Source organism: Aeromicrobium sp. Sec7.5 (assembly GCF_036867135.1).
Classification (GTDB): domain Bacteria; phylum Actinomycetota; class Actinomycetes; order Propionibacteriales; family Nocardioidaceae; genus Aeromicrobium.
Genome location: NZ_JBAJIJ010000001.1, coordinates 1 through 55,279 on the forward strand (window position 1 = coordinate 1; position 55,279 = coordinate 55,279).

A 55,279-nucleotide genomic window follows, 5' to 3' on the forward strand; every position below is an offset into this window, starting at 1 on the left:
GGGACTGCCCCCGGTTTGGTTGACACCTGACGTGTGAGGATTCGTTCCTCGCAGGAGAGGATGTCGCCATGCCAGCGCCCTATCCCAAGGAGTTCCGCGACGATGTCGTGGCTGTGGCCCGTCAGGGCCAGGCTCCGTTGTCGCAGATCGCCAAGGACTTCGGGATCTCTGAAGGGACCCTGTCGAACTGGTTGAAGAAGGCCGACATCGAGGACGGTCACCGGCCCGGGCTGACCGAGGCCGACCGTGCCGAGCTGCGTGAGGCCAAGAAGCGGATCCGGCTGCTCGAGCAGGAAAACGAGGTCCTGCGGCGGGCTGCGGCGTATCTGTCGCAGGCTAATCTGCCGGGAAAATAGCCTTCCCGCTCGTCCGCGAGATGGCCGCGGCCGGCGCCCCTGTTCGGGTGCCGGTCGCGGTGGCGAGCAGGGTCCTGGGGCTCTCGACCCAGGGGTACTACAAGTGGCTCAAGGACCCCGTCAGCCAGCGTGACTTCGACGACGCGCACCTCATCGACGTGCTCTACGACCTCCACGAGGACGACGCCACGTTGGGCTACCGGTTCCTGACCGACGAGCTCGCCGATGAGCACGGCATCACTGTCGGTGAGAACCGCGTCCACCGGCTCTGTCAGGTCGCTGGCATCACCGCCTCGCACCACAAGAAGCGGTCCAAGGCCGGCAGCACCGGGCCGCCGCCGCACGACGACCTTCTGGCCGTGGTCGACGAGCACGGTGTCGTCCGGCACGAGTTCGTCGCCGACGCCCCGAACAAGGTCTGGCTCTGGGACATCTCCGAACACCCCACCCGCGAAGGCAAGCTCTACATCTGCGCAATCAAGGACGTCTTCTCCAACAGGATCGTCGGCTACTCCATCGACACCCGGATGAAGGCATCGTTGGCGCAGTCGGCGATGCGCAACGCGATCGCGCTGCGCGCACCAGAGGCCACGGTGTGTCATTCGGACAGGGGCGGTCAATTCAGGGCCAAACGCACCCAGGCCCTCTTGGCCAACCATGGGCTGGTCGGCTCGATGGGCCGCTCCTACGGCGCCGGGGACAACGCGAGCATGGAGAGCTTCTTCGCCCTCCTGCAGAAGAACGTCCTCAACACCCGCCGCTGGGACACCCGCGACGAACTCCGCCTTGCGATGGTCCGCTGGATCGAGACCAAGTACAACCGACGACGCCGACAACGCGCCCTCGGCAAGCTCACCCCGACCGAGTTTGAGATGATCTACACGACCGCAACCGCGGCCTAATCAGCACAAACCCCGAGTGTCAACCAAACTCGGGGCAGTCCCGGATGCCTCAAGCCGACCGGGTCTCGATACGGGCTCGGCCGCGGCCGGCCTCCGCCACTCGACCAGCACGAGGAAGCGCTGGTCGAGTCGACCAACGGGTGGGGTGCCGACGAGAGGGCTGTGGACGCACGGTCGCATTCTTCGTCGAACTGGGCGACTGTCTCGTCCCATGGCCGGCTTCATGTACATCCTGCGTTGCGCGGACGGCAGCTACTACGTGGGCAGCACCCGCGACTACGTGGCTCGACTCAGGCAGCACAACGACGGGGAAGGCGCGGCCTACACGCGGCGGCGACTCCCCGTCGAGCTCGTGTACTGCCTGCCGTGCGAGTCAATCGTCCAGGCCTACTGGTTCGAGAAGCGTGTCCAAGGATGGTCGCGGGCCAAGCGGGAAGCGCTCATCGACGGCCGGCTGGATCTGCTCCCGGAGCTCGCGAGGAAGAAGTTCGACAAGCCAGATCCACCGGGTGCCGCAAGCTGACCGGGTCTCGATACTGGTCCTCGTTCCTCGGACCAACTCGACCAGCGGGTGGGTGGCCAGCACCTTCGCCGGTCGAGTGCTCGGCGAGCCCTGGCGAGCCGGCGTACCGAGACCCCCGCACCCGACAGCACCCGTCAACCACGGCCCGAGCGAACCTGACCGGGTCTCGATACCGGTCCTCGTTCCTCGGACCAACTCGACCAACGAGGTCGGCGGCCAGCACCTTCGCCGGTCGAGTGCTCGGCGACCAACGGGGTGGGTGGCCAGCACCCCGCCGGTCGAGTGCTCGGCGAGCCCTGGCGAGCCGGCGTATCGAGACCCCCGCACCCGACAGCACCCGTAAACCACGGCCCGAGTGAACCTGACCGGGTCTCGATACTGGTCCTCGTTCCTCGGACCAACTCGACCAACGGGTGTGGGGCGGGCGAGCGGACCAGATACGACGACGCCGCCGGATCCTCAGGGAGGATCCGGCGGCGTCGTCGATCGTGCGACTGCAGGTGTTACTTGGCGGCAGCCTTCAGCTTCGAGCCGGCGCTGACCTTCACGCCGTAGCCGGCGGGGATCTCGATGGTCTCGCCCGTGGAGGGGTTGCGACCGGTGCGGGCGGCACGCTCGACGCGCTCGACCGAGAGGATGCCCGGGATCGAGACCTTGTCGCCGGCGGCGACGGCCTCGAGGAGGACGTCGGTGAACGACGACAGCACCGAGTCGGCCACCGTCTTGGTGGTGCCGGACTTCTCGGCGAGGGCGGCGACGAGGTCACTGCGGGAAATAGCCACAACTGCTCCTTGAAAAGGTGGATCTGGATCGTCGCCAGTCTAGGGAGCCGTGCCCGACTGCCCACCACCGGGGCGCGCGTGTTGCCTGAAGTTTCGGCATTTTTCAGGTCCAGCGTCCTGGCGTGACCCGGTCGCGGTGCTCCGCGACGAGCTGGCGGTACTCCGGACGCGGGACCTCGACCACCCCCAAGGAGGCCAGGTGCGGGGTGCTCCACTGCACGTCCACGAGCCCACCCGCCATGCGCCGGCACAGCTCCACGAGTGCCACCTTCGACGCATCCGTGGCCCGGTGGAACATCGACTCGCCCGCGAAGAGGTCGCCGATCTCGAGGCCGTAGAGGCCGCCCACGAGCCCGCCGCCGGCGTCCCAGACCTCCACCGAGTGCGCCCAGCCGAGCTCATGCAGCCGCACGTACGCCGCGCGGATCGGCTCGTCGATCCAGGCGCCGGGGCGGCTCGGATCGGCGCAGGCGTCGATGACCTCGTCGAACGCGGTGTCGACCGACGTCGTGAACCGGGCGACCGACCGGCGCAGGGATCGACTCACGCGCACGTCCTCGGGCCACAGGACGCCGCGCGTCATCGGCGACCACCAGAGCGGTTCACCCCGGTCGTCGCCCATCGGGAAGGCGCCGGCGCGGTAGGCCGCGATGATCGTGGGTGGCTCGAGGTCGGCCCCGCCGGCGATGCAGTCGACCGGTGGCAGATCGCGGTCGGGCGAGGTGGGCTCGGGGAACTCCCACACCGACGGGGGGAGGGGGACGGGGTCGGTCATGGCCGTCAGTCGCGGGCGCTGACCCGGGTCAGGTGGTGCAGGGGCGCCTCGCCCCACTGGCGCCACTCCTGCGCCGTCGCGCTCGACAACGCCCGCCACCACGTCAGGCACCGGTGCACCGACTGCGTGAGCCACGCGGCGGACAGGTCGCCCGCGAGCTCGTCCGGGGTCAGGTCCCACGCGCCGGCGTAGGAGGCCAGCACCGGTTCCCACTCGACGGCGGGATCGTCGTCGATCACGCCGCGCGGCACGGCCAGCACCTCGAGCGCGTGCGCCCACTGCGCGTCGCCGAAGTCGAAGAGCCGCAGGCCCGCGGCCGAGGCGAACACGTTGTCGGTGTGGAGGTCACCGTGCTGCAGCGTCACCGGCAGGGCCGAGCCGACGAGCCGCACCGACGCCTCCACCACGGCGGGCCGCGCCTCGACGAGCGCCGCCCGCAGGCCCTCGTCGACGTGGCAGGGATGGTCGGCGTCGAGCTCGGCGAACAACGTCACGAACCGGTCGTAGAGGTCGACCGTACGCGCGGGGCGGCAGTCGGGCAGACCCGTCGCCAGGATCGCCTCCTCGTGGAGGGCCAGGCGCTGCTGCAGACCGGCGACGCCGACCATGAGCGTCTGCCAGTCGGCCGTGGTGGCCGGCCGCGTCTCGCGCCACGTCGGGCCGAGGTCGGCCGCCAGGATCCAGCCGCGCTGCGCGTCGACCACCCGCGGGCGGGTCACGTCGTCGGGCGCCAGCTCGGCGAGCACCGCGTGGAGCCCCGCCTCGTAGGCCGCACCCGGCGGCAGCGCCTTGAACCAGTAGCGACCGGCATCGGTCTCGATCCGCAGCTGCGTCGACCACGGGCGGATGCGCACCTGCTCGACCGCGAGGACCTGGGCCTCGTCGATCTGCTCGGCGACCCACGTCTGCGCGTCACGACGCCACTGGTCCGACGCGACCTCGTCGGAGAACGCGCGGTCCATGCCCGAACGCTAGCGGTCAGCGGGGCCGGCCGCCCGGTTCCACCGCTGGTCGAGTGGCCCGAGAAACGTCGCCCCCACCTGCTGGTCGAGTGGCCCGAGGAACGTCGCCCCCACCTGCTGGTCGAGTGGCCCGAGGAACGAGGGCCGTATCGAGACCCGGTCACGGTCAGGCAACCGGTGGACCGGACGGTGACTGACGGGTGCCGTCAGGTGCGGGGGTCTCGATACGGCCGCTCGCAGAGCTCGCGAGCCACTCGACCAACGGAGGGGCGGGCTCGCCGACCACTCGACCAGCGAAGTCGCCCCCACCTGCTGGTCGAGTGGCCCGAGGAACCAGGGCCGTATCGAGACCCGGTCACAGCGAGGCAACCGGTGGACCGGACGGTGGCTGACGGGTGCCCTCAGGTGCGGGGGTCTCGATACGGCCGCTCGCAGAGCTCGCAAGCCACTCGACCAACGGAGGGGGCGGGCTCGCCGACCACTCGACCAGCAAAGTCGCCCCCACCTGCTGGTCGAGTGGCCCGAGGAACCAGGGCCGTATCGAGACCCGGTCACGGTCAGGCAACCGGTGGACCGGACGATGGCTGACGGGTGCCCTCAGGTGCGGGGGTCTCGATACGGCCGCTCGCAGAGCTCGCAAGCCACTCGACCAACGGAGGGGCGGGCTCGCCGACCACTCGACCAGCAAAGTCGTGCCCACCTGCTGGTCGAGTGGCCCGAGGAACGAGGGCCGTATCGAGACCCGGTCACGGTCAGGCAACCGGTGGACCGGACGGTGAGTGACGGGTGCCCTCAGGTGCGGGGGTCTCGATACGGCCGCTCGCAGAGCTCGCGAGCCACTCGACCAACGGAGGGGCGGGCTCGCCGACCACTCGACCAGCGAAAGGGTGAGCTCGAACGGCGAGTCGCGCGCACCTAGAGGCGGCGGTCCTTGAGCTCCTTGGCGGCGTACTGACCGACCTGCCGGGTCTGGTACGCGTCGGTCCCGCCCGCGACGACACCGCCGGCCACCGGGATGCGGCGCGCCATCAGCGTCACCGCGCGGCGACCGACCGTGCGCGCGAACAGCTCACCCGTGAGCTCGCTCGCGATGATCTTGTCGAGCTCCGGCGCGTGCGACGGGGCGGTGGCCAGCGCCATCGGGGGCGACGGCAGGCTCTTGCGCTTGACGAGCTCGCGGACCTTGTCCTCGCCGAGCATCGCGGCGAGGATCGCGTTCCGCACGCGGGGGTCGTCGAGGTCGTAGCCGCGCAGGTGCGCGATGCCGGCCACCAGGTGCGCCTGCAGCAGCGTGACGCCGGCGATGTTGGCGGGCACGGACACCGCGAGGGTCATGATGCCGCCGAGGTTCGTGGCGAATCCCTGGGCGCCGGCGAGTCCCACGTGGGTGCGCGTCAGGGTGCGGATGGCCTGCTCGACGTCACCGTGTGCGTCGACCATGTGCGTCGTCGCCGACTCGGCCGCGGAGCGCAGCGGACCGATGCCGTCGATGGCCTTGTCGAGGGCCTGGCGCACGAAGCTCCAGCCCACCTTCGGCGCCGCCTGCTTGCCTGCGACCCGGGCCACCTTCTTGCCAACTCCCATGGCGCGAGTCTAGGAGCGGGAGGATGCGGCTGCTCGTGAGCGAGATGTGATCTGCACGGCTGGGTCGCGCCTCGAGGCCGTGGTGGGATGGCTCTCCACCCTCCAGGAGTCCGTCATGAGCCACCCCTCCCCGTCGACCTCGCCGCCCGCCTCGACTCGACTCGACGACCAGCAGATGCGCGCGGTCGTCCTCGACGCGGCGCGTGCGACCCCCGAGGTGCGCCTGGTGCCTCGCCCCACACCGCCGCCCGGCGGAGTCGTGGTGCGGGTCGAGGCCACCGGCCTGTGCCGCAGCGACTGGCACGCGTGGGCCGGCCACGACGAGGACATCGTGTTCCCGCACGTGCCGGGGCACGAGCTCGCCGGTGTCGTCACCGAGGTCGGTTCTGGCGTCGAGCGGTGGGCGGTGGGAGACCGCGTCACCGTCCCGTTCGTGTGCGGGTGCGGCGCGTGCGCCTGGTGCCGCGACGGCCAGGCTCAGGTGTGCCCCGACCAGCAGCAGCCGGGATCCACGCACTGGGGGTCGTTCGCCGAGGAGGTTGCGCTGCACGCCGCCGACACGAACCTCGTCGCCCTCCCGGACGAGGTCGGCGCAGCCGCGGCCGCGAGCCTCGGGTGCCGCTTCGCCACCGCCTACCGGGCGCTCGTCGGCCGGGCACAGGTCACGCGTGACGAGTGGGTCACCGTGATCGGTGCTGGCGGCGTCGGGCTCAGCGCCGTGATGATCGCGAAGGCCCTGGGCGCGAGGGTGGTCGCGGTCGACCGGAACCAGGAGGCGCTCGACGTGGCGCTCGGGCTCGGGGCGGACCACGTGCTGCTCACGGACGGGCGGGACGTCCCGACCGCGATCGCCGCGCTCACCGATGGTGGGAGCCACGTCGCCGTGGACGCGGTGGGCAGCGAGCAGACGTGCGCGGACGCGATCCTGGGACTTCGCCGCCGCGGACGCCACGTCCAGGTCGGCCTGCTGCCACCCGTCGACGGACATCCGCGCGTGCCGATGGCCCGGGTCATCGGCTGGGAGCTCGACCTCCTCGGCAGCCACGGCATGGCCGCCGCGGACTACCCGGCCATGCTCGCGATGATCGAGGACGGGTCGCTCCAGCCCCAGCGCCTCGTCGAGCGCACGATCGGCCTCGCCCAGGCCGCGCAGGAGCTGCCTGGCTTCGACCGGGCCACCATCGCGGGGATGACTCTCGTCGACCCGACACTCTGAGTCTGGGCGGATGCATGCGCAACTGGTTGCGTATGCATCAAGTTGCGTACTAATCTCCCCCGCATGGCACTCGAGCACGCGATCCTCGTGTCTCTCGCGGAACGGTCCGCGAGCGGCTACGAGCTGGCGCGCCGGTTCGACGCCTCGATCGGCAACTTCTGGAAGGCCAGCCACCAGCAGATCTACAAGGTGCTGGGGCGCATGGAGGCCGACAAGCTCGTCGAGTCCGAGCTCGTCGCGCAGGACTCCCGGCCCGACAAGAAGGTCTACGCGATCACCGGCGAGGGGCGCGACGAGCTCGCCGCCTTCACGACGACCCCCACCGGGCCGGAGGTGTTGCGAAGCGACCTGGCCGTGAAGCTGCGGGCCCTGCCGTTCGGCGACCGGGACGCGGTCATCGCCTCGGTGCGGCAACGGCTGGCCGACCACTCCGCCAAGCTCGCCGACTACGAGGCGAGCAGCGCGCGCTTCTACCCCGACCCGTCAGCCATCCCCGACGAGCAGCTCGGCGCGTGGCTCGTGCTCCGCGGCGGCATCCGTGCCGAGCAGGGCGGCATCCAGTGGTGCGAGGAGATCCTTCAGGCGCTCGACCGTCAGGTCATGCCTCAGGCGCTGGGGGAGCGGCGATGAGCCAGCAGGCTGCGCACGCCGATCACCAGCACGATCACGCCGAGCGTCATCGCCGTCCCGATCAGCACCGCGTGCACCCAGAAGAACGCCTGCGGCGTGCTCGACCACGCCTCGCCGGCCCACGCGCGGTCGTCGTCGACGATCGCCTTCGCGAACCGCGGCCAGATCACCACGTTGAACAGGCCGGCCACCACGAGCATACGTGCCGAGAGCTTCGAGATCACGTCCCCATGAAACAGGAGCACCCCCGATGAGCGAGTACCCGCACCTCCTGAGCCCCCTCGACCTGGGCCACACCACGCTGCGCAACCGGGTCATCATGGGCTCGATCCACTCCAAGCTCGAGGACCGCGCGAAGGACATCCCCAAGTGGGCCGCCTACTTCGCCGAGCGGGCCAAGGGCGGCGTGGCGCTCTCGATCACGGGCGGCATCTCGCCGAACCGCACCGGCTGGCTGCTGCCGTTCGGCGGCACCATGAACTCCACCAAGATCGCCGACCGCCACAAGACCGTGACCGACGCGGTGCACGAGCACGACGGCAAGATCGCGATGCAGGTGCTGCACGCGGGTCGCTACGGCTACCACCCCTTCGTCAAGGGCGCCTCGAACCGCAAGTCGCCGATCTCGCCCTTCAAGCCACGCGCGATGAGCACCAAGGAGGTCGACCAGACCGCCACGGACTTCGCGAAGGCCTCGAAGCTCGCCCGCCGCGCCGGCTACGACGGCGTCGAGATCATGGGCTCCGAGGGCTACCTGGTCAACCAGATGCTCGCGGCGCGCACCAACACCCGCACCGACGCGTGGGGCGGCAGCGCGGCCAAGCGCATGCGGTTCCCCGTCGAGATCGTCAAGCGCACGCGCGAGCTCGTGGGCGACGACTTCATCGTGCTGTACCGGATGAGCCTGCTCGACCTCGTCGACAACGCCCAGTCGTGGGAGGAGACGATCGAGCTCGCGCACCTCCTGGAGGAGGCCGGCGTCAGCATCATCAACACCGGCATCGGCTGGCACGAGGCCCGCATCCCCACGATCGTCACGTCGGTCCCGCGCGCCGCGTTCGCGCCGCTCACCGCTCGCCTCAAGGCCGCGGTGTCGGTCCCCGTGGTCGCGTCCAACCGGATCAACACCCCCGAGGTCGCCGAGCAGATCCTGGCCGACGGCCAGGCCGACCTGATCTCGATGGCCCGCCCCCTGCTCGCCGACCCCGACTTCGTGAACAAGGCCGCCGAGGGTCGCGCCGACGAGATCATCACCTGCATCGCGTGCAACCAGGCGTGCCTCGACCACACGTTCAAGAACCAGCGCGCCACCTGCATGCTCAACCCGCGCGCGGCCTTCGAGACCGAGCTGGTCCTGCTGCCGACCCGCACGGTCGAACGCATCGCCGTCGTGGGCGCCGGCCCGGCGGGGCTTGCCGCAGCCGTCGAGCTTGCGGGCCGCGGCCACGAGGTCGAGCTCTTCGAGCAGGCTGCGGAGATCGGCGGGCAGTTCAAGCTCGCGATGGAGATCCCCGGCAAGGAGGAGTTCACCGAGACGATCCGGTACTACCGCCGCATGCTCGAGGTCCGGAACGTGAAGGTGCACCTCGGCACGCGCGCCACGGTGGAGGACTTGACCGCAGGCTGGGGTGCCGGGCCTGGGGCGGCGAAGGACAGAGCCTTCCAGCAGGTCGTCGTGGCCAGCGGTGTCGAGCCGCGGATCCCGACCATCCCGGGCATCGACCACCCGAGCGTCGTCACGTACCAGCAGGTCATCGGCGATCGCGTGCCCGTGGGCCAGACCGTCGCGGTGCTCGGCGCCGGCGGCATCGGCTTCGACACAGCTGAGTTCCTCCTGCACGAGCCCGACGAGTCCGTCGAGGAGTGGCAGGAGCGCTGGGGCGTCGTCGACCCGTCGCTCGAGGTCGAGGGCGGCGAGCGGGGCGGACTCGGCACCAAGGTGCTCGCGCCCCCGCGCCGCAAGGTCTACCTGCTGCAGCGCAAGACCTCTGACCTCGGCAAGGGGCTCGGCAAGACCACGGGCTGGGTGCACCGCCAGACGCTCAAGGACTCCGGGGTCGAGATGATCAAGGGCGTCTCGTACGACCGCATCGACGACGAGGGTCTGCACCTGACCGTGCGCGAGAACGCCAAGGCCGAGCCGGTCGAGATGCTCGTCAAGGCCGACACGATCGTGCTGTGCACCGGCCAGGAGTCGGTGCGCGACCTCGTCGACGGGCTCCAGGCCGCCGGCGTGCCGACGCACGTCATCGGTGGTGCCGACGTCGCCGCCGAGCTCGACGCCAAGCGCGCGATCAAGCAGGCCACCGAGCTGGCCGCGCTGCTGTAGCCGCGCCTCGGCCCGCCCCAGGAGGTGCCGTGCCATGTCCTGGGGCAGTGCCCGCGTCCTGTGGCACGGTGACCCGGTGAGCCTTTCAGGAGATCCCATGAGCTCGTCCGTGCTCGACGTCAGCCGCCAGGACGCGATCGCGGTGGTGACGCTGCACCGCCCGAGCCAGCGCAACGCGGTCGACCGGGAGCTCGCGGACGCCGTCGACGCCGCGCTCGGCGAGCTCGACGCCGACGACACCGTGCGGGTCGTCGTGCTGACCGGGGGCCCGACGTTCTTCTCGGCCGGCACCGACCTGCACGAACCGTCCAGCCCGGCCACCCCCGACGGCGGCGAGTACGGCCTGATCCGGCGCCACCGGAGCACGCCGATCGTCGCGGCCGTCGAGGGATTCGCCCTGGGCGGAGGGTTCGAGATCGTCCTCGCGTGCGACCTCGTCGTGGCGGCCGACGACGTGCGGTTCGGCCTGCCCGAGGTCAAGCGCGGCGTGATCGCCAACTGCGGTGCGTTCTTCCGCGCCCCCGCGAAGCTGCCGCCGAACATCGCGACCCAGATGCTGCTGACCGGGGAGACGCTGCCGGCCCGCCGCGCGCACGAGCTGGGTCTGGTCAACGTCCTCTGCGCGCCGGGCTCGGCCCTCGACTCCGCGCTCGAGCTGGCAGCCGCGATCGTCCCGAACAGTCCCTCGGCCGTCCGCATCACGTTCGACGCCCTGCAGGCCGCGCAGCGCGACGCCGAGCGCGAGCTGTGGCCCCTCACCGACGACGCGGCCGCGCAGGTCGCCGTCTCGGCCGACCGGGCCGAGGGGATCGCCGCGTTCTTCGAGAAGCGGCCTCCGCACTGGTCCTGAACCACGCCGGGCGACGTCGCCGCCGGTGAGTACCGTCGAACCCATGAGCACCACCACGAGCACCCAGATCCGCCTCGCCCGCCGCCCCGTCGGCGAGCCCGCCGACAGCGACTTCACGACCGACACCGTCGAGGTCCCGGAGCTCGGCGAGGGCGACGTGCTGCTGCGCACGGTCTACCTCTCGCTCGACCCCTACATGCGCGGGCGCATGAGCGACGCCGAGTCGTACGCCGACCCGGTCGAGCTCGGCGCCGTCATGGAGGGGTCCACGGTGTGCGAGGTCGTCGAGTCGCGCGCCGACAACCGGCCCGTCGGCACCTTCGTGCTGGCGCACACCGGCTGGCAGAGCCACGCCGTCGTGCCCGCCCGGCAGACGCGTCGCCTCGACCCGGCCACGGCACCGATCTCCACCGCTGTCGGCGTGCTCGGCATGCCCGGGTTCACCGCCTACGCCGGCCTGCTGCAGATCGGTCGCCCCCAGGAGGGCGAGACCGTCGTGGTCGCCGCGGCCGCCGGACCCGTCGGCTCCGCGGTCGGGCAGATCGCCAAGGCGAAGGGCGCGCGGTCGGTCGGCATCGCCGGCGGTGCCGAGAAGGTCCGCATCCTGCGCGAGGAGTTCGGTTTCGACGTGGCCCTCGACCACCGCTCGCCCGACTTCGCCGCCGAGCTCAAGGCGGCCACGCCCGACGGGGTCGACGTCTACTTCGAGAACGTCGCCGGCACGGTCGGCGAGGCGGTCATGCGGCGCATGAACCCCTACGGACGCATCCCGGTCTGCGGGCTCGTGGCCGACTACAACGCCACCGAGGCGCGTGAAGGGGCCGAGCCGGGCCCGGCGCTCCTGCGCCGCGTGCTCACCAAGAGCCTCACGATCCGTGGCTTCATCCAGAACGAGTTCGTCGCCGACCATCACGAGGACTTCCAGCGCGACATGGGCGCCTGGGTCGCCGACGGCACCGTGAAGTACCGCGAGGACGTGGTCGACGGGCTCGAGAACGCAGTCGACGCGTTCCGCGGCCTGCTCACCGGTCGCAACGTGGGCAAGCTGCTCGTCCAGGTCGGCGAGGACCCCAGCCGGTGAGGATCGACCGACCCAGAGTTCATCTGCTCAGAGTTCATCTGCTCAGGGCGATCAACGTCGGTGGCACCGCGAAGCTCCCGATGGCCGAGCTGCGGGAGGTCGCCGCGGAGCTCGGCGCCACCGATGTCGCCACCTACATCGCCTCGGGCAACCTGCTGTGCACGCCACCGGGTGAGCCCGAGGCGTTCGACCGTGCGCTCGAGCAGGCCATCGAGGATCGCTTCGGGTTCTTCCGCGAGGTCATCAGCCGCAGCCGCGAGGAGGTCGCGGCCGCCCTCGCGGCGCACCCGTTCGAGGTCGTGGAGCCGAAGTTCTCGTACGTCACGTTCCTGGCTGCCGAGCCCGCCCCCGAGGCCGTCGCTGCGGCCCACGAGGAACCCACCGGGGACGACCGCTGGGAGGTCGTCGGCCGCGAGATGCACGTGCGCTACGCCGACGGCGCCGGGCGCCCGCAGATGAAGGACGCCACGATCGGTCGGCGGCTGGGCGTCGCCGGCACCGCCCGCAACCTCAACACCGTCCAGAAGCTCCTCGACCTGACGGGCTAGGGCGTCCGCCCCTTGAGGTGCGAGGAACGAGCCTCGAAAGGGGTACCCGAGCCCACGCCGTGACCGAGGTTTCGAGGCTCGCGCCGCAGGCGGCACTCACACCTCAACCACCGGGGACTCCATCCGCCCCTTGAGGTGCGGCGTGCGACTCGTTCCTCGCCGCCCCACCGGTTCGTTCCTCGCCGGTGCCGGGCTCCGCTCGGGCGCCTGCCTCGCCTGCGGCTCGGCCCAGGGATCCACCGGTGGTCAGGGCGGAGCCTTGGCGGGTGGGGCTCCCGTTCCCGACCTACGCTGGGCGCGTGGGAGTCGGAGAGCTGGCGATGCTGCTGGACCGCGGCGAGGTCCTGCTCCTGACCGGTGCGGGCGTGTCGACCGACTCGGGCATCCCCGACTACCGCGGACCCGACAGCGTGCCGCGCAGCCCCATGACGTTCCAGGAGTTCGTCGCGACACCGGAGGCCCGCCAGCGCTACTGGGCCCGCGCGTTCGTGGGCTGGAGCCGCATGTGGATCGCCGAGCCCAACACCACGCACCGCATCGTGGCCGACCTGGAGTCCGCCGGACGTCTCACCGGTCTCGTGACCCAGAACGTCGACGGCCTGCACAGCCGAGCGGGGCACCGCGACCTCGTGGAGCTGCACGGCGCGATCGACCGGGTCGTCTGCCTCGACTGCCACGACCTGACCCCGCGCCCCGACCTCCAGGACCGCCTGGAGCTGCTCAACCCCGGCTGGGCCGACCGCGAGGCCGTGCTGGCCCCGGACGGCGACGTCATCATCGAGCACACCGAGGACTTCACGGTGGCCGCGTGCGAGCGCTGCGACGGCCGGCTGAAGCCCGACGTCGTGTTCTTCGGCGAGAGCGTGCCCAAGCCGACCGTGGCGCACTGCTTCGACCTGGTCGACCACGCCGCCTCCCTGGTCGTGCTGGGCTCGTCGCTCCACGTCATGAGCGGGCTGCGGTTCGTGCGCGCCGCCGCCAAGCGCGGCATCCCCGTGGCGATCGTCAATCGGGGCTCGACCCGCGGCGACCCCCTCGCGACCGTGCGCATCGACGCCGGCGTCGCCGAGACGCTGACGGCTACGGCGCAGGGTTCGGTCGGCCGCACCACGGCCTAGGCTGATCGCATGGTCTTCGCCCGGGCAAGTGCCGTGATCGGTCTCATCGGTGCGGTGCTGGTCGTGATCGGCAGCATCGGTCCGTGGGCGACGGTCGCGGGCTCCAGCGTCGGCGGCCTCGACGGCGACGGATGGATCACGCTGGTGCTCGCCCTCCTGGCCGGGGGGTTCTGTGCGGCCGTCTTCGCTCCCGCGTCCGTCGCCCGGATCATGCGGTGGTTCGTCCTGCCGTGGGTCCTCATCGCGCTGCTCGTCGCCGTGATCGACATCGTCGACATCAGCAGCACCTCGAGCGAGTTCTCGAACCAGTTCTCCGATGACATCTTCACGCTGTCGGTCGGCTGGGGACTGTGGCTCGTGCTCGCCGGGTCGATCGTCGCCCTGGTGGCCGCCGTGGCGCTGATGATCGCACCCATGCCGGCCCCGCCCCGACCCGCGCCGTTCGTGCCGGGTCCGTACGTGCCGGGCGGCTACGTGGCGCCCGGGTGGCAGCAGCCCTACCCCGGCCAGTACCCGCCGCAGCCCTATTCCGCGCAGTACCCGCCACAGCCATACCCGCCCCAGCCGTATGCGCCCCAGTACCCAAACCAGGGTCCGCCGCAGCCGTACCCCGGGCAGTACCCGCCGCAGGCCCAGCCGCCGCAGCCCTATCCGCCGCAGCCACACCGCCAGCCGCCCCCGGCGCCGGCTCCGCCGGCCTGGCCCACGACCGGTCCGGCCTACCCGGGCTCGACCGACTCGGGGTCGACCGACGCGGGCGGCGGCTCCTCGGACTGAGCCCACGGGCCGCGCTTGTTCCCGCGACCTCTCCCCATGGCGAGGCCGGCGGCCCGGACCTACGGTCGAGCCATGACGCAGATCCGCATCGGCGCAGGACTCATGGCTCTGGGGGCCCTTGTCTGGATCCTCGGCGCCCTCGCGCCGTGGAGCTCGATCGGTGACCAGGACTACCCCGGGGCCACGGGCTCGGAGGTCGCGTGGATCGCTGCGGTCCTCGTCGTGCTGGTCGCGGCCTCGAGCGGGCTCGCGGGCCGTCGGGTCGCCGCGGTCACCCGGTGGTTCCTGCTCCCGGTCGCAGCATTCGGGCTGCTCCTGACGGTCGCGATCATGATCGACGTCGCCACGTCGACCGCTGCCGACGTGGCCCAGACCCTCGACCAACCCGACCGGGTGCGCGAGAACGCCTGGGGCGTCTGGGTCAGCCTGGTCGGGGCGATCATCGCCACCGTCGGTGGGATCATCGCGGTCCTCGCGCGGTCGCCGCGCGGCGACCGCGCCGTCTCGACTAGCTGAGCTCGCGCACCCGCACGGTCTCGGGCAGCGCTGCGAGCGCCGTGAGCACGTCGGGGCCCACATCGGCCGCGACGTCGGTGACGGCGTAGCCGAGCTCACCGCGGGTCGCGAGCTGCTGACCCTCGATGTTGACGCCGTGCTCGCCCAACAGCATGTTGATGCTGGCCAGCACGCCCGGCGCGTTGCGGTGCACGTACGCGACGCGCTTCTTGGCCGGGTCCACCGGAAGGTTCATCTCCGGGAAGTTGACGCTCAGCGACGTGCCGCCGGAGGCCGCGTAGGAGCGCAGCTTCGACGCGACGAACCGGCCGATGTCCTGCTGCGCCTCCTCGGTGGAACCGCCCACGTGCGGCGTGAGGATCACGTTGGGCACGCCCTGCAGCTCGGAGCTGAAGGGGTCGCCCTGGCGCTTGGGCTCGACGGGGAAGACGTCGAGCGCGGCGCCGGCGATGTGGCCGGACTCCAGGTGCTCACGCAGCGAGGTGGTGTCGACCGCGATGCCCCGGGAGAGGTTGAGGAACAGCGAGCGCGGCTTCATCGCCGCGAACTGCTCGGCGCCGAAGAAACCGGCGTTGCCGGGGCGGCCGTCGACGTGCAGCGAGACGACGTCGGCCTCCTCGAGCAGCTCCTCGATCGTGGAGCACCGCTTGGCGTTGCCGAGCGCGAGCTTGTCGTCGATGTCGAAGAAGATGACCTTGAGGCCGAGCGCCTCGGCGATGACCGACAGCTGGCTGCCGATGTTGCCGTAGCCGATGATGCCGAGCGTGCGGCCCCGCACCTCGTGGCTGCCGGCGGCCGACTTGTTCCAGACGCCGCGGTGCATGTCGGTGGACTTCTCGTGCAGGCGACGCGCGAGCGAGATGATCTCGGCGATCGCGAGCTCGACGACCGAGCGCGTGTTGGAGTACGGGGCGTTGAACACCGCGATGCCCGCGCGCGACGTGGCCGCGAGGTCGATCTGGTTCGTGCCGATGCAGAACGCGCCGATCGCGAGCAGGTCCGGAGCGTTGTCCAGCACCTTCTGCGTGATGTAGGTCGTGGAGCGGATGCCGAGCAGGTGCACGCCCTGGATGGCCTCGATGAGCTCGTCCTCGCTGAGCGCACCGTCGCGGGCCTCGACCTGGTAGCCCTTGCCGCGCAGGAAGTCGCGGCCGTCGGCGTGGATGTTCTCGAGCAGGAGCACGCGCACATCGGCGTCGTCGAGGCGCCGGGCGGGCAAGGAGCTGTCGTGGGTCATGGTCGTCATCGTCATGTCGGGGGCCTTTCGGTCAGCTGACTCGTGCGGGGGTCAGGGGCTGACTCGTGGGCCCAGGCGAACGGTCCCGATGTCATGATCTGCCGGCTCCCCGGTGGTCTCCCACCTCAACGCCAGTCGCCGGCAACACCGTCGAGTCTACCCCTGCTGCATGCGCTTGATCCCGTCGAGCGCCTCCGGTGGGACGGGCATGTCCAGGTTGGCCAGGCGCACCTGTCCCTGCGCGATGAGCTTGCCGTCCTCACCGACCGAGTCGAGGTGCCACAGCTGCTGGGTGCGGCCCCGGTGGATCGGGGTCGCCGTGGTGGTGATGACGTCACCGACCTTGGCCTGGCGGATGAAGTCGGTGCTGTTGTTGGTGCCCACCACGACGCCCTTGTCGCCGAGCCAGACCTGGCCGCCGGTGCTGGCGGTGGACTCGTGCACGGCGCAGTAGACGCCGCCGTGCGGGATGCCGAACGGCTGGAGGTGCTGCTCGCCGATCGTGAACGTCACGACGACGCGGTCGGCCGTGAGCTCGAGGTGCTCCACACCGAGGACGCCGTCGAGGCCGGGGATCTGTGCCATGCCGCGAGCGTACCGACGCGGTGCGCTGACGGGGAGACGTCCCCGTGGCCACGGGGCGTCCGGGTCTCTATCGTCGACCCATGAGGCGTGTGGGAGCGGTGGTCCTGGTCGTGGTGGTGGCGACCACCCTCGTGGCCTGCGGTGACGACGAGGTCTGCGTCTCCGCTTCGACCTCCGCCTCGACCTCCAGCCTCCTGTCGTCCGGCTGCGGCCCGGACCGCGTCGAGATCGCTCCGAACGAGGCCGACGAGCGATTCGTGATGGACCGCGCGCTCTCGATCGGCGAGGTCGGCCAGCTCGCCGTGCTTGCGGTGGAGGAGTCCGGGGACGACGAGCTGGTGGCTCTCGCCGAGGCGTACGGGGTTGAGACCGGCGACCTGCTCGATGCTTTCGGCCGGTTCGAGCGGAAGTGGGACCTGCCCGAGACGGTCTACGAGGACGCTCCTGTGGGCATCGACCTGCGCGAGTACGCCGGCGACGACGACTACGCGGTGCTCGAGGACCTTTCCGGCACGGAGTTCGACGAGTCCTGGATCGAGGTCATGCTCGGTCGCGCCGACGACCAGATCGACGTCACCGAAGACCTGCTTCAGGAGGGCGACCACCTGGGGCTGCGCAGCGCTGCGGAACGGTGGATCAGCGCGAACGAGGCACTGCTCGACGGCCTGCAGGACCTGCAGCGAGACCTCTCGTCATGAGGACCCGGGGACCTCTCCCTCTGTCACCCGGACGGCCGTGGTCCTAGCCTCGGACCCATGAGGACACTCGGGGCGCTCGTCGGCGCAGCGCTGGCCCTGACGCTCGTCGCATGCGGGTCGGACGACGCCCCCGGCCCCGGCGGACCGGGGCAGGGCGACCGCAACGAGGCCGACGAGACCTTCGTGGAGGTCGCTGCGGGCAGCACCGGCACCCTGCGCCAGATCGCGGACCTGGCGGACGAGAGCGCCGAGTCCGACGAGCTGCGGGGCCTCGCGGACGAGATCGTCGACGAGCTCACGGTGGTCGGCGACCGCCTGGAGGAGCTGGCGGACGAGTGGGACCTGCCCGAGGTCGTGTCCGGCAGCGCCGGCAGCCTGCCCGCCCAGGAGCAGAGCGAGGACGGGAAGCGGCTGCAGGAGCTCGAGGGTGCGGAGTTCGACGCGCTGTGGGTCAACGTCGTGGCCGAGAGCCTGGCGGCCGTGCAGGGATCGGCCGACAGGGTCGTCGAGCGCGGTCAGGACGCGGACCTGCGCGAGCTGGCCACGGACCTCGCGCAGGACTGCGCCGACTGGATCGACGAGCTCAGGAGTCTGGGGGTCTGACCCGAGGCCAGCGGCGGTGGGCGAAGCCCCGCCCCTTGAGGTGCGACGAGGAACGAGGAGCCTCGAAAGGGGTACCTCAGCCCACCACCTGACCAAGGTTTCGAGGCTCGCGCCGCAGGCGGCACTCACACCTCAACCACCGGGGCATCCGTCCGCCCCTTGAGGTGCGACGAGGAACGAGGAGCCTCGAATGGGGTACCCGAGCCCACCACCTGACCGAGGCTTCGAGGCTCGCGCCGCAGGCGGCACTCACACCTCAACCACCGGGGGTGGGCGAATCCCCGCCCCTTGAGGTGCGACGAGGAACGAGGAGCCTCGAATGGGGTACCCGAGCCCACCACCTGACCGAGGCTTCGAGGCTCGCGCCGCAGGCGGCACTCACACCTCAACCACCGGGGCATCCGTCCGCCCCTTGAGGTGCGACGAGGAACGAGGAGCCTCGAAAGGGATACCCGAGCCCACCACCTGACCAAGGTTTCGAGGCTCGCGCCGCAGGCGGCACTCGCACCTCAACCACCGGGGGGGTGGGCGACGCGCATGCTTGATTCGCATACCCCATGGGGGTATGATCGGGGGCATGGCACAGGACATCCCCGGGTACTCCGACGACAAGGTCGCGGTCCTCAAGCGGCTCAAGCGCATCGAGGGCCAGGTACGGGGCCTCACCCGCATGGTCGAGGACGACACCTACTGCATCGACGTGCTGACCCAGGTCAGTGCGACCACCAAGGCCCTCGAGGCCGTGGCGCTGAAGCTGCTCGACGAGCACCTCGCGCACTGCGTCGTCAACGCGGCCCGCGCCGGCGGCCCGGAGGCCGACATCAAGGTCAAGGAGGCGTCCGACGCGATCGCCCGCCTCGTGCGCTCCTGACACCTTTCCCACCGCGAGATCCTGAGGAGGACCCATGAGCACCACCACCTACCAGGTGACCGGCATGACGTGCGCACACTGCACCGCCGCCGTCACCGAGGAGCTGACGTCGCTCGACGGCGTCACCGAGGTTGCGATCGACCTCGTCAAGGGCGGCACGTCACCCGTGCACGTCACCGCAGCACGCGAGCTGAACCGAGAGGAGGTGGCGACAGCGGTCGAGGAGGCGGGCTACGAGCTGGCCCGTCCCGGCTCGCTGCCGCTCGCCTGATGACCACGACCCCCGACCAGACCACGACGCGCCTCGACATCGGCGGCATGAGCTGCACCGCGTGCGCCACCCGCATCGAGAAGAAGCTCAACCGCCTCGAGGGCGTCGAGGCCACCGTCAACTACGCGACCGAGCGCGCCACGGTGCGCGCCGAGGCCGGCGTCGACACCCAGGTGCTGATCGAGACCGTCGAGCGCACCGGCTACACCGCACAGGTGCGGGACCCTCGCGGCTCGGCCCACACCGACCACGGCACCGACCACGACGGGCACGGAGGGCTGCACGGCGTCGCCTCGATGCGCCGCCGCCTGATCGGCTCAGCCGTGCTGGCCGTGCCGGTCGTGCTGCTGTCGATGATCCCCGCCCTGCAGTTCGACTACTGGCAGTGGCTCACCCTCGCGCTCGCGACCCCCGTCGTCCTGTGGGGCGCCTGGCCGTTCCACCGCTCGGCGCTGATGAACGCCCGCCAGGGCGCCGCCACGATGGACACCCTCGTGAGCGTCGGGGTCGGCGCGGCCTTCCTGTGGTCGCTGTGGGCGCTCGTGCTCGGCGAGGCGGGCCACATCGGCATGACGATGCGCTGGACCTGGCTGGCCCAGGGGAGCGGTTCGCACGAGATCTACCTCGAGGTCGCGGCCGCCGTCACGGTGTTCGTGCTCGGTGGTCACTACCTGGAGGCCGGCGCCAAGCACCGCTCGAGCGCGGCCCTGCGCGCGCTCATGGAGCTGCAGCCCGCCGTCGACATCGCCGTGGGCGAGACCTTCACGGTGCGTCCGGGCGAGCGGGTCGCCACCGACGGCGTCGTCGTCGAGGGCGAGTCGAGCGTCGACGAGCAGATGCTCACCGGCGAGTCCGTCCCGGTCGACAAGGCCCCCGACGACGAGGTCACCGGCGCGACGCTCAACGTCTCCGGCCGGCTCGTCGTGCGCGCCACGGCGGTCGGCGACGACACGCGCCTGGCCCAGATGGCGCGGCTCGTGGAGGAGGCGCAGGAGGGCAAGGCCGAGGTGCAGCGCCTGGCCGACCGCGTCTCGGCGTGGTTCGTGCCGGTGGTCCTCGTCCTCGCCGTGCTGACGTTCGGGGCGTGGCTGCTGCTCGGCGGTTCACTGCTGCAGGCGTTCACGGCCTCCGTGGCCGTGCTGATCATCGCGTGCCCGTGCGCCCTCGGGCTGGCCACGCCCACGGCCCTCATGGTCGGCACGGGGCGCGGCGCCCAGCTCGGCATCCTCATCAAGGGTCCGCAGGTCCTGGAGTCCACGCGACGCATCGACACCGTGGTGCTCGACAAGACCGGCACCGTCACGACCGGCGTCATGGGCGTCGTCGAGGTCGCGCCCGCGGACGGGGTCGACGAGGCCGAGCTGCTGCACGTCGCGGCCACGCTCGAGCACGCCTCGGAGCACCCCGTGGGCCGGGCCATCGCGGGCCGGGCCGAGCACGGCACCCTCGAGCAATTCCGCAACCACGCGGGCCAGGGGGTCAGCGGCGTCGTCGACGGGGAGCCCGCACGCGCCGGCCGGCTGAGCTGGATCGGCGACACGGCCCGGCAGGGGTTCCGGGCCCCGGGCGGAGAACGACAGGGAACCGTCGTGGCCGTCGAACGAGCCGGGCGCTTCCTCGGCACCGTCACGGTGGCCGACACCGTCAAGGAGTCCTCGGCCGGCGCCATCGCCGAGCTCCGCTCCCTCGGGCTCGAGCCGATCCTGCTGACGGGCGACAACCACGAGGTCGCGCAGTCGGTGGCGGCCGAGGTCGGCATCGACCGGGTCGAGGCCGAGGTCACCCCCGACGACAAGCTGCGCACGATCGAGCGGCTCAAGGCCGAGGGGCGCGTCGTCGCGATGATCGGTGACGGCGTCAACGACGCCGCGGCGCTCGCGGCGAGCGACCTGGGCATCGCGATGGGCACGGGCACCGACGTCGCGATCGCCGCGTCGGACCTCACGCTCGTCGAGGGCGACCTGAGCAAGGCCGCCGAGGCGGTCCGTCTGGCGCGCGCCACGCTGCGCACCATCCGGCGCAACCTGTTCTGGGCGTTCGCCTACAACGTGGCCGCGATCCCGCTCGCGATGTCGGGCTACCTCAACCCCATGGTCGCGGGCCTGGCCATGGCGTTCAGCTCGGTCTTCGTGGTCGGCAGCTCGCTGCGGCTGCGCACCACGCGGCTGGTCTGACCCTGCGAGGCTCGTCGCCAGGGCTTCTCGCACCTCAGGGAGCGGGACTGGCGGAAGGCGGGCGTCCGAGGCGCGCACTAGGGTCGGATCCATGACGCAGCCTCCCGCCCCGCCCGGGCCGCCGAACCCCCCGAGCCCGCCGGGTCCTCCCTCGCCGCCCGGCCCCGGGGCCATGCCGCCGGGTCCAGCGCAGCCCGCCATGGGTGCCGTGGCGCTGACCGTCCAGGGCTCGGTCATGACCTCCAACGCCATCACCCCGAGCTGCCGCATCAACGGCTACCCGGTCAAGGTCCGCTACGGCGAGAACCTGATCCCGGTGCCGGCCGGCCCGGCGCGCGTCGACCTGTCGGCGCAGTGGCTGCGCACGTACGGCCAGGCCGCGCTCGAGTTCCAGGTCCAGCCCGGCCAGACCGTCCCGGTCTTCTACGCCGCCCCCATGCACCAGTTCACGACCGGCACGATCGGCCACGCGAAGGTCAAGCGCAAGGGCGTCGTGCCGTTCGTCATCATCATGGCGGCGATCCTCGCGATCGCGGTCACCGTCGCGGTCGGCGCCATCGTGGGCGCCTGACCTAGGCTCGCCCCATGACTGCACTGCTCACCGTCACCGGCACCCTGGTCGTCCCGGAGACCTTCGACGTCCCCGCGGGCGCGGTCGCCACCGTCAAGGTCGTCGACGCCGGGGGCGAGGTGCTCGGCGCCGCCGCGTTCGACGTCGAGATGACCCCCGTCGACTGGGCCGTCACGATCGACACCCAGCTCGTGCCGGACACGGGCGACCTGCTCGTCTGGGCCATGCTGCGCACCAGCGCCGGGGTCTGGGGAACTCCGGAGCTCGCGCCCGCCACCAACCCGGAGACCGTGCTCGAGCGCGTCGACGGCGACTGACGTGCGCCCCGGCCCCACCGCGGGCGTGTCGCACATCGACCCCGACGAGGCCGCAGGCGCCGACGCGGGTCCGGTCCTGGAGCGGGTCGCACGCCTGCTCGCGCCGTACCGCACGCAGCTGTTCCTGGTGCTCGGCGCGGTCATCGCCTCGGCCGCCCTCACCTCGCTGATCCCCTTCCTCACGAAGGCCGTCTTCGACAACGCCCTGTTCCCCACCGACGGCGGAGGCGTGCAGCTCGACGTCCTCGGCTGGCTCGTCGTGGCGATGTGCGTCATCCCCGTCGTGACGGCCCTGATCTCGATCGCGCAGAACTGGCTCACGTCCACGATCGGCAACTCGGCCATGGCCGACCTGCGCGGTGAGCTGTTCGCGCACCTGCAGACGATGGAGCTCGCGTTCTTCACCGCCACGAAGACCGGCGTGATCCAGTCGCGGCTCGCCAACGACGTCGCCGGCGTCCGCACGGTGCTCACCGACACCGCCACGACGATCGTGCAGAACTCGGTCACGGTGCTCGCGGCGGTCGTCTCGATGGTCGTGCTGTCGTGGCAGCTGACCCTGCTGACGCTCGTGCTGATGCCGGTCTTCATCGCCGTGCAGCTGCGGGTCGGACGCCGCCGGCAGGAGATCGCGCGCAAGACGCAGGAGTCGCTGTCGGACATGACGGCGATCACCGAGGAGGCGCTCAGCGTCTCCGGCATTCTGCTGAGCAAGGTGTTCGACCGCGGCGACTCCGAGATCGTCCGGTACCGCGACGCCAACCAGCAGCAGGTCCGGCTGCAGGTCTCGCAGGCCATGACCGGCCGCACCTTCTTCGCCACGGTGCAGACGTTCTTCGCCATCACCCCGGCACTCATCTACCTGCTCGCGGGGTTGCTCATCACCGGCCAGGTCCCCGGGGGCGGCGATGCGCTCACGGCCGGCACCCTCGTCGCGTTCACGACGCTGCAGGCCCGACTCCAGATGCCGCTGCTCCAGCTCATGCGCGTCACGCTCGACGTGCAGACCTCGCTCGCGCTGTTCCGCCGCATCTTCGAGTACCTCGACCTGCGGCCCACCATCACCGAGAAGCCCGACGCCGTCGAGCTGCCCGCCCCTCGGGGCGAGGTCGAGCTGCGCGACGTGTGGTTCCGGTACCCGGCCCCGCGCTCGCTCGCGGGTCGTCAGCTCGAGCCCGTCGCCGACGCCGCAGAGACCGACTGGGCGCTGCAGGGCGTGTCGGTGCGCCTGCGCCCGGGCCAGTTCGCCGCGATCGTCGGGCCGTCCGGATCGGGCAAGACCACCGCCACGTACCTCGTGCCCCGCCTCTACGACGTCACGCGCGGCGCCGTGCTGATCGACGGTGTCGACGTCCGCGACCTCTCGCTCTCGTCGCTGGCGCGGGCCGTCGGCGTCGTCACGCAGGACGCGTACCTGTTCCACGGCACGATCCACGACAACCTGGCCTACGCCAAGCCCGGTGCCACCGAGGACGAGATCGTGCAGGCCGCCCGCGACGCCAACATCCACGACCGCATCATGGGGTTTCCCGACGGCTACCAGACCCTCACCGGCGAGCGCGGCTACCGGCTGTCCGGCGGCGAGAAGCAGCGCATCGCCCTGGCCCGCGTGCTGCTCAAGAACCCGCCGATCCTGATCCTCGACGAGGCCACCAGCGCGCTCGACACCGAGACCGAGCGCACCGTGCAGGAGGCGCTCGAGCGCGCCGCCGCCGACCGCACCACGATCGCGATCGCGCACCGGCTCTCGACCGTGCGGCAGGCCGACGTCATCCTCGGCGTCGAGGACGGCCGGCTCGTCGAGTCCGGCACCCACGAGGAGCTGCTCGCCGCCGGCGGCCTCTACGCCCGCCTCCACGCCGAGCGCGAGGTCTAGCGACGCGAAGCCCCCGCCCCTTGAGGTGTGAGCGAGGAACGAGCGAGCCTCGAAAGGGGTACCGCCACCCCTCACCTGACCGAGGTTTCGAGGCTCGTCGCTGGCGCTCCTCACACCTCAACCACCGGGTCGTCCGGTGCCGCGGACGCCTGTCGGCACTAGGGTGCGGACATGGAGAGCTCCGGGCACACGTACCTGCTCGTCGACGGCGAGAACATCGACGCCACGCTTGGCGGGTCCATCCTCGGCCGCCGGCCGATGCCGCAGGAGCGGCCCCGCTGGGAACGCCTGCTGACGTTCGCCGAGGAGCGCTGGCAGCAGCCCGTCACCGCGCTGTTCTTCCTCGCGGTGCACGGCGACCTGCCGATGCCGTTCGTGCAGGCGCTCACGGCGATCGGCTACAAGCCCGTCCCCCTGTCGGGCACGCCCGACCAGAAGGTCGTCGACCTCGGCATCCAGCGCACGCTCGAGGAGATCGCCCGGCGCGAGGGCGACGTCGTGCTCGTCAGCAACGACGGCGACTTCATCCCCCAGCTCTCGCCGCTCGTCGGCGAGCGCCGCACGGCGCTGCTGGCGTTCGACGAGTTCCGCAGCTCGGGCTACGCCGAGCTGGTCGCGCGCGGTCTCGAGACGTTCGACCTCGAGTACGACGTCAGCGCCTTCACCGAGACCCTCCCGCGCCTGCGGGTCATCCCGATCGACGAGTTCGACCCCGCGCAGTTCCTGTAGGGGCTTGCCTCCCCTGACGGCTACCAGTGGCGCGGGACAAGCGGCCACGGCGGAGAGGTGGCTGTGGTCACCGCACGTTGCCGGGTGGACGCAACCTGAGGGTTTGTGGTCGCCATGGCGACAGTTTTCCCTCGACCTTCCCGACGGCGGATCGAAGGTCCAGGGTCCGTGGCGCTAGTCCGGTGCAACCGCGCGTCGTCAGGTGACGGGTGGTTTCGAGGCTCGCGCGCCAGAGCGCACTCGCACCTCAACCAGCGGGAGCGGGGGCGTCGGTCAGAACGCGAGGCCGACGTACTTGGTCTCGAGGTACTCCTCGATGCCCTCGGTGCCGCCCTCGCGGCCGAAGCCGGAGGCCTTGACGCCGCCGAACGGGGCCGCCGGGTTGGAGACGATGCCCTGGTTGATGCCCACCATGCCGGTCTCGAGGCCCTCGTACACGCGGATCACGCGGGCGTGGTCGCGGGTGAACGCGTAGGCGACGAGTCCGTACTCGGTGTCGTTCGCCATGGCGAGGGCCTCGTCCTCGTCGGTGAACGTGAAGATCGGGGCGACCGGGCCGAAGATCTCCTCGGTGCGCAGGTCGGAGTCGAGCGGCACGTCGGTCAGCACGGTCGGCGGGTAGAACCAGCCCGGCCCGTCCGGGAGGGTTCCGCCGCAGCGCACCGTGGCGCCCTTGCCGACCGCGTCGGCGACGAGCTGGGCGACCTTGTCGCGCTGCGCCTCCTCCACGAGCGGTCCGACGTCGACCCCGTCCTCCAGGCCCGGCCCGCTCTTCAGGCCCTGCATGCGCTCGGTGAGCTTGGTCGAGAACTCCTCCGCGACCGACGCGTGCACGATGAACCGGTTCGCGGCGGTGCACGCCTCGCCGATGTTGCGCATCTTGGCGAGCATCGCGCCCTCGACCGCGGCGTCGACGTCGGCGTCGTCGAACACCAGGAACGGGGCGTTGCCGCCGAGCTCCATCGAGACGCGCAGCAGGCCCTTCGCGCTCTGCTCGACCAGGGACTGCCCGACCTCGGTCGAACCCGTGAAGGTCAGCTTCCGCAGCCGGGGATCGGCGATCAGCGGACCCATGACCTTGCCGGTGCTCTTCGTGGTGACGACGTTGAGCACGCCGTCGGGCAGGCCCGCCTCCGCCAGGACCTGCGCGAGCCACAGCATCGTGAGCGGGGTCAGGCCGGCGGGCTTGACCACGATCGTGCACCCGGCCGCGATCGCGGGGGCGATCTTGCGCGTGCCCATCGCGAGCGGGAAGTTCCACGGCGTGATCGCCAGGACCGGACCGACCGGCTGCTTCAGCGTGAGCAGGCGCGTCGCACCGTTCGGCGCGGTCGAGTAGCGGCCCGCGACGCGCACCGCCTCCTCGGAGAACCAGCGCAGGAACTCGGCACCGTAGGCGATCTCGGCCTTGCTCTCCTTGAGCGGCTTGCCCATCTCCAGCGTCATGATCGTGGCGAGCTCGTCGGTGCGCTCGGTCACGATCTCGAACGCCTTGCGCAGGATCTCGCCGCGGTCGCGCGGAGGCGTGGCGGCCCAGTCCTTCTGCGCGGCAACGGCGGCGTCGAGCGCGGCCGTGCCGTCCTCGACCGTCGCGTCGGCGACGTGGGCGATGGCCTCGCCGGTGGAGGGGTCCTCGACCGCGAACGTGGCACCGCCGGCGGCATCGACCCAGCTTCCGCCGATGAAGAGCTGCTGGGGAACCTCGGGCAGGGCGTCGTGAGCACTCATGGTTCCGAGACTAGGACGGACCCGGGCGCCCCGCCTCCCCGGTCCCTGAGGTGCGAGGAGCGCCAGCGACGAGCCTCGAAGGGTTCGTGCAGGAGGCTTCGAGGCTCGCTCGTCCCGGGTCCTGAGGTGCGAGGAGCGCCAGCGACGAGCCTCGAAGGGCACTCGCACCTCAGCCAGCGGGATCGCCCGGCGGTCAGACGATGCGGCGCACGTGGTGGCTCGCGGGCATCGCGTCCGGGTGGAGCACCGCGGCGATGGCCTCGACCCCCTCGACGAGGCGAGGTCCCGGCCGCACCACGACCGCGTTGCCGTCGATCGCCCAGACCTCGGCGTCCGGCAGCTCGCGGGCCACGACCTCGGCCTGCTCCGCCGCACCCTCCAGGCCGTAGCCGCAGGGAGCGACCAGCACGACCTCCGGACGCACCTGGCGCAGGTCGTGCCACGACGTCGGGCCGGACGCGGTGCCCGGGTGCCCGCCGACCGGGTCGCCGCCGGCCGCCTCCACCTGGTCGGGGATCCAGTGCCCGCCCGTGAACAGCGGGTCGACCCACTCCACGACCGCGGTGCGGCGGCGCGGGCGACCGTCGACCGCCGCGCCCACCGCGTCGAGCCGCTGCTGCAGCGCCGAGACGACGTCCGCCGCGGCGTCGGGCACACCGAGCGCGTCGCCCACGACCCGCACCCCGTCGAGCACGTCGCGAAGCGTCATCGGGTCGAGCGTCACGACGTCGGCCCGGCACTGCAGGTGGGCGAGCGCGGCGTCGACCTGGCCGGTCGGCACGGCGCACACGCGACAGAGGTCCTGGGTCAGGATCACGTCCGGGTCCAGGTCGGCCATCGCGCCCTCGTCGAGCGTGTAGAGGTCACGACCCGCAGCGAGCTCGGCGCGCACGTACGCGTCGATCGCGGCGACGTCCATCGCCGAGGTGTCACGGCCCGAGACGATCACCCGGTGGTCGACCCGCGCCGACGCCGGCTCGTCGCACTCGAAGGTGACGCCGACGAGCCGGTCCTGCGCCCCGAGGGCGTAGACGATCTCGGTCGCTGAGGGCAGCAGCGAGACGACGCGCACCGTCAGGACGCCTCGCCGGTGCGACGCCGGTCGCGCACGCGGACCACGACGAAGGTGATCACGACGACCAGGACCGCGACGATGACGACCTTCTGGAAGGTGTCGGCGTACGGCTCGACCTTCTCCCAGTCGGATCCGAGCCGGTAGCCGGCGATCACGAAGATCGAGTTCCAGATCAGGCTGCCAAGCGTCGTGAGGAGCAGGAAGAACCCGAAGTTCATCTTCTCGACCCCGGCCGGCAGGGAGATGACGCTGCGGAAGATCGGCACCATGCGTCCGAAGAAGACCGCCTTCGAGCCGTGCTTGGCGAACCAGGCCTCGGTGCGCTCCAGGTCGGAGACCTTGAGGAGCGGGGTCTTCGCGAAGACCCACATCGCGCGCTCGCGTCCGAAGCCACGCCCGAGCCAGTAGAGGATGACGGCGCCGATGACCGAGCCGGCCGTCGTGGCGAACAGCGCGCCCTCGAGCGAGAAGATGCCGCGGCTCGCCGCGAAGCCCGCGACCGGGAGGACGATCTCGCTGGGGATCGGGGGGAACAGGTTGTCCAGCCCCACCGCGATCGCCGCGCCGAGGAGTCCGAGCTTGTCCATCAGGTCGACCATGACGCCGGCGAGACCGTCGACGTCGGTCGTTCCGGTCACGTCGGTCGCGGCGAGATCGAGTAGCGTCACGACGATGAGCGTAACGGGGGCACGCGCACGGCAGGCCTGTGCTGTGGTGCTCGCGGTCGCCCTGCTGGCCGCGACGCAGGGCTGCACGGGTGCGGACTCGCCCGATGTGCCGCCCTCCGCAGTCGAGATCCAGCAGCCCGACGAGCAGCTCACGGTGGTGGCCGACGAGTCCCCCGGCGCACGAGCCCTCTCGGTGAGCCGTCTGCTCTACGCCCGGGCCGACGTCGTCGTGCTCGTCCCGGCCGGGGGCGGCGCCGAAGTGGCCGAGATCGTGGGTGGGCACGGCGTGCCGCTCCTCGAGACCGCGACGCCCGGCCTGGCCGAGGAGCTGGAACGGCTCGGCGCCACGTCCGCCGTGGTCCTCGGTGACCCCGGTGCGGCGCCGGACCTGGGCGTCGAGGTGGTGGCCGCGCCGACGACCGCCGACGTCGGCCGGGAGCTCGACGACCTCCTGGCCGCCTCTGAGCCCGCGGACCCCGGCGAGGGCCTGCTCGTCCTCACGCGCGATCCCGCCGCCGACGTCCTCGCCGTCACGACCGCCGCCGGGGCCGAGGTCGTGGCCGTGCCGACCGGCGACCCGCGCACCGACCCCGCCGTCGTCGAGCAGCTGCGATCCCTCGGGGACCGGCCCACCGTCGTGCTCGGACCCGGCTGGCCCGACCCGACCTACACCCTCCAGGTCGCTCGCAGCGGCGACGAGCTCCCCGGCGGCGGGCACACGATCTTCCCCGGCCGTCACGTCGTCGCGCTGTACGGATCCCCCGACCTGCCGGCGCTGGGCGTCCTCGGCGAGCAGGATCCGGCCGGCGCGGTCGTCCGGACCCAGCAGGCCGTCGACCAGTACACCCCGATCAGCGACCGACCCGTCGTGGGCGCCTTCGAGATCATCGCCACGATCGCGGACGCCGAGATCGGCGCCGACGGCGACTACTCCCGCGAGGTGCCCGTCGAGACCATCCGCCCCTGGGTCGACGCCGCCGGCGACGCCGGGATGTACGTGATCCTCGACCTGCAGCCCGGACGCACCGACTTCCTGACGCAGGCGAAGCTCTACACCGACCTGCTGCTCGAGCCGCACGTCGGCCTCGCGCTCGACCCCGAGTGGCGCCTGGCTCCCGACCAGGTGCACCTGCGCCAGATCGGCTCGGTCACCGGCGCCGAGGCCGACGCCGTCGCCGCGTGGCTCGCCGACCTCACCCGCCAGAACGGCCTCCCGCAGAAGATGTTCGTCCTGCACCAGTTCGCCGGGTCGATGATCACGAACCGCGAGCTCGTGCGCACCGACCGGCCGGAGCTCCAGGTCGTGGTGCACGTGGACGGCCAGGGCACCCCCGGCGGCAAGGTCGGCACGTGGAACCTGCTGCGGCAGGGAGCCGACCCCGGCATCGCGTGGGGCTGGAAGAACTTCTTCGACGAGGACATGCCGATGCTCACGCCTGAGCAGACGTGGGCCGTCGCGCCGAGACCCGATCTGGTCACGTACCAGTGACACCGCGTGACGGCGCCCGGACGGTCGCTTGCCAGTGCCCCCCACCGATGACAAGATCACGGCGGGGAGGGGAAGCGTCCGGTCCTCGTGACCGGCAACGAGAGGAACATCCATGGCGAAGCTCGACCCTCAGATCGTCGAGGCGTTGAAGTCGGTCACCGACTTCGACGAGACCACGGTGCGTGCGCTCGCCAAGCACGGCACGATCGTGAACGTGCCCGCGCGGTGGTCGCTCATGTGGGAGAACACCCCGGCCGACAAGGCCTACATCATCCTCGAGGGCGAGGTCGTGATCCGCAAGGACAACGCCGACCTCGCCGAGCTCGGTCCGGGCTCGGTCATCGGTGAGATCGCGCTGGTCAACAAGAAGCTGCGCAGCGCCTCGGTCTTCGCGCTCACCCCGCTCAAGGCCCTGCACTTCACCGACGAGGCGATCGCCGACCTCAGCGCCGACAACTCCAGCTTCGGCGAGGCCCTCAAGCAGGCTGCCGCCGAGCGCCTCGCGAGTGACTGACCGACCCGACGCACCTGATCCGTCGCAGGACCATGCCTTCGACCCGGGCATCCTGCTCGAGGTCGCCGGTTCCTACCTGCTCGGCCACGACGGGTCGGGACTGAACCGGCACGAGGTCGCCGAGCAGGCCGGGGTCGAGCTCGACGCCGCGCAGGACCTCTGGCGCGCCCTCGGGTTCGCCGAGGCCGGCGACGACCACGCGATGTTCACCGACGCCGACGTCGACGCCCTGCGCGACGTCGACGAGCTCGTGGACCTGCAGCTCCTCGAGCCCTCGATGCTGCCCGCCCTGGTCCGCACGATGGGCTCCACCTTCTCGCGCATGGCCGACTGGCAGGTTCGCTTGCTGCTGGGCGCGATCACCCGTGGTGACGAGACCGAGCTGCCGCTCGAGGTGCTGACCGAGGTCATCCCCGTCGTCGAGCGCCTTCAGTCCTACATCTGGCGGCGGCACCTCGTCGACGCGGCGGGCCGCCTGCTGCTGAAGGGCACGACCGACACGTCGTCGGCGCCGCTCGCGGTCGGCTTCGTCGACATCGTGGGCTACACGACGCAGAGCCGGCGGATGAGCACCGACGCCCTCGCCGCGATGGTCGAGACGTTCGAGCGGGAGACCTCCGAGCTCGTCGTGGAGGCGGGCGGACAGGTCATCAAGACCATCGGCGACGAGGTGCTCTACACGGTCTCCGACCCGATCGCCGCCGCCGAGCTCGCCCTGGCGCTGGTCGACCGCGAGGACGACGACCCGACCGTCGAGGGCGCGTACCCGCAGGTGCGCGTGGGCTCGGCCTACGGCACCGTGCTCTCGCGGCTCGGCGACGTCTTCGGGCCCGTCGTCAACATCGCCTCGCGGCTCACCTCCGTGGCCAGGCCCGGCCGCGCCCTCCTCGACGCCGAGCTCGCGTCGCTCGTGCAGCACGACGACCGCTTCCGGGTGCGCCGCGCCCCCCGCGCCTCCGTCAAGGGCTACGAGCACCTCGAGCTGTGGTCGCTCAAGCACCCCAAGACCCGCCACTGAGCCAGCCCGCCCGGGCGGGCGGTGAGCTAGCGACCATTCCGCGGCCGGGCGGTGCGTGAGCGTCCGTTCAGCTGCCGCGAGTGGTCGCTGACTCACCGCCCCAGGGTGGTGACGGCCGCTGTCTCACCGCCCGAGGGGGAGGTGGGTCAGGGCCGCTGGGTGTAGCGGTTCAGGAAGGCCGCCATCTGCTCGCGCAGCACGGGCTGCTCCGGGCGGAAGGTCGGCAGACCCTCGGGCGACGCGTACCCGGTCGTGATGCCGGTGGTGGCCAGCCAGGCGATGTGGCTCACGAACGTGTGGTCGAGGCCGACGTCGGCGAAGCCCTGCGTCGTCGGGACCGCGGGGGCCGGGTCGCCGGTGAGGCGCTGCAGGAAGGCCGCCATCTGCTCGCGCAGCACGGGCTGCTCCGGGCGGAAGCTCGCGGACCCGTCCTCGTCGACGTACCCCGTCGAGACGCCTGAGCGGGAGAGCCACACGATCTCGGCGTAGAAGGTGTGGGTCGTCGGAACATCGGTGAAGGGGGACTCCGCCGGCAGGTCCGTGACCGGTGGCTTGCCCATGAGGCGGTAGAGGAAGGCGGCCATCTGCTCGCGCAGGACCGGCTGCTGCGGACGGAACTCGACGTACTGGTCCGGTCGCGTGTAGCCCGTCGTGATGCCCGTCGTGGAGAGCCACTCGATGTCCGCCGCGAACGTGTGGTCCTCGGTGACGTCGACGAAACCGCCCGGGCCCGGCACGGGGGTGTCCATGTCCTTGAAGTGGATGAAGCCCGAGGGCCACCCGCTGCCGTCACGCGTGATCTTGCGCCAGTGGAAGTCGCCACTCGCGCTGTCGTCGGAGACCCAGATCTCGTTCGCCGAGACGACCCTCTCGACGTACGAGACGTGTCCGGACACACCGCCCAGCCCCGCGTTGCTGTCCCACCAGGCGACCGCTCCGACCGCCGGGACACCGTCGGTGATGGCAGCGTTGTAGTGGCCCCATGTGTGCGCGTTGCCGCGTCCGACCCACGGCTTGGTGGGCGACATCTTGTTGGTCGTGATCATCCGGTAGGCCACGTAGTTCGTGCAGTTGTGGCCGCCGTACTGCTGCCAGTACATCGTCGACGACACGGCGCTGTAGCCGTGGTCGGTGTACCCGGCCTGCGCGCACCCGACGTACCCCGTGCACAGTGTGGTGAGCCGTGCGGACGCCGGTGCTGCGACCATCAGGACGCCGAGCAGCGCCAAGGCGACGGCGCTGCGCAGGATCCTCACCGGGTCATTCTGCACGCCACGGGGCTCAGCGGCTGGTCGACCAGGATCGCAGCACGGCATCGAGCGCCTCGACGACCCGTGGCCAGGAGTCGGCCGCGGGGGGAGCACTGTGGTCGAACGACCCCGCGGCCTCGAGGTCGAGGAACCCGTGGATCGTCGCGCCGAGCAGCCGTACGGCGTGCACGTGGTCGACCTCCGGCACGGCGTAGCCCCGCAGGATCGAGGCCGACAGCGCGGTGTGGCGGGGTCCCGCTCCGGCGAGTGCCTCCGCGCGGCGCAGGGGCCGGTGGCTGGCGGCGTACCGACCCGGGTGCGCGAACGCGTACGTCCGGAAGGCCTGGGCCCAGGCCGCGAGCGCGTCGCGGCCCGATCGTCCGGCAACGGCGTCAGCGGCCCGCTCCGCCATCTCCGCCAGCGCCAGCTGCGTGACCCGGCTCAGCAGGTCGTCGGCGCCGTCGAGGTGGGCGTAGACGCTGGCCGGCTTGACCCCGACGAGGCGGGCCACGGCGGACACCGTCACGCGGTCGAGGCCGTCGCGGTCGGCGAGGGTCGCCGCAGCGATCACGATCAGGTCGGGGGTCAGTCCAGCGCGCGGCACGTCCGCTAAACTACAGCACTGGTCACTTTGCCTACAGGGTGTAGGTTTGGGCTCATGAACCTGATCGACCCCACGGCCGTCCGTCGCGCGTTCGTGAACTCCTCCCGGAGCCGCGCAGCGGCCGTCACCTTCCCGAAGCCGTGGCCGCCGGCGGATCCCGACGAGCGTGACTTCCTCGCCTGGGTCGATCCCAAGGCGCCGCTGCGGGCGTACCTCGTGGCCGGAGCGCCGATCGCCGACGAGCTCGTCGCGATCGAGCTGCGCCTCGGTGAGTCCACGGGCCCCCGGCGCAGCAGCCACTGCGACTGGTGCCACACGCAGGACGCCGACGGCGGATCGCGACTCGTCGTGGCCCCGCGGGCCGGCGCCCGCGGGCGCTCGGGTGACAGCGTGGGCGTGTACGTGTGCGCGGACTTCGGGTGCTCGCGGCGAGCCCGGCGCCCGCTGCTCGCGCACCAGCGCTCCGTCACCGGTGCACCCGACCTGCGTGTCGAGGAGCTCCGCAGCCATGTCGCGGCATTCGTGGAACGGGTGCTCGATCCCGGTTGAGTCCGTCCGTCAGCCGGCCGCGCGCAGCACGAGCTCCACGTGGGCCCGGCCCCAGGGCGCGGTGAACGGCCCCGTGCGCAGGAGCCAGCGATGGAAGATCGGTCCGAGCAGGAGCTCGGTCACCTGCTCGGGATCGGCGACGCCAGCGCGACGGAACCGGTCGGCGATCGCGGCGGTCTGCGGCCCCAGCAGGCGGTGCTGCAGCTCGGCCGACAGGTCCGGGTACGCCTGCAGGCGGATCAGCACGTCGCGCATGAGCGCGTCCGCACCCGGGTCCGTCAGCTCGGCGACGATGCCGGCCACGAGATCACGCAGGTCCTGGGCGAGGTCGCCCGAGTCCGGCACATCGACTCGTCCGTCGTGGCTCGCCGAGGCCGCGAGCAGCGCGTCGAACAGGATGTGCACCGGGGACGACCAGCTCCGGTAGAGGGTCTGCTTGCCGGTCCCGGCCGCGGCGGCAAGGCCCTCCATCGTGAGCCCGTCGACCCCGACCTCGTGGGCGAGCTCGAGCACCGCGCGGTGCACTCGCACCACGGTGCTGGCCCGAGCCATCAGGCGCCCTGGCCGGAGCGTTCGGCGTCGGCGAAGCGCGGGTCGCGGCGGTAGTCGTCGAGCCGCGCCTGCAGCGCAGCGGCCACCATCGCGGGGGCGTCGTCACCCAGCAGGACCCTGAGCCGCTCGTCGGCCGGATCCGTCGCGTGCTCGACGATCGCTACCGCCACGTCGGCCGGCGCGGTGCCTCCACCGGTGCCCTCGGCCGCCCAGGGGACGGCGGCGGTGCCGAACTGCCGCTCGCGCAACCCGTCGTACACCGCGAGGGGATGCGCGAATTGCATGCTGCCCGTGCCCCAGGCCGTGTCGATGCCGCCGGGCTCCACGATGCTGACGCGCACGCCGTGCTCCGCGACCTCACCGGCGAGCGCCTCCGCCAAGCCCTCGAGCGCCCACTTCGAGGCGTTGTAGAGGCCGAGCAGCGGCATCGTGCCGACCGCGCCGACGGTCGAGACGAAGATCAGCCGCCCGGACCCGGTGGCCCGCAGGTGCGGCAGTGCTGCCCGCGCGACCCGGGCGGCGCCGAGCAGGTTCGAGTCGAGGATGCGGAGAAGATCGCCATCGGTGCTCTCCTCGACCGCGCCGACGAATCCGTAGCCGGCGTTGTTGACGACGACGTCGAGCCGGCCGTGCTCACGCATGATCTGCTCGCCCGTCGCCCGGACCGCCGCGACGTCGGTGACGTCGAGCGCCATCGGCACGATGCCGGCGCCCGAGGGGAGGTCCGCCAGCACGCGGCCCGTCGCCACCGCGACATCACCCCGGGCCGCGACGACCTCCGCTAGTGCGCGACCCAGGCCCCGCGAGGCCCCCGTGATCCACCAGACCGAAGAACTCATGAGTCCGAGGATACCCGAAACGAGACGCTGCGTCTCGTTTGTCTCAGCTCAGGCGGCGGCGACGATGCAGCGCGGGTCCTCGCGCGTCATCCGCCATCCCACGCGCACCATGACGACCGTGTCGGTCACGAGCAGCCAGTGAGCCGCAGCGCGGAGGTTGGCACGCGTCATGGCCATGGCCACGCTCCCCGCCACGGTGAGGAACTCGACGTTGAGCAGCGCGATCGCGCCGGGGTCGACCGCCACCAGCGAGGACACGATGACCACGCCGATGACCAGACTCGTCAGGTACGCGGGATGGCGACTCATGCGAGCGAGATTAGTCGGCGGCGGTGACGGGTGCCAGCGCCCGGCCGACCGTTGGCCGGCGGCGGCTCAGAAGAAGTCGCCGGCCGCGGCGGCGCCGGCGGCGGCCTCGTTGCCGACGTCGCGGGCCATCGGCGTGAAGCGCGAGTAGTGGCCCTGGAACGTGACCGCGACCTTGACGCCCGCCGGGCCCGAGCGGTTCTTGGCCAGGATGATGTCGGCCTCGCCCGGGCGCTCGGACTCGCCGCCACCTTGCATGTCGGGGCGGTGCAGCAGCATGACCATGTCGGCGTCCTGCTCGATCGAGCCGGACTCACGCAGGTCGGACAGCTGCGGGGTCTTGTCGGTGCGCTGCTCCGAGCCACGGTTCAGCTGGCTGATCGCGATGATGGGGACCTCGAGCTCCTTGGCCAGCAGCTTCATCTGGCGGCTGAACTCCGAGACCTCGACCTGACGGTTCTCGACGCGCTTGCCGGAGGTCATGAGCTGCAGGTAGTCGATGACGACCAGCCCGAGGCCATGCTCCTTCTGGATGCGGCGGGCCTTCGAGCGGATCTCGGGCATCGTCATGTTGGGGGAGTCGTCGATCACGATCGGCGCGCTCATGACCCGGGGCATCGTGCGGCTGATCGCGTCCCAGTCGAACTTGTTGACCGAGCCGCCGCGCATGTGGGAGATGCTGACCTTGGCCTCGGCCGAGAGCAGGCGCATCGCGATCTCGGCGGCCGTCATCTCGAGCGAGAAGATGGCGCTGGGGGTGTCGCCCTTGATGGAGGCCGCGCGCACGAAGTCGAGGCCGATCGTGGACTTGCCCACACCGGGACGGGCCGCGACCACGACCATCTGGCCGGGCCGGAAGCCGGTCGTGTACGCGTCGAGCTCGGGGAAGCCGGACTCGACGCCGGCCATCTCGCCGTCGCGGCTCGCGATGTCCTCGATCTCCTGGATGGCCTGCGGCATGAGGTCGGCCATCGACCGGTAGTCGTCGGCCCCCTTGGCGCCGTCGACGTCGAGCACGGCGGCCTGCGCCTGGTCGACCAGGTCGGCGACCTCGCCGGTCTGGTCGTAGCCGATCTGCTGGATGCGCGTGCCGACCTCGACGAGGCGGCGCAGCACGGCCTTCTCGCGGACGATGGCCGCGTAGTAGTTGACGCTGGCCGCCGTGGGGACGCCGGCCACGAGCGTGTGGAGGTACGGGGCTCCGCCGACCCGGGCGAGGTCACCCCGACGCTGCAGCTCGGCGGCGACCGTGATGGCGTCGGCCGGCTCGCCGCGACCGTGAAGGTCGACGACGACGTCGAAGATCTGCTCGTGCGACGGCCGGTAGAAGTCGCGCGCCTGGAGCACGTCCATCGCCGGGTCGACCGCGTTGCGCGACAGCAGCATGGCGCCGAGGACGCTCTGCTCGGCGGCGACGTCCTGCGGCGGGACGCGCCCGCCCGCGGTCTCCTCGTCGGCACCGGAGGGGTAGAGATCGGACACGCTCATGCCGCCACGTCCTTCCTCGCCGTCGCCCAGTCGCTCCATCGGAGCCTAGGTGCCGTCACGGACAGAACCGACCGACACGAGCGCCCACACTAGGTGGACGAGGCCGTGCCGGTCGACTTGTCCGGACAATTCCCGGGCGCGCCGTCCACAGCCCTTGTGGACAAGTGTGGAAAACCTGTGCAACACGCCGCGCGCTGTGTGCACATGTCGTGGACAACGTGTGGACAACTTTGGCTTGTGACGCAGCACACGTGCCCTGACCTGCGCAAACGTTGTGCACCGGTGTGGATCGAAGAAAGTTGACGGTGGATGACCGTCCACCGCTGCCTGTGGGTAGACATGTCGACACGACACGCCGACGCAGCGTCGCAGGCCCGAGGCCGAGCGTCAGGCGAGGAATCCGACCGTGGTCCAGTCGGTCGAGCCGAACCGCCGTGCCACGAGGTTCACGACGTCCTCGCCCACCGCCAGGACGTACGGCTCGACTACCAGCGGGATCAGCACGTACGTGGCGAGGACGGCGGAGTCGAAGGCCGCCGCGGCCGCCGCGAACGCGGCCGGGTCAGTGGCCTGGAGGAGCCCGGCGGCAGCCTGGGCGACCGCGGGATCGGCGAGACCCGTGAAGTTCATCGGGCCGTCGACCGGTTGCACCCGGGCGACGGTGTCGGTGGTGTCGAACGGGTCGGTCGACCACAGGAACGTCACGAGGTCGAAATCGAGCGGCACCACGACCTCGCTGAAGAAGGTGTCGGCCGCGCGGGGCTCGACCGTGACCTTGATGCCGACGTCGGCCAGGTCATCCTGGATGGCCTCGGCGCGCGTGGCGACCGCCTCGTTGCCCTGGGGCACTGCGAGTCGCAGCGTCAACGGCGCACCGTCGGGACCCGTCCACCCGTCGCCCGCCGGCGCGTACCCGGCCGACCCGATCAGGGCGCGGGCCTGCTCCGGATCGCGCTTCAGGGCGTCGCTGACGGTGTCGACGTGCCCCTCCTGGCCCGGGACGGTGACGTAGCTGCCGGCGAGCTGCGCGTCGGGACTCGTGACCTCGACCAGGTCCTGGCGGTCCAGTGCGAGGGCGACGGCCTGACGCACGGCCGGCGACGTGAGCGGGCCGCGGGCCGCGTTCAGGGTGAGATTGCTCCACTCGTGGCCCGGCGAGGTGGAGACGACACCGTCGTCGACCGCCTCGGCGCCGGCCGGCACCAGCTCGATCGCGTCGAGCTCGCCCGCGGCGTAGGCGTCGGCCTGCGACTGGGGGCCGAGGGCCCGGTACTCGATCGCGTCGAGGGCCGGGGTGTCGCCCCACCACTGCGGATTGCGCTCCAGGCGCACGACCGCGGCGTCACGATCGATGTCGGCCACGACGAACGGTCCGTTGCTGGGCGGTGCGACGTCCGCGAAGGCGTTGTACGACTCCGCAGCGGTGGCCTCGGCCGGGAGACCTGGGTAGATCAGGGCGGGCCAGTCGGACGTGGGGCGGGTGAACTGCACCGTGTACGACCACTGGTCGGCGCCGGGCACCACGGCGGCGACGACCGACCACCGGTCGAGGTCGGCCACCGCCTGGCCGCCGATCGCGAGCTGCGCCGCGACGAAGGCCTGCATGTCGGTGACCTCGATCGGCGAGCCGTCGGACCAGACCGCCTCGGGGTTGAGGGAGACGTTGACCGCGAACGGCTCGGCGGAGGCGATCTCGACCGAGGTGGCGTACCGCTCGTCGACGCTCCAGCTGCCGTCGTCGGCGATCTTGACGGCGCTACCCCGCGTGGGCTCGAGCACGGTCACCGCGGTGTCGCCGACCGGAGCGGCCCACGGGTTGAACGTCGAGGGCATCGCGTCGACGGCGAGCTGCAGGGTGCCGCCGTCGCGCACGTCGGCGCGATCGACCTCGAGCGTGTCGGGATCGGACCCACAGGCGGCCAGCGCGAGCAGGGCGACGAGCAGCAGCACGACGGCACGGCGACACGCCCCGGCTGACAGGTGTCGGCCGGGGCGTGACGTCGTGTTCACCGTGCTGATGGGCGAGCTACTTGGAGGCGACCACGTTGAGCTTGACCGTGGCAGCGACCTCGGGGTGCAGACGCACCGCGACGGTGTGGGCTCCCAGCGCCTTGATCGGGTTACCGATCTCGATGCGACGCTTGTCGACCGCACCGGCCTGGTCGGCGATGGCCGAGGCGATGTCGGCGACGGTGACGGCGCCGAACAGGCGTCCGCTCTCGCCGGCGCGGACGGGCACGTTGATGGTGCCGCCCTCGAGGCGACCCTTCAGCGCGCGAGCGTCGTCGAGGTCGTGGATGGCCCGGGCATCGCGACCGGCCTTGATGGACTCGACCTGACGGGCCGCGCCCTTGCTCCAGCGGATCGCGAAGTTGCGCGGCAGCAGGAAGTTACGGCCGTAGCCGTCCTTGACCTCGACGATGTCGCCGGGTCCACCGAGGTTCGTGACCTCGTGCGTGAGGATGAGCTTCATGAGTCAGTTCTCCTTCGCTCAGCGGCCGCTGGCGGTGTAGGGCAGCAGCGCCATCTCACGCGCGTTCTTGATCGCCTTGGCGATCTGACGCTGCTCCTGGACGGACACGCCGGTGACGCGACGAGCGCGGATCTTGCCGCGGTCGGAGATGAACTTGCGCAGCAGCGGGGTGTCCTTGTAGTCGATCGTGGTGACGTTGGCGGCCTTGAGCGGGTTGCTCTTCTTCTTCGGCGCGCGGATGACGGGCTTAGCCATGATGCTCCTGAATTTCTTGCTGAAAGTGTGTTCGAGGTGAGGCTGATCAGTCGGACTGATCAGAAGGGGGGCTCGGACGAGCCGCCACCACCCCAGGGGTCGTCGGCGGGCGCGGCACTCGCGCCGCCACCACCACCGTTGGCCGGCTTGGCACCGCCCCAGGCGTCGTTGCCGCCGCCGGGACGGCTCGCGCCACCCCCGCCGCCGGCTCCGCCGCCGAAGCCGCCACCGTCGCCGCCGCCACTGCGCTGCACGCGCTGGACCTGGACGGTCGCGTTGCGCAGCGAGGGGCCGACCTCGTCGACGGTCATCTCGACGCTGGTGCCGCGACCGCCGTCGGACCGCTCGTACTCGCGGACCTTGAGCGGGCCCGTGACGATGACGCGCGTGCCCTTGGTGAGCGAGCCGGCCACGTTCTCGGCCAGCTGGCGCCAGGCCGAGCAGCGGATGAACAGCGTGTCGCCGTCCTTCCACTCGTTGGTCTGACGGTCGAACGTGCGCGAGGTCGACGCGACGGTGAAGTCGGCGACGGCCGCACCCGCGGGGGTGAAGCGCAGCTCGGGGTCGCGCGTCAGGTTGCCGACGAGCGTGATGGAGGTTTCGCCTGCCATGGGGATCAGCCTTTCGGACCCGGTGAGGGTGGTCGAGGTCGAGTGTGGCTCAACTGTCGGACAGACCGCGAGGGCCGGTCCACAGTCAAGACGTCACGCGACTCCGGGACGGATGACCTTCGTGCGGACGACGGACTCGTTGAGGCCCAGCTGACGATCGAGCTCGGCGACCGCGGCCGGCGTGGCCTGCAGGTCGAGCACGGCGTAGATGCCCTCGTTCTTCTTGTTGATCTCGTACGCGAGGCGGCGCTTGCCCCACACGTCGACGTTGTCGACGGTGCCACCCTCGCCACGGATGACGTTGAGGTAGGTGTCGAGGCTCGGGGCGACGGTGCGCTCATCGAGGCTCGCGTCGAGGATGACCATGACTTCGTAATGACGCAAGGACACTTGCGTCCTCCTTCGGTCTGAACGGCTGCGGACGGTCCGCAGCAGGAGGTGCTGCCCGACGGGCAACCCTCCGAGTGTAGGGGAACCCCGGGACGGCAGCCAAATCTGGCGATCAGCACCGGGCGGCCGATGCCCGTCTCTGGGCACCACAGGTCGAGCGAAGCGAGACACGCGCCCGGGCGGAGCCCGGCACCGGTGAGGTACGAACCGGTGGGGCGGCGAGGCACGAGTCGCGCGCGGCACCCCTGCCGGGCCCTGGGTACGGGCCTAGTCTGGAGGCGTGCCGGACGCGACCCCGATGTTCCCGCTCTCCCGCCCCCTCATGCCGGGGATGCCGCTGCCCCTGCGGCTCTTCGAGCCCCGCTACCTGGCGATGCTGGAGGCCGTGCTCGTGCGCGAGCCCGCCGACTTCGGCGTCGTGCTGATCGAGCGGGGCACCGAGGCCGGAGGGGGCGAGACCCGCTTCGACATCGGCACGATGGCGCGCGTCGCCCAGGTCGCCCCCGACGGCGACACGTTCGTCCTGATCGCCCACGGCAGCAGCCGGTTCACGGTCGACCGCTGGCTCCCCGACGACCCGTTCCCGCAGGCGGAGGTCCAGCTCGTGCCCGACCTCGTCTGGGACGACGAGCTCGACGTCGCCCTGTTCGCCGCGGAGGACGCGATCCGGTCCGACCTCGTCCGGGCGTCGGAGCTCGTCGACCTCGAGTGGTCGCCCGACACCCCGCTGGGCGAGGACCCCATCGAGCGGAGCTGGCAGCTCGCCGGCATCTCGCTGCTGGGCGAGCTCGACCAGCTCGAGCTGCTGCGCGCGACGAGCGTGGGCCAGCTCCTGGAGCAGACCGTCGAGGCCTCCGCAGCGGCGCTCGAGCTGCTCGAGTTCCGCCACGGCTCGTAGCTCAGGAGCTACTGCGGCAGGATCCCGCGGAGATAGGCGGCCTGGCCCGCGTGCTCGAGGTCGTCGTCGAGCACGCTGACGAGCCGGACGCCGAGCGTGACCGGCGGGTCCCACCGGTCGTCGACGACCCGGTCGAGGTCCGACGCGGACACGTCGGCGACGAGCGCGACGGTCTGGGCGTGCACGGCCGTGAGGTACTCCAGCAGCAGCTCGGCCGGGGCGCGCACCGCGGCGACCTGTGCAGCGTCGTGGCCGTAGCCCGTGTCGGACGGGTCGTGCGCGAAGCACTCGCCGAGCTGCTGGGCGAAGCCCTGGGTCGTGTAGACCTGCTCGACGTCGAAGGCGTCCGCGAGGTGGTCGTCCTGCACCCGGGTGAGGTGCCACACGAGCCAGGCGATCGAGTTCGCGTCGGCGGCCGGCCGGTGGGTCAGCTCGGCGTCGTCGAGGCCGTCGAGCGTGCGCTCGACCGACTCGACCACGCGGCCGAAGCCGTCCTCGAGGAGCTGCGCGGTGTTCACAGGCCCACCCTCAACTGCCCAGCCCTCACAGCTCCGCCGAGACCTTCCAGAGATCGATCGCCGTGTCGGTGCCGGCGAGCTCGTCGATGCGCGCCAGCTCCTCGTCGGTGAAGTCGGTCCGCGCGGCCGCCTCGAGGTTCTCGTCGAGCTGCTCGACCGACGACGCACCGATCAGCGCGGACGTGACGCCGCCGGGTCGCAGGACCCACGAGATCGCCAGCTGGGCCAGGGACTGACCGCGCCCCTCGGCGATCTCGGCCAGACCCCGCAGGCGCTCCCGGTTCTCCGGCGTCACCGCGTCGTCGGTGAAGGACCCACGGCCGACGCGGTCGGCGGGCTCGTCACCGAGGTACTTCGACGTCAGGAGCCCCTGCGCCAGCGGACTGAAACCGATCGATCCCAGGCCGTGCTCGCCCAGCACCGTCAGCAATCCGTCCTCGACCCAGCGGTTCAGCATCGAGTACGACGGCTGGTGGATCACGAGCGGCGTGCCGAGGTCGCGGGCGATCGCGACGGCCTCGGCCGTGCGTTCGGGGGAGTACGACGAGATACCGGCGTAGAGCGCCTTGCCCTGGCGCACCGCGGTGTCGAGCGCACCGATCGTCTCGGCCACGGGCGTGCCCGGGTCGGCGCGGTGCGAGTAGAAGATGTCGACGTGGTCGACGCTCATGCGCTGCAGCGACTCCTCGAGGCTGTTCAGCACGTGCTTGCGACTGCCGAGCTTGCCGTAGGGGCCGGGATACATGTCCCAGCCGGCCTTGCTGGAGAGCACGAGCTCGTGCCGGTACGGCTTGAAGTCCGTACGCATCATGCGCCCGAAGTTCTCCTCGGCCGAGCCGTACGGCGGGCCGTAGTTGTTCGCCAGGTCGAAGTGCGTGACGCCCCGGTCGAACGCGTGCCGCAGGATCTCGCGCTGGGTCGCGAAGGGTCGGTCGTCGCCGAAGTTCCACCACAGTCCCAGCGAGATCGGGGGCAGCAGCAGGCCGCTGTCGCCCACCCGTCGGTACTCCAGGTGCTGGTACCGATCGGCCGCGGCGACCCACGGCTGATGTGTCTCGGGAACCTTGTCCGCGTAATAACGCTCCTCGCTCATAGGATCGACGCTAGCGCCGTCACGAAGGTGGCGCACGAACGGACGGACACCCATGGCGATGCAGCACTCGTCGGCCTTCGGGTCGTGGTTGCTCGGCCCCGCCGACCAGGGGTCCCGACGCCTCCGGGTCCGGGTGCAGCTCCTGCTGACCGTCCTGCTCGTGGTCACCAACGTCATCGGCGCGGTCATCGTCGCGGCCCTCACGCTCGTGATCGTCCCCGGCGAGGACGTCAACCGGGAGTTCGGCATCGCGATGGCCATCGCCACGCCGACGTACGTGCTGGTCGCGGTGCTGTTCGGCGCCACGTACGGCACGGTCAGCGCGATCCGCGGACTGCGGTGGGCGCTCAACGACGAGGAGCCGTCCGACGAGGAGCGGCAGGCGGCGCTGCGCCTGCCGTGGCGGCTCAGCGCGATGCAGGCGGTGCTCTGGGCCGTCGCCGCGGTCCTCTACCCGATCCTGGCGATCGCCTACCAGCCGCGCGCCGTCATCAGCGTCGCGTTCGCGGTCGTGATCGCCGGCCTGGTGGTCACCACGATCGCGTACCTGATCGCCGAGTTCATCCTGCGGCCCGTCGCGGCGCGTGCGCTCGACGGCAAGGAGGACCTGCGTCGCGGGCGCATGGGCGTGCAGCGTCGGATGCTGATCTTCTGGGGACTCGGCACCGCTGCCCCGACCCTGGGTCTCGTGGTCGGCGCGATCGTCGTCCTGACCTCGCCGCAGGCCCGCACGACCCAGTTCGCGATCGTCGTGCTGGGGCTGTCCGGCATCATCCTCGCCTTCGGCCTGCTCGTGACCGACCTGACCGCGCGCTCGGTCGTCAACCCCCTGCAGTCGGTCACCGACGCCCTCACCCGCGTGCGCGACGGCGACTACGACGTCGCCGTGGTCGTGTACGACGGCACCGAGCTCGGCACGCTCCAGGCAGGGTTCAACGACATGGCCCAGGGGCTCCGCGAGCGCGAGGTCATTCGCGACATGTTCGGCCGGCACGTCGGGCGCGAGGTCGCCGAGGCGGCGGCCCGCGGCGAGGTCGAGCTCGGCGGGGAGACCCGCGTCGTGTCGGTGCTGTTCGTCGACCTCGTGTCGTCCACGACCTACGCCACCGAGCACTCGCCGGCCGAGGTCGTCGGCGTGCTCAACCGGTTCTTCGGGGTCGTCGTCGAGGAGGTCGACCGCCACAAGGGCCTGGTCAACAAGTTCATGGGTGACGCGGTGCTCGCGATCTTCGGCGCACCCGTCGCCGACGACGACCACGCGGCGCAGGCCCTCGCGGCGGCGCGGGCCATGGCCGAGCGGCTCACGGCTGAGGTGCCCGAGGTCGGAGCCGGCATCGGGGTGGCCACCGGCGAGGTCGTCGCGGGCAACATCGGCGACGAGTCGCGCTTCGAGTACACCGTGATCGGCGACGCCGTGAACTCCGCGTCGCGCCTGACCGACCTCGCCAAGGAGGTCACCGGCCACGTGCTGGTCATGCAGGCCTCGGTCGAGGCCGCCGGCGACGCCGAGCCCGACGAGGCGAAGCGCTGGGTCACCTCCGACCCCGTCACGCTCCGCGGCCGCACCGACCCCACCCCCGTCGCGATCCTCGCCTCCGCCCCCGAGGCCTGACGTTCCGCTCGCGAGAGAGTTTATTGGTGGTCACGAGAGACTTTGTTGGTGGTCAGGAGTGACTTTGTTGGTCCACAGCCGCCAACAAAGTCTCTCCTGTGCACACACAAAGTCTCTCGCGAGCGGCACTTAACGCAGGCGGGTGATCTCGACCCCGACGGAGAGGTCGGACACGCCGTCGGTCGCGTAGATGCCGCGCAGCGGCGGGGCGTCGGCGTAGTCACGCCCGCGCGCCACCACCACGTGACGCCCCGCGGGGGCGACGTCGTTGGTGGGGTCCCAGCCGATCCACTCGCCGTCGAACCACTCGATCCACGCGTGCGACTCGCCCTCCACGGTCTCGCCGACCTGCGGGTCGGACGAGGGATGCAGGTAGCCCGAGAGGTAGCGCGCCGGGATGCCCGCGACGCGAAGCACGCCCACCATCAGGTGCGCGAAGTCCTGGCAGACACCGGACCGCGCGGCCCAGGCGTCCGTCGCCGTGGAGTCGACCGTGGTGGTGCCCGGCAGGTAGGCGAGCGAGGCGTGCAGGAACCGACCGACCGCGACGGCGAAGTCGCTCGGGGTCGCCGACTCCGCACGCAGGGGCTCGAGCTCCGCGAGCAGCTCGCTCGGCGGGTTCGTCCAGGGCGAGGCCATCAGGAACTCGCACCACTCGTCGGCCAGGCCGTCGAGCTCGTCCCAGGTCGTGCCGGCCGGAACCGGGGTGGAGCCCGACGTCTCGACCGTCGACGTGGCGACGACCTCGAGCTGGTCGTGGTCCTCGTGCACCTCGAAGGCCGTGACGGTGGAGCCCCAGTAGTCGCGGAACTCGAACGTCCACGGGCTCGGACTGATCTCGAGCCGTGAGCGCAGCAGCGTCTGGTCACTCGTCGTGAGGGGGGTCATCCGCGCCTCGTTGTACGACGCGGTGGCACCCTCGGAGTACGCGTAGCCGGTGGTGTGGCGGATCCGCAGCTGCAGCGCCCGCGACACCTGGGACTGGTTCTGACCCTGGGACTGCCACTGGGTCGGGGACTCGGACTGCGACTGGGTCTGGGTCTGGTCGTTCTCGTTCACAGGGTCACTCCCTCGCTCCACACGCGGGACTCCGCGAGCGAGAAGTAGCGCGAGGTCACGGCCTCGCTGGCCGCCGCGCAGCTGCGCTGCAGACGTTCCATCTCGGTCGGCAGGTCGTAGACGATCTCGGCGAGCGGACGGTACTCCAGCTCGGTGCGCGCCCGGCCCAGGAGTCGCAGTCCCTCGTCGCTGAAGCCCGAGCGCTGACCGCCGGCCTCCAGGGTCGAGAGCGCCTTCTCCGCCTCGACGAGCGCCGAGACGACCGAGCGCGGGAACCAGCGGTCGAGCAGCAGGAACTCCGCCGCCAGGCTGTCGGCCTCGACGCCGCGGTACGCGCGGATGAACGCCTCGTACGCGCCGCACGCGCGCAGCGTCGTGGGCCAGGCCAGCTGGGTCTCGCCCGCCAACGATGCGGTGGACAGCAGCCGCGCGGTCATGTCGACCCGTTCGATGCTGCGGCCCAGGACGAAGAACTGCCAGCCCTCGTCACGGGTCATGGTGGAGTCGGCGATGCCGGCGATCATCGCGGTGCGGTTGCGGACCCACGCGAACATGTCGGTCGAGCGCATCGCGCGTGCCGAGGGGAGCCCTCGCCACATCGTGTTGATCGCCGCCCACATGTCGGTCGACAAGGTCTCGCGCGCGCCCCGGGCGTTCTCCCGCGCGGCGTCGACGGTGGAGGCGATCGAGGAGTACGAGTCGGGGTTGTGGGCCAGCAGGTCGAGGACCGTCCAGCGGTTCACGACCGACGGCAGCTCCTCGACGCCCATGACCTTGAGCAGCTGACGGCACGAGTGCTCCTCGTCGACCATCGGGTCCTCCACGAGCACCTGCAGCTCGACGTCGAGGATGCGCGCGGTGTCGTCGGCACGCTCGAGGTAGCGACCGATCCAGAACAGCGACTCGGCGATCCGGCTGAGCATCACACCACCTGCCCGTCGATCGTGGGGGCGCCTTGGGTCTGGGCGCCCTGGGTCTGGGTCTGGGCGCCCTGGGCCTGCGACTGCAGCTGGGCGACGCCCGACCGCGGCTTGTCCTTGCGCGTCTTGTCGCGGCGGGAGACCTCGGGCTCCTCGATCGCGACCTCGTCGAGCGGATCGGGATCGACGAGCGGATCGGCCAGGACCCAGGTGTCCTTCGAGCCACCGCCGCGGCTGGAGTTGACGATCAGCTCACCCTCCGGGAGGGCGACCCGGGTCAGGCCGCCCGGGAGCACGTGGACGTCGTCGCCGGTGTTGACCGCGAACGGACGCAGGTCGACGTGTCGCGGGCGGATGCCCTGCTCGACGAGCGTCGGCACGGTCGAGAGGGAGATGACCGGCTGGGCGATCCAGGCGCGCGGGTCGGCGTGGATCTTGGCGCGGAGCTCGTCGAGCTCGGCCGGGGAGGCCGCGGGGCCGATCACGATGCCCTTGCCGCCGGACCCGTCGACCGGCTTCAGCACGAGCTCGTCGAGCCGGTCGAGGACCTCCTCGCGCTGCTCGGCCTCACCCATGCGCCACGTGTCGACGTTGCGCAGGATCGGCTCCTCGCTCAGGTAGTACCGGATCAGGTCGGGCACGTAGGTGTAGAGCAGCTTGTCGTCGGCGACGCCGTTGCCGATCGCGTTGGCGATCGTGACGTTGCCGGCGCGGGCCGCCGTGACCAGCCCCGGCACACCGAGCATGGAGTCGGGCCGGAACTGGGCGGGGTCGATGAAGTCGTCGTCGATGCGCCGGTAGATGACGTGCACCGGCTCGAGGCCGCGGGTCGTGCGCATCAGCACGCGCCCGCCCTGGCACACGAGGTCGCGCGGCTCCACGAGCTCGACGCCCATCGTGCGAGCCAGCAGGGTGTGCTCGAAGTACGCCGAGTTGTAGACGCCCGGGGTGAGCACCACGACCGTGGGGTCGCTGACGCCGGCCGGCGAGGCGGCCCGCAGGCCCGCGAGCAGGTTGCGCGAGTACTGCTGCACCGGACGGATCCGGTGGTCGGCGAAGACCTCCGGCAGGGCACCGGAGAGCGCCCGGCGGTTGGTCATGACGTACGAGACGCCCGAAGGCACGCGCACGTTGTCCTCGAGCACGCGGAAGTTGCCCTCGCCGTCGCGGATCAGGTCGACGCCGGCCACGTGGACCCGCACACCGTTCGCGGGCTCGAGTCCGGCGACGACCCGGTGGTAGTGCGGCGAGGTGACGACGGTTTCACGGGGAACGACGCCGTCGTTGAACAGCTCGCCTGGGCCGTAGACGTCGGCCAGGAAGGCCTCCAGCGCCTTGACGCGCTGCTGCACCCCGAGGTCGACGTGTCGCCAGTCGGCGGCCTCGATCACGCGGGGCACGATGTCGAGCGGGAAGGGCCGTTCCTCGCCGGCCACGCCGAACGTGACGCCCTGGTCGAGGTACGACGACGCGAGGGCATCGGCTCGCACCCGGATCTCGTCGTCGCCCATCGAGCGGAAGGCCTCGTGGATGGCGCCGTACTCGTCGCGGACGGCCGGTCCGCTGACAGGTCCGGCGTACATCTCGTCGAAGCCGACCATCGGGCCGTAGTCGTCGAAGAGACTCGTCTCGTTCACTCGCGCCACCCTAGGTCCGGTTCGTGTCAGACGTGTTTCCCAGCCCTCCACGTCTACCGGAGATGTGGTCGCGCCGCATCCGGCACGGGGGCGGCGAAGGCCCGGCGGGGGTGCCGGGCCACGGGCGGCGAAGGCCCGGCGGGGGTGCCGGGCCACGGGCGGCATCGAGGAGAGCGCCTGCAACGGCAGCGAAGTCGACATGCGAAGTTCATCCCCCTCCGTGCGGGATGCGTCTACTCTTGGCCTCGGAGAGGCCCACGATGTCCGAAGCCCACGTGCTGGTGCTCAACGCCAGCTACGAACCGCTGCAACGCGTGTCCCTGCGACACGCCATCAAGATGCTCGTGCGGCAGGTCGCGGTCATCGAGGAGGAGGCCGGCGGCACGTACGGCCCGTTCCCCCGGCCGAAGGTGCTGCGGCTCGTCCGATACGTCGTGACGCGCTGGATGTACCGCCGCTCCGAGCTGTGCACCAAGACGGCGATCAAGGCCCGCGACAAGGCCTGCGCGTACTGCGGTGGCCACGCCGACACGGTCGACCACATCATTCCGCGCAGCCGTGGCGGCATGCTCACGTGGGACAACGCCGTCGCCGCCTGCCTGCGCTGCAACCACCGCAAGGCCGACCGCACCCCGGCCGAGGCCGGGATGCCGCTGCTCATCGTGCCCCGGCGCCCCACGCACTTCACGCACGACGTCGCGTCCTGACCCCGGGCCGGCGTCTACAGGCGCAACCAGGCGAGCACGGCCAGGACCCGGCGGTTGTCGTCGGGCTCGACCGGCAGGGCGAGCTTGGTGAAGATGCTGCTGGTGTGCTTCACGACGGCCTTCTCGCTGACGTGCAGCCGGTCCGCGATGGCCGCGTTCGACCGGCCCTCGGCCATCAGCTCGAGCACCGAGCGCTCGCGCGGTGTGAGCTGGTCGACCGGCTCGGTCCGCTGCCGTGCCATGACTGCGGCGATGACCTGAGGGTCGATCACGGTCCCGCCCTCGAGCACCCGTCGGACCCCGTCGACGAACTCGCCGATGTCCGCGACCCGGTCCTTGAGCAGGTAGCCGATCGCACCGTCGCCGCTGCTCAGGAGCTCGCGGGCGTAGAGCTGTTCGACGTGCTGCGACAGCACCATGACCGGGAACCCGGGGCGCACGCCGCGAACGGCGACCGCGGCCCGCAGCCCCTCGTCGGTGTGGGTCGGCGGCATGCGCACGTCGAGCACCGCTCCGTCGACCTGTGGATCGGCCAGCGCCTCGCCCAAGTCGTCGGCGTGCTCGATCGCGGCCGCGATCGTGAAGCCTCGCGACTCGAGCAGTCGGATCAGGCCGTCCCGGAGGAGGGCGTTGTCCTCGGCGACGACGAGCCGCACGGCACCTCCAGCGTGATCAGGGTCGGCCCCCCGGCGGGACTGCTCAACCTCATCGTGCCGTCAAAGGCGCTCAGTCGACCGGCGACCCCCCGCAGCCCGGTGCCGGCATCCGGGTCCGCACCGCCGATGCCGTCGTCGCCGACCACGAGCGTGAGCACGTCGTCAGCGACCCCGACGGTGACCCACGCGTGCTCGGCAGCAGCGTGCTTGACCAGGTTCGCCAGGCACTCGGTCGCCGCGAAGTAGGCCGCCGACTCGATCGGCTCCGGGAGCCGCTCGTCGAGCGAGCTCTGCACCGTCACCGGCATCGCGAGGTCCAGCGCGAGCGCCTGGAGCGCGCCGGTCAGCCCCCGGTCGGACAGCACGGGCGGATGGATGCCCTGCACCACGTGGCGGATGTCGCCAAGGACCGCGGCCGTGGTCTCGCGGGCCTCACCGACCATCCGGACGGCCGCCTGCGGATCGTGCGCGAACGTCTCCTCGGCCAGGCCGAGGGTCATGCCCAGCGCCACCAGGCGGGCTTGGGCTCCGTCGTGCAGGTCGCGCTCGACCCTGCGCAGCTCGGCGCTGGCGTGGTCGACGGCCGCGGAGCGCGACTCGGTGAGCACCTCGACCCGCTCCTCGAGCCGCTCGGAGTGGCCCTTGCTGAGGAACCAGCGGTCCAGCGTCGCGCGCGCCCACATCAGGTGCGGCGTGCCGAACCACCAGATCAGCCCGGTGACCACGAGCACCAGCAGGAGCACCGTCAGCAGGGAGAGCAGGAAGCCCAGCGGCGCCCCCACGAGCGCCCAGCCGATCTCGCGCCACGTCATGGGGTCGCGGGCCCAGGTCAGGGTGCGCCGCAGGGCCGACTGCCCGTCGGTGGGTCGGTGGTCGGCCGGCACGGGATGGCCCAGGACCCGCGCCGCCATCGAGCGATGCCGGTCCGCGAGCCAGCGCAGGGCCGGGAGGCTGACGAGCAGGGTCGGCACGCCGACCGTGACGATCGCCAGCACCCCACTGAGCGCCGTGAGCACCACGACGACCACCACGAGCGGGAACAGGACCAGCTGCGCGGCGGCGAAGCCGGTCAGGCGCCAGGGTCCGGCAGAGGTCGACACGGACCCATCCTGACGGGTCGTCGGCGACCACACCGTGGGCCTAGGTCCACCACGGCCGGGGACCTGGCCGTCCTGACGGCGGCCCGGCCCGGCCCGCACGGTGGTGGTGGCCGGCGCGGCACTCGACTCCGGGCCCCGACCTTCGAGGAGCACCGATGTCCCACTCCGTCATCCACATGGCCGAGGCGTCCGCCCGGTGGAGCGCGCGTCATCCCTGGCGGGCGGTGGCGAGCTGGTTGCTACTGGTCGGTGCCGCGATCGTGCTGCTCATGGTCGTGCCGACCTCCACGGTCCAGGAGGACGACTACTGGCAGGGCGAGTCGGGCCGGGCCTCGCAGATGTCGCGCGACGCCGGGCTCGAGCCGCCGCCGACCGAGTCGGTCCTGATCGTCGGCGATCGCGACGAGGCGTCCCAGATGCAGCAGGCGGCTGCCGAGGTCGCCGACCGGATGATCGCGCTGGACGGCGTCGCCGACGTCGGCGACGCCGTCTCGAACGCCGATCGCACGGCGATCCTGGTGGAGGTGGTGCTGGCCGATCCCGAGACGGACGTGGCACCGCTGCAGGCGGTGACGGCTCGGGTGGCCGCCGACCATCCGGACCTCGAGGTCGAGCAGGCCGGTGCCGGCAGCATCGACGACGCGGTCGGCGACCTCGTCGCCGAGGACCTGCGGTCGGCGGAGGTGACCAGCATCCCGGTGACCCTGGTCCTGATGCTGGTCGCCTTCGGGGCCTTGGTCGCGGCCGGTATCCCGGTGCTCCTGGCGATCGGCAGCGTCATCACGACGATCGGTCTCATGGCGCCGTTGTCGCACCTGGTTCCGGCCGAAGAATCCGTGACCAGCATGATCGTGCTGATCGGCATGGCCGTGGGTGTCGACTACTCCCTGTTCTTCCTCAAGCGCGAACGCGAGGAACGGGCCGCCGGTCGCAGCAGCGTCGACGCGGTCGAGATCGCCGCCGCCACCTCCGGACACTCGATCCTGGTCTCCGGAGGCGCCGTGATCGCCGCGATGACCGGCCTGTTCATCGTCGGCGGCGCGACCTTCACCTCCTTGGCGACCGGCGCGGTCGTCGTGGTCGCGGTCGCGGTGCTCGGCTCCATCAGCGTGCTGCCGGCCGTGCTCGTGCTGCTGGGCCCGCGCGTGGACCGCCCGCGGGTCCCGCTGCTGTGGCGACTCAACCGGCGCACCGGGCCGGGCGCCATCAGCCGTCACGTGCTCGACCCGGTCGTGCGCCGACCGGGCGTGTCCACGGTCCTGGCACTGGTACTGCTCGGGGCGCTGGCGGCACCGACCCTCGGGATGAAGATCGGCTCGGGCGGTCTCGAGACCCTGCCGGGGAGCATCGCCGAGGTGCAGACGATCACGCAGATCTCCACGGCCTTCCCCGGCCAGATGCTGACCGTCGACGTGCTGGCCCGGGGATCGGACCCGGATGCCGTGCGGGAAGGGCTGCGCGACCTCGAGGACGCAGCGATCCGCGCCGACGACGGTCTCGTGGCCGCGCCGGGCGAGTCGATCCGTCCGTCGGCCGACGGACGCACGGCGATGCTCACCCTGGGCATCGACCGCCCGGAGGACTCCGACGACGCCGACGCGGCGGTCCGGACGCTGCGCGAGCAGCTGGCGCCGGAGCACCTCGCCGGGAGCACCGACGAGTACGCCGTGGGGGGAACCGCGGGCACCGACTACGACGCCGTCCACCGGTTGACCGACCGCATGCCGTTCGTGATCGCCTACGTCCTGCTGCTGACCCTGGTGATCATGGGCCTGACGTTCCGCAGCGGGGTGATCGCGCTGCTGTCGGCCGGTCTCAACCTGCTCTCGGTCGGCGTCGCGTTCGGGGTCATGACCTTGGTCTTCCAGCACGGCTGGGCGAGCGAGCTGATGGACTTCTCAGCGCCCGGCTACCTCATCGAGTGGGTGCCACTGTTCGTCATGGTGGTCCTGGTCGGGCTCTCGATGGACTACCACGTGTTCGTGCTGAGCCGGGTGCGCGAGCACGTGGCAGCGGGCCTGCCGAGCCGGCTGGCGGTGCAGCGCGGCGTCATGGACACCGCAGGTGTCGTGACCAGCGCCGCGGCGGTCATGGTCGCGGTGTTCTCGATCTTCGCCGTGCTCTCGATGATGGAGCTGAAGATGCTGGGGGTGGGGCTGGCGGTGGCCATCCTGGTCGATGCCACCGTGATCCGGCTCGTGGCCCTGCCAGCGATCCTGATGCTGCTGGGCGACCGGGCGTGGAGGCGGGTCCTGGCCACGGCACCGCGCGACGAGCTCGTCGCCGTGGAGGCCGAGCGTGAGGACCTGGTCACGGCAGCCCGCTAGGTGATGGAGTCGCGCCAGCGACCGATGGCGACCGGAGCCACGGGGAACTGCGGCTCAGAGACCCACGGACTCGTAGATGTCCTCGACCGCGTCGAGGTAACGGCCCTCATCGGTCGCGGCGAGCTCCTGGACCTGGATGACCCTCGGCTGGACCTGGGCGGCGACCTCGTCGTAGCGGGCCCGCCACTTCTCGGCCTCGATCTGCCAGTAGCCGCACGTGTAGAAGTCGCTCTGCGGCCAGCCGAGCGTGCGGCGCAGGTGCTTGCGCACCGAGCGGCTGGCGCGGGCCTCGCCCGCGAACCACACGTAGCGACCATCGTCGGACGCGCCCGGCAACGGGACCTCGAGCACCGCGCGCTCCAGCGCCTCGGTCACGTCGACGTCGCGATCGACGACGATCCACTCCAGATCGACGTCGGCCGGGCTCGGCAGCGCGACGGCGTCGGCCGCATCGGTCAGGACGCCCACGGCGCGCACACGCTGGCCCGGCCGCAGTCCGCGCAGGATCCGCGCCATCGCCGGGACCCCGGTGAGGTCGGCGACGAGCAGCTGCCACGCGACGTCCTTCGGCGCGGCGTACAGGCCCTTCGGGTCGAGCAGCCCCACCTCGTCGCCCGGCCGGCACTCGCGCGCCCACGTCGCGCCCGGGCCCTCGTCGTGGAGGGCGATGCCGAGGTCGATCTCGGCGGTGCGCGATCCATCCGGGCCGTCGACGAGGCGGTGGTCGGAGATCGTGTAGACGCGCCAGATCGGCGGCTCGGTGCCCTCGGGCTGGGTGATCTCCCAGTCGTCGCTGACGGTCGGCAGCACGAGCGGATGACCCTCGGGGGCCAGGAGCACCCGCAGGTACTCGTCGGGCACACCCGTGAACGGGTAGTCGCCGTCGAGCTCGACGGTGACGGTGACCAGATGGGGGCTCAGGACACGGCGCCTGCTGACGCGCGCGGAGTGGACCTGCATGACGTCCTCACGGTGGGGTGCTCGGTGAGGGAAACCTTACCTTCCTTCACCGAGCCTGCCCACCGCGATCACGTCACCCCTTCGACGTACAGCGGCCGGCTTCTGGTTTGGACGTCGTCGGCAATGGAGTCCATGCGCCCCCACGGTCAATGCATTCAGACGCTGTGACGTTCTGAATCACCGACCCCGCGGGCGGATTCGTCGGCGTTGTGGGCGTCGGGCTCGGGTCGACACAGTCCGGGAACGTTCCGGTCTGGCCGGAGTCCTCGCACGTGAGCGGCACGCAGGTGAAACCCGTTCCGTCGAGCTTCTGGGTGTTCGGGTCGCACTGCGGCACGGGCCGCGGCACGCACCCGCTCTGGTCGCCGTTGAGCTGCTCGGTCGGGCCACAGCTGGGCGGCGCCGGCGTGAAGACCTCGCCCTTGTCGCTGTCGATGTTGGCCGGCTTCGCGAACGTGCCGCAGTCGTCGGGGTCGACGGCCTCGTTCATGAACGCCTTGAACGTCTGGGCCGGGTACGCGCCACCGAAGGCCGGTCGCAGGAATCCGTCGAGCTCGTCGTTGCCGTCGCCGCGGTTGTACATCACGGCCGTGGCGAGCTTCGGCGTCGCGCCGACGAACCACACCGCCGAGGTGAAGGTGTCGCCGTCGGGACCGGCCGTCGCGGTGCCGGTCTTGCCCGCGGTGGGGCACACCGTGCGACCCGCCGTACCGGTGCCGCCGCTGCCCGTGACGCCCTGCAGCGCCGCCACCGTGTCGGCCGCGACGTCGGACGGCACGGCCTGCTCGGTCTCGTTGGTGCGCTCGTAGAGCACCGATCCCTCGGCGCTGCTGACCTTCTGCACGACGTACCACTCGGCCTTGTTGCCGCCGGCCACGACCGTGGCGTACGAGTTGGCCATGTCGATCGGGGACACGGGGAAGAATCCGAGCGGAGTGACCGCCACGGGGGTGATCCCCTCGACCGCGGACTCCGGGATGCCCGCCTGCACGGCGGCGTCGAGGATCTTCTGCGCCCCGACGCTCACGTCACCACCGTCACTCATCTGCACCGTGAGGTCGATGAAGGCCGTGTTGACGGACTTCGCCGTGGCTCTCTCCAG

58 protein-coding genes and 1 riboswitch (1 of these 59 cut by a window edge) are annotated in these 55,279 nt (G+C 71.3%); of the genes, 28 read left to right on the forward strand and 30 right to left on the reverse strand.

Features of this window, described 5'->3' with window-relative positions; translation table 11 throughout:
* Positions 1-68: 68 nt before the first annotated feature.
* Positions 69-1,258, forward strand: a protein-coding gene (locus V6S66_RS00005; RefSeq protein ID WP_334204730.1) for an IS3 family transposase whose coding sequence is annotated in 2 segments (ribosomal slippage) — positions 69-347 and positions 350-1,258 — 1,188 coding nt in all. Because the reading frame shifts where the segments join, the coding sequence is not laid out codon by codon here.
* 211 nt (positions 1,259-1,469) lie between these two features.
* The gene (locus tag V6S66_RS00010; RefSeq protein WP_334204731.1) at positions 1,470-1,781 is read left to right on the forward strand and encodes a GIY-YIG nuclease family protein; all 312 of its coding nucleotides are present in this window, start codon (positions 1,470-1,472) and stop codon (positions 1,779-1,781) included.
* A gap of 503 nt (positions 1,782-2,284) precedes the next feature.
* Here V6S66_RS00010 and V6S66_RS00015 read toward each other — a convergent pair.
* The 4 genes from V6S66_RS00015 to V6S66_RS00030 all read right to left on the reverse strand — a co-directional run bounded on the left by V6S66_RS00015 (position 2,285) and on the right by V6S66_RS00030 (position 5,884).
* Complete coding sequence (locus tag V6S66_RS00015; RefSeq protein WP_442885871.1) at positions 2,285-2,563, reverse strand: HU family DNA-binding protein; 279 nt, start codon at positions 2,561-2,563, stop codon at positions 2,285-2,287.
* A gap of 103 nt (positions 2,564-2,666) precedes the next feature.
* Entirely contained in the window at positions 2,667-3,338 is a 672-nt protein-coding gene (aat, locus tag V6S66_RS00020; RefSeq protein ID WP_334204732.1) for a leucyl/phenylalanyl-tRNA--protein transferase, read from the reverse strand.
* Between the two features lie 5 nt (positions 3,339-3,343).
* Complete coding sequence (locus V6S66_RS00025) at positions 3,344-4,300, reverse strand: phosphotransferase (protein WP_334204733.1); 957 nt, start codon at positions 4,298-4,300, stop codon at positions 3,344-3,346.
* Positions 4,301-5,215: 915 nt separating this feature from the next.
* A complete protein-coding gene (locus V6S66_RS00030; RefSeq protein ID WP_334204734.1) occupies positions 5,216-5,884 on the reverse strand; it encodes an EcsC family protein in 669 nt (222 codons plus the stop codon).
* Positions 5,885-5,999: 115 nt separating this feature from the next.
* On the opposite strand from V6S66_RS00030, the gene V6S66_RS00035 reads away from it, so the two are divergent.
* Both V6S66_RS00035 and V6S66_RS00040 read left to right on the forward strand, forming a co-directional pair.
* Positions 6,000-7,100, forward strand: coding sequence for a zinc-dependent alcohol dehydrogenase family protein (locus V6S66_RS00035; protein ID WP_334204735.1), 1,101 nt, complete (start codon positions 6,000-6,002; stop codon positions 7,098-7,100).
* Positions 7,101-7,163: 63 nt separating this feature from the next.
* Entirely contained in the window at positions 7,164-7,730 is a 567-nt protein-coding gene (locus V6S66_RS00040) for a PadR family transcriptional regulator (protein WP_334204736.1), read from the forward strand.
* On the opposite strand, the gene V6S66_RS00045 is transcribed toward V6S66_RS00040, so the two are convergent.
* Positions 7,706-7,954, reverse strand: a complete 249-nt coding sequence (locus tag V6S66_RS00045; RefSeq protein ID WP_334204737.1) for an SCO4848 family membrane protein — start codon at positions 7,952-7,954, stop codon at positions 7,706-7,708. The two genes, V6S66_RS00040 and V6S66_RS00045, sit on opposite strands and share 25 nt — an antisense overlap.
* 26 nt (positions 7,955-7,980) lie before the next feature.
* Here V6S66_RS00045 and V6S66_RS00050 point away from each other — a divergent pair, with 26 nt between their 5' ends.
* From V6S66_RS00050 to V6S66_RS00080, 7 genes are all read left to right on the forward strand, one after another.
* The gene (locus V6S66_RS00050) at positions 7,981-10,059 is read left to right on the forward strand and encodes an NADPH-dependent 2,4-dienoyl-CoA reductase (protein WP_334204738.1); all 2,079 of its coding nucleotides are present in this window, start codon (positions 7,981-7,983) and stop codon (positions 10,057-10,059) included.
* Between the two features lie 97 nt (positions 10,060-10,156).
* The gene (locus tag V6S66_RS00055) at positions 10,157-10,909 is read left to right on the forward strand and encodes an enoyl-CoA hydratase-related protein (RefSeq protein ID WP_334204739.1); all 753 of its coding nucleotides are present in this window, start codon (positions 10,157-10,159) and stop codon (positions 10,907-10,909) included.
* 43 nt (positions 10,910-10,952) lie between these two features.
* A complete protein-coding gene (locus V6S66_RS00060; protein WP_334204740.1) occupies positions 10,953-11,990 on the forward strand; it encodes an NADP-dependent oxidoreductase in 1,038 nt (345 codons plus the stop codon).
* Positions 11,987-12,538: a DUF1697 domain-containing protein gene (locus V6S66_RS00065; RefSeq protein ID WP_334204741.1), complete on the forward strand. Its 552-nt coding sequence runs from the start codon at positions 11,987-11,989 to the stop codon at positions 12,536-12,538. Before V6S66_RS00060 ends, V6S66_RS00065 begins: the two co-directional genes overlap by 4 nt.
* Before the next feature lie 299 nt (positions 12,539-12,837).
* Positions 12,838-13,656: an NAD-dependent protein deacetylase gene (locus V6S66_RS00070; RefSeq protein ID WP_334204742.1), complete on the forward strand. Its 819-nt coding sequence runs from the start codon at positions 12,838-12,840 to the stop codon at positions 13,654-13,656.
* A gap of 9 nt (positions 13,657-13,665) precedes the next feature.
* Positions 13,666-14,433 (forward strand): hypothetical protein, encoded by a 768-nt coding sequence (locus V6S66_RS00075; protein ID WP_334204743.1) that lies wholly within the window; start codon positions 13,666-13,668, stop codon positions 14,431-14,433.
* A gap of 72 nt (positions 14,434-14,505) precedes the next feature.
* Positions 14,506-14,949, forward strand: a complete 444-nt coding sequence (locus tag V6S66_RS00080; RefSeq protein WP_334204744.1) for a hypothetical protein — start codon at positions 14,506-14,508, stop codon at positions 14,947-14,949.
* On the opposite strand, the gene serA is transcribed toward V6S66_RS00080, so the two are convergent.
* Positions 14,942-16,186 carry a phosphoglycerate dehydrogenase gene (gene serA, locus V6S66_RS00085; RefSeq protein ID WP_334204745.1) on the reverse strand — a complete coding sequence of 415 codons (1,245 nt, stop codon included), beginning with the start codon at positions 16,184-16,186 and terminating at the stop codon, positions 14,942-14,944. The genes V6S66_RS00080 and serA overlap by 8 nt on opposite strands.
* Before the next feature lie 62 nt (positions 16,187-16,248).
* A riboswitch (ZMP/ZTP riboswitch) is annotated at positions 16,249-16,335 on the reverse strand.
* Positions 16,336-16,342: 7 nt separating this feature from the next.
* Positions 16,343-16,771 carry a PaaI family thioesterase gene (locus tag V6S66_RS00090; protein ID WP_334204746.1) on the reverse strand — a complete coding sequence of 143 codons (429 nt, stop codon included), beginning with the start codon at positions 16,769-16,771 and terminating at the stop codon, positions 16,343-16,345.
* 80 nt (positions 16,772-16,851) lie between these two features.
* Between V6S66_RS00090 and V6S66_RS00095 the strand changes: the two genes are divergently transcribed.
* From V6S66_RS00095 to V6S66_RS00135, 9 genes are all read left to right on the forward strand, one after another.
* Entirely contained in the window at positions 16,852-17,469 is a 618-nt protein-coding gene (locus tag V6S66_RS00095; protein ID WP_334204747.1) for a DUF305 domain-containing protein, read from the forward strand.
* Between the two features lie 57 nt (positions 17,470-17,526).
* Positions 17,527-18,072, forward strand: a complete 546-nt coding sequence (locus V6S66_RS00100; RefSeq protein WP_334204748.1) for a DUF4142 domain-containing protein — start codon at positions 17,527-17,529, stop codon at positions 18,070-18,072.
* A gap of 577 nt (positions 18,073-18,649) precedes the next feature.
* Positions 18,650-18,943: a metal-sensitive transcriptional regulator gene (locus tag V6S66_RS00105; protein WP_442885872.1), complete on the forward strand. Its 294-nt coding sequence runs from the start codon at positions 18,650-18,652 to the stop codon at positions 18,941-18,943.
* Positions 18,944-18,977: 34 nt separating this feature from the next.
* Positions 18,978-19,214: a heavy-metal-associated domain-containing protein gene (locus V6S66_RS00110; protein ID WP_334204749.1), complete on the forward strand. Its 237-nt coding sequence runs from the start codon at positions 18,978-18,980 to the stop codon at positions 19,212-19,214.
* Positions 19,214-21,388: a heavy metal translocating P-type ATPase gene (locus V6S66_RS00115; RefSeq protein ID WP_334204750.1), complete on the forward strand. Its 2,175-nt coding sequence runs from the start codon at positions 19,214-19,216 to the stop codon at positions 21,386-21,388. Before V6S66_RS00110 ends, V6S66_RS00115 begins: the two co-directional genes overlap by 1 nt.
* A gap of 199 nt (positions 21,389-21,587) precedes the next feature.
* The gene (locus tag V6S66_RS00120) at positions 21,588-21,959 is read left to right on the forward strand and encodes a hypothetical protein (protein WP_334204751.1); all 372 of its coding nucleotides are present in this window, start codon (positions 21,588-21,590) and stop codon (positions 21,957-21,959) included.
* Positions 21,960-21,973: 14 nt separating this feature from the next.
* The gene (locus tag V6S66_RS00125) at positions 21,974-22,276 is read left to right on the forward strand and encodes a YbaY family lipoprotein (protein ID WP_334204752.1); all 303 of its coding nucleotides are present in this window, start codon (positions 21,974-21,976) and stop codon (positions 22,274-22,276) included.
* 1 nt (position 22,277) lies between these two features.
* Positions 22,278-24,152, forward strand: coding sequence for an ABC transporter ATP-binding protein (locus V6S66_RS00130; protein WP_334204753.1), 1,875 nt, complete (start codon positions 22,278-22,280; stop codon positions 24,150-24,152).
* A gap of 171 nt (positions 24,153-24,323) precedes the next feature.
* The gene (locus V6S66_RS00135) at positions 24,324-24,881 is read left to right on the forward strand and encodes an NYN domain-containing protein (protein WP_334204754.1); all 558 of its coding nucleotides are present in this window, start codon (positions 24,324-24,326) and stop codon (positions 24,879-24,881) included.
* A 273-nt stretch (positions 24,882-25,154) separates the two neighbouring features.
* Here V6S66_RS00135 and V6S66_RS00140 read toward each other — a convergent pair whose 3' ends face one another.
* From V6S66_RS00140 to V6S66_RS00150, 3 genes are all read right to left on the reverse strand, one after another.
* On the reverse strand, positions 25,155-26,609 hold the full coding sequence (locus V6S66_RS00140) for an NAD-dependent succinate-semialdehyde dehydrogenase (RefSeq protein ID WP_334204755.1): 1,455 nt from the start codon (positions 26,607-26,609) through the stop codon (positions 25,155-25,157).
* A gap of 193 nt (positions 26,610-26,802) precedes the next feature.
* Positions 26,803-27,681 (reverse strand): ABC transporter substrate-binding protein, encoded by an 879-nt coding sequence (locus V6S66_RS00145; RefSeq protein ID WP_334204756.1) that lies wholly within the window; start codon positions 27,679-27,681, stop codon positions 26,803-26,805.
* 2 nt (positions 27,682-27,683) lie between these two features.
* Positions 27,684-28,352, reverse strand: coding sequence for a DedA family protein (locus tag V6S66_RS00150; RefSeq protein ID WP_334204757.1), 669 nt, complete (start codon positions 28,350-28,352; stop codon positions 27,684-27,686).
* A gap of 4 nt (positions 28,353-28,356) precedes the next feature.
* Between V6S66_RS00150 and V6S66_RS00155 the strand changes: the two genes are divergently transcribed.
* The 3 genes from V6S66_RS00155 (at position 28,357) to V6S66_RS00165 (ending at position 31,373) form a co-directional block, all read left to right on the forward strand.
* A complete protein-coding gene (locus V6S66_RS00155; protein WP_334204758.1) occupies positions 28,357-29,841 on the forward strand; it encodes a hypothetical protein in 1,485 nt (494 codons plus the stop codon).
* Positions 29,842-29,953: 112 nt separating this feature from the next.
* A complete protein-coding gene (locus V6S66_RS00160; protein ID WP_334204759.1) occupies positions 29,954-30,355 on the forward strand; it encodes a Crp/Fnr family transcriptional regulator in 402 nt (133 codons plus the stop codon).
* Complete coding sequence (locus V6S66_RS00165; protein WP_334204760.1) at positions 30,348-31,373, forward strand: adenylate/guanylate cyclase domain-containing protein; 1,026 nt, start codon at positions 30,348-30,350, stop codon at positions 31,371-31,373. The genes V6S66_RS00160 and V6S66_RS00165 overlap by 8 nt, the downstream gene beginning before the upstream one ends.
* 146 nt (positions 31,374-31,519) lie before the next feature.
* Here V6S66_RS00165 and V6S66_RS00170 read toward each other — a convergent pair whose 3' ends face one another.
* Positions 31,520-32,629, reverse strand: a complete 1,110-nt coding sequence (locus tag V6S66_RS00170; protein ID WP_334204761.1) for an S-layer homology domain-containing protein — start codon at positions 32,627-32,629, stop codon at positions 31,520-31,522.
* Between the two features lie 25 nt (positions 32,630-32,654).
* A complete protein-coding gene (locus V6S66_RS00175; protein WP_334204762.1) occupies positions 32,655-33,227 on the reverse strand; it encodes a TetR/AcrR family transcriptional regulator in 573 nt (190 codons plus the stop codon).
* A 54-nt stretch (positions 33,228-33,281) separates the two neighbouring features.
* On the opposite strand from V6S66_RS00175, the gene V6S66_RS00180 reads away from it, so the two are divergent.
* A complete protein-coding gene (locus V6S66_RS00180) occupies positions 33,282-33,776 on the forward strand; it encodes an FBP domain-containing protein (RefSeq protein WP_334204763.1) in 495 nt (164 codons plus the stop codon).
* Positions 33,777-33,785: 9 nt separating this feature from the next.
* On the opposite strand, the gene V6S66_RS00185 is transcribed toward V6S66_RS00180, so the two are convergent.
* The 9 genes from V6S66_RS00185 to rpsF form a co-directional block, all read right to left on the reverse strand.
* Positions 33,786-34,328: a TetR/AcrR family transcriptional regulator gene (locus V6S66_RS00185; protein WP_334204764.1), complete on the reverse strand. Its 543-nt coding sequence runs from the start codon at positions 34,326-34,328 to the stop codon at positions 33,786-33,788.
* Positions 34,328-35,167, reverse strand: coding sequence for an SDR family NAD(P)-dependent oxidoreductase (locus V6S66_RS00190; protein WP_334204765.1), 840 nt, complete (start codon positions 35,165-35,167; stop codon positions 34,328-34,330). The genes V6S66_RS00185 and V6S66_RS00190 overlap by 1 nt, the downstream gene beginning before the upstream one ends.
* A gap of 48 nt (positions 35,168-35,215) precedes the next feature.
* Entirely contained in the window at positions 35,216-35,476 is a 261-nt protein-coding gene (locus V6S66_RS00195; protein WP_334204766.1) for a hypothetical protein, read from the reverse strand.
* A 66-nt stretch (positions 35,477-35,542) separates the two neighbouring features.
* Complete coding sequence (gene dnaB, locus V6S66_RS00200) at positions 35,543-36,961, reverse strand: replicative DNA helicase (protein ID WP_334204767.1); 1,419 nt, start codon at positions 36,959-36,961, stop codon at positions 35,543-35,545.
* A 387-nt stretch (positions 36,962-37,348) separates the two neighbouring features.
* Entirely contained in the window at positions 37,349-38,911 is a 1,563-nt protein-coding gene (locus tag V6S66_RS00205) for an ABC transporter substrate-binding protein (RefSeq protein WP_334204768.1), read from the reverse strand.
* A gap of 76 nt (positions 38,912-38,987) precedes the next feature.
* The gene (gene rplI / locus V6S66_RS00210; RefSeq protein ID WP_334204769.1) at positions 38,988-39,434 is read right to left on the reverse strand and encodes a 50S ribosomal protein L9; all 447 of its coding nucleotides are present in this window, start codon (positions 39,432-39,434) and stop codon (positions 38,988-38,990) included.
* 18 nt (positions 39,435-39,452) lie between these two features.
* Entirely contained in the window at positions 39,453-39,689 is a 237-nt protein-coding gene (rpsR, locus tag V6S66_RS00215) for a 30S ribosomal protein S18 (RefSeq protein ID WP_334204770.1), read from the reverse strand.
* Positions 39,690-39,748: 59 nt separating this feature from the next.
* Positions 39,749-40,300, reverse strand: coding sequence for a single-stranded DNA-binding protein (locus V6S66_RS00220; protein WP_334204771.1), 552 nt, complete (start codon positions 40,298-40,300; stop codon positions 39,749-39,751).
* Positions 40,301-40,393: 93 nt separating this feature from the next.
* Positions 40,394-40,684 carry a 30S ribosomal protein S6 gene (rpsF, locus tag V6S66_RS00225; RefSeq protein WP_334207198.1) on the reverse strand — a complete coding sequence of 97 codons (291 nt, stop codon included), beginning with the start codon at positions 40,682-40,684 and terminating at the stop codon, positions 40,394-40,396.
* 286 nt (positions 40,685-40,970) lie between these two features.
* On the opposite strand from rpsF, the gene V6S66_RS00230 reads away from it, so the two are divergent.
* Positions 40,971-41,588, forward strand: a complete 618-nt coding sequence (locus V6S66_RS00230; RefSeq protein WP_334204772.1) for an LON peptidase substrate-binding domain-containing protein — start codon at positions 40,971-40,973, stop codon at positions 41,586-41,588.
* Positions 41,589-41,596: 8 nt separating this feature from the next.
* Here V6S66_RS00230 and V6S66_RS00235 read toward each other — a convergent pair whose 3' ends face one another.
* Together V6S66_RS00235 and V6S66_RS00240 are read right to left on the reverse strand one after the other, a co-directional pair.
* Positions 41,597-42,106: a mycothiol transferase gene (locus V6S66_RS00235; protein WP_334204773.1), complete on the reverse strand. Its 510-nt coding sequence runs from the start codon at positions 42,104-42,106 to the stop codon at positions 41,597-41,599.
* 25 nt (positions 42,107-42,131) lie between these two features.
* Positions 42,132-43,199 carry an aldo/keto reductase gene (locus V6S66_RS00240; protein WP_334204774.1) on the reverse strand — a complete coding sequence of 356 codons (1,068 nt, stop codon included), beginning with the start codon at positions 43,197-43,199 and terminating at the stop codon, positions 42,132-42,134.
* A gap of 52 nt (positions 43,200-43,251) precedes the next feature.
* On the opposite strand from V6S66_RS00240, the gene V6S66_RS00245 reads away from it, so the two are divergent.
* Entirely contained in the window at positions 43,252-44,811 is a 1,560-nt protein-coding gene (locus V6S66_RS00245; RefSeq protein WP_334204775.1) for an adenylate/guanylate cyclase domain-containing protein, read from the forward strand.
* Between the two features lie 129 nt (positions 44,812-44,940).
* On the opposite strand, the gene V6S66_RS00250 is transcribed toward V6S66_RS00245, so the two are convergent.
* From V6S66_RS00250 to V6S66_RS00260, 3 genes are read right to left on the reverse strand one after another with little or no spacing between them, the layout of a single operon-like run.
* A complete protein-coding gene (locus tag V6S66_RS00250; protein ID WP_334204776.1) occupies positions 44,941-45,870 on the reverse strand; it encodes a transglutaminase family protein in 930 nt (309 codons plus the stop codon).
* The gene (locus tag V6S66_RS00255) at positions 45,867-46,793 is read right to left on the reverse strand and encodes an alpha-E domain-containing protein (protein ID WP_334204777.1); all 927 of its coding nucleotides are present in this window, start codon (positions 46,791-46,793) and stop codon (positions 45,867-45,869) included. Before V6S66_RS00255 ends, V6S66_RS00250 begins: the two co-directional genes overlap by 4 nt.
* A complete protein-coding gene (locus tag V6S66_RS00260; protein ID WP_334204778.1) occupies positions 46,793-48,427 on the reverse strand; it encodes a circularly permuted type 2 ATP-grasp protein in 1,635 nt (544 codons plus the stop codon). Before V6S66_RS00260 ends, V6S66_RS00255 begins: the two co-directional genes overlap by 1 nt.
* Before the next feature lie 260 nt (positions 48,428-48,687).
* Here V6S66_RS00260 and V6S66_RS00265 point away from each other — a divergent pair, with 260 nt between their 5' ends.
* On the forward strand, positions 48,688-49,134 hold the full coding sequence (locus tag V6S66_RS00265) for an HNH endonuclease (RefSeq protein ID WP_334204779.1): 447 nt from the start codon (positions 48,688-48,690) through the stop codon (positions 49,132-49,134).
* Between the two features lie 14 nt (positions 49,135-49,148).
* Here the strand turns inward: V6S66_RS00265 and V6S66_RS00270 are convergent, their stop codons facing one another.
* A complete protein-coding gene (locus V6S66_RS00270) occupies positions 49,149-49,790 on the reverse strand; it encodes a response regulator transcription factor (protein ID WP_334204780.1) in 642 nt (213 codons plus the stop codon).
* A complete protein-coding gene (locus V6S66_RS00275; RefSeq protein WP_334204781.1) occupies positions 49,742-50,890 on the reverse strand; it encodes a sensor histidine kinase in 1,149 nt (382 codons plus the stop codon). The genes V6S66_RS00270 and V6S66_RS00275 overlap by 49 nt, the downstream gene beginning before the upstream one ends.
* Positions 50,891-51,045: 155 nt before the next feature.
* On the opposite strand from V6S66_RS00275, the gene V6S66_RS00280 reads away from it, so the two are divergent.
* A complete protein-coding gene (locus tag V6S66_RS00280) occupies positions 51,046-53,217 on the forward strand; it encodes an MMPL family transporter (protein WP_334204782.1) in 2,172 nt (723 codons plus the stop codon).
* Between the two features lie 54 nt (positions 53,218-53,271).
* Here the strand turns inward: V6S66_RS00280 and V6S66_RS00285 are convergent, their stop codons facing one another.
* Together V6S66_RS00285 and V6S66_RS00290 are read right to left on the reverse strand one after the other, a co-directional pair.
* Positions 53,272-54,177, reverse strand: a complete 906-nt coding sequence (locus tag V6S66_RS00285) for a siderophore-interacting protein (protein WP_334204783.1) — start codon at positions 54,175-54,177, stop codon at positions 53,272-53,274.
* A gap of 73 nt (positions 54,178-54,250) precedes the next feature.
* Positions 54,251-55,279: the 3' end of a transglycosylase domain-containing protein gene (locus V6S66_RS00290; protein WP_334204784.1), read on the reverse strand. 1,383 nt of this gene lie beyond the right edge of the window; the window shows 1,029 of its 2,412 coding nt (coding positions 1,384-2,412); its start codon lies beyond the right edge, outside the window; its stop codon occupies positions 54,251-54,253.

What these genes read in the sequence shown, in the direction of transcription:
- V6S66_RS00010 (WP_334204731.1), top strand. Translation starts at nt 1,470, where the DNA reads ATGGCCGGCTTCATGTACATCCTGCGTTGCGCGGACGGCAGCTACTAC.
- V6S66_RS00060 (WP_334204740.1), top strand. Translation starts at nt 10,953, where the DNA reads ATGAGCACCACCACGAGCACCCAGATCCGCCTCGCCCGCCGCCCCGTC.
- V6S66_RS00030 (WP_334204734.1), bottom strand. Translation starts at nt 5,884, where the DNA reads ATGGGAGTTGGCAAGAAGGTGGCCCGGGTCGCAGGCAAGCAGGCGGCG.
- V6S66_RS00255 (WP_334204777.1), bottom strand. Translation starts at nt 46,793, where the DNA reads ATGCTCAGCCGGATCGCCGAGTCGCTGTTCTGGATCGGTCGCTACCTC.
- V6S66_RS00155 (WP_334204758.1), top strand. Translation starts at nt 28,357, where the DNA reads ATGAGCGTAACGGGGGCACGCGCACGGCAGGCCTGTGCTGTGGTGCTC.
- serA (WP_334204745.1), bottom strand. Translation starts at nt 16,186, where the DNA reads ATGACCCACGACAGCTCCTTGCCCGCCCGGCGCCTCGACGACGCCGAT.
- rpsR (WP_334204770.1), bottom strand. Translation starts at nt 39,689, where the DNA reads ATGGCTAAGCCCGTCATCCGCGCGCCGAAGAAGAAGAGCAACCCGCTC.
- V6S66_RS00115 (WP_334204750.1), top strand. Translation starts at nt 19,214, where the DNA reads ATGACCACGACCCCCGACCAGACCACGACGCGCCTCGACATCGGCGGC.
- V6S66_RS00080 (WP_334204744.1), top strand. Translation starts at nt 14,506, where the DNA reads ATGACGCAGATCCGCATCGGCGCAGGACTCATGGCTCTGGGGGCCCTT.
- V6S66_RS00190 (WP_334204765.1), bottom strand. Translation starts at nt 35,167, where the DNA reads ATGAGTTCTTCGGTCTGGTGGATCACGGGGGCCTCGCGGGGCCTGGGT.
- dnaB (WP_334204767.1), bottom strand. Translation starts at nt 36,961, where the DNA reads ATGAGCGTGTCCGATCTCTACCCCTCCGGTGCCGACGAGGAGACCGCG.
- V6S66_RS00280 (WP_334204782.1), top strand. Translation starts at nt 51,046, where the DNA reads ATGTCCCACTCCGTCATCCACATGGCCGAGGCGTCCGCCCGGTGGAGC.
- V6S66_RS00075 (WP_334204743.1), top strand. Translation starts at nt 13,666, where the DNA reads ATGGTCTTCGCCCGGGCAAGTGCCGTGATCGGTCTCATCGGTGCGGTG.
- V6S66_RS00055 (WP_334204739.1), top strand. Translation starts at nt 10,157, where the DNA reads ATGAGCTCGTCCGTGCTCGACGTCAGCCGCCAGGACGCGATCGCGGTG.
- V6S66_RS00105 (WP_442885872.1), top strand. Translation starts at nt 18,650, where the DNA reads ATGGCACAGGACATCCCCGGGTACTCCGACGACAAGGTCGCGGTCCTC.
- V6S66_RS00160 (WP_334204759.1), top strand. Translation starts at nt 29,954, where the DNA reads ATGGCGAAGCTCGACCCTCAGATCGTCGAGGCGTTGAAGTCGGTCACC.
- V6S66_RS00195 (WP_334204766.1), bottom strand. Translation starts at nt 35,476, where the DNA reads ATGAGTCGCCATCCCGCGTACCTGACGAGTCTGGTCATCGGCGTGGTC.
- rplI (WP_334204769.1), bottom strand. Translation starts at nt 39,434, where the DNA reads ATGAAGCTCATCCTCACGCACGAGGTCACGAACCTCGGTGGACCCGGC.
- V6S66_RS00095 (WP_334204747.1), top strand. Translation starts at nt 16,852, where the DNA reads ATGAGGCGTGTGGGAGCGGTGGTCCTGGTCGTGGTGGTGGCGACCACC.
- V6S66_RS00125 (WP_334204752.1), top strand. Translation starts at nt 21,974, where the DNA reads ATGACTGCACTGCTCACCGTCACCGGCACCCTGGTCGTCCCGGAGACC.
- V6S66_RS00035 (WP_334204735.1), top strand. Translation starts at nt 6,000, where the DNA reads ATGAGCCACCCCTCCCCGTCGACCTCGCCGCCCGCCTCGACTCGACTC.
- V6S66_RS00240 (WP_334204774.1), bottom strand. Translation starts at nt 43,199, where the DNA reads ATGAGCGAGGAGCGTTATTACGCGGACAAGGTTCCCGAGACACATCAG.
- V6S66_RS00040 (WP_334204736.1), top strand. Translation starts at nt 7,164, where the DNA reads ATGGCACTCGAGCACGCGATCCTCGTGTCTCTCGCGGAACGGTCCGCG.
- V6S66_RS00220 (WP_334204771.1), bottom strand. Translation starts at nt 40,300, where the DNA reads ATGGCAGGCGAAACCTCCATCACGCTCGTCGGCAACCTGACGCGCGAC.
- V6S66_RS00185 (WP_334204764.1), bottom strand. Translation starts at nt 34,328, where the DNA reads ATGGCTCGGGCCAGCACCGTGGTGCGAGTGCACCGCGCGGTGCTCGAG.
- V6S66_RS00135 (WP_334204754.1), top strand. Translation starts at nt 24,324, where the DNA reads ATGGAGAGCTCCGGGCACACGTACCTGCTCGTCGACGGCGAGAACATC.
- V6S66_RS00050 (WP_334204738.1), top strand. Translation starts at nt 7,981, where the DNA reads ATGAGCGAGTACCCGCACCTCCTGAGCCCCCTCGACCTGGGCCACACC.
- V6S66_RS00285 (WP_334204783.1), bottom strand. Translation starts at nt 54,177, where the DNA reads ATGCAGGTCCACTCCGCGCGCGTCAGCAGGCGCCGTGTCCTGAGCCCC.
- V6S66_RS00265 (WP_334204779.1), top strand. Translation starts at nt 48,688, where the DNA reads ATGTCCGAAGCCCACGTGCTGGTGCTCAACGCCAGCTACGAACCGCTG.
- V6S66_RS00025 (WP_334204733.1), bottom strand. Translation starts at nt 4,300, where the DNA reads ATGGACCGCGCGTTCTCCGACGAGGTCGCGTCGGACCAGTGGCGTCGT.
- V6S66_RS00090 (WP_334204746.1), bottom strand. Translation starts at nt 16,771, where the DNA reads ATGGCACAGATCCCCGGCCTCGACGGCGTCCTCGGTGTGGAGCACCTC.
- V6S66_RS00120 (WP_334204751.1), top strand. Translation starts at nt 21,588, where the DNA reads ATGGGTGCCGTGGCGCTGACCGTCCAGGGCTCGGTCATGACCTCCAAC.
- aat (WP_334204732.1), bottom strand. Translation starts at nt 3,338, where the DNA reads ATGACCGACCCCGTCCCCCTCCCCCCGTCGGTGTGGGAGTTCCCCGAG.
- V6S66_RS00245 (WP_334204775.1), top strand. Translation starts at nt 43,252, where the DNA reads ATGGCGATGCAGCACTCGTCGGCCTTCGGGTCGTGGTTGCTCGGCCCC.
- V6S66_RS00180 (WP_334204763.1), top strand. Translation starts at nt 33,282, where the DNA reads ATGAACCTGATCGACCCCACGGCCGTCCGTCGCGCGTTCGTGAACTCC.
- V6S66_RS00100 (WP_334204748.1), top strand. Translation starts at nt 17,527, where the DNA reads ATGAGGACACTCGGGGCGCTCGTCGGCGCAGCGCTGGCCCTGACGCTC.
- V6S66_RS00140 (WP_334204755.1), bottom strand. Translation starts at nt 26,609, where the DNA reads ATGAGTGCTCACGACGCCCTGCCCGAGGTTCCCCAGCAGCTCTTCATC.
- V6S66_RS00110 (WP_334204749.1), top strand. Translation starts at nt 18,978, where the DNA reads ATGAGCACCACCACCTACCAGGTGACCGGCATGACGTGCGCACACTGC.